Annotated in this window: 46 protein-coding genes and 1 pseudogene (2 of these 47 cut by a window edge); 25 read left to right on the forward strand and 22 right to left on the reverse strand. The window is 57.5% G+C overall.

Features of this window, described 5'->3' with window-relative positions; translation table 11 throughout:
* Together JNB91_RS09545 and secB are read left to right on the forward strand one after the other, a co-directional pair.
* Nucleotides 1-185, forward strand: the 3' portion of a protein-coding gene (locus tag JNB91_RS09545; RefSeq protein ID WP_220325285.1) for an FxsA family protein. Its footprint begins 340 nt before the window's first position; the window shows 185 of its 525 coding nt (coding positions 341-525); its start codon lies beyond the left edge, outside the window; its stop codon occupies nt 183-185.
* Between the two features lie 82 nt (nt 186-267).
* Nucleotides 268-744 carry a protein-export chaperone SecB gene (gene secB / locus JNB91_RS09550; protein ID WP_220325286.1) on the forward strand — a complete coding sequence of 159 codons (477 nt, stop codon included), beginning with the start codon at nt 268-270 and terminating at the stop codon, nt 742-744.
* 71 nt (nt 745-815) lie between these two features.
* On the opposite strand, the gene dnaQ is transcribed toward secB, so the two are convergent.
* From dnaQ to JNB91_RS09575, 5 genes are read right to left on the reverse strand one after another with little or no spacing between them, the layout of a single operon-like run.
* Nucleotides 816-1,520, reverse strand: coding sequence for a DNA polymerase III subunit epsilon (gene dnaQ, locus JNB91_RS09555; protein ID WP_220325287.1), 705 nt, complete (start codon nt 1,518-1,520; stop codon nt 816-818).
* Nucleotides 1,513-2,118, reverse strand: a complete 606-nt coding sequence (gene coaE, locus JNB91_RS09560) for a dephospho-CoA kinase (RefSeq protein WP_220325434.1) — start codon at nt 2,116-2,118, stop codon at nt 1,513-1,515. Before coaE ends, dnaQ begins: the two co-directional genes overlap by 8 nt.
* Entirely contained in the window at nt 2,118-2,975 is an 858-nt protein-coding gene (locus JNB91_RS09565; protein ID WP_220325288.1) for a shikimate dehydrogenase, read from the reverse strand. The genes coaE and JNB91_RS09565 overlap by 1 nt, the downstream gene beginning before the upstream one ends.
* On the reverse strand, nt 2,968-3,567 hold the full coding sequence (locus JNB91_RS09570; protein WP_220325289.1) for a Maf-like protein: 600 nt from the start codon (nt 3,565-3,567) through the stop codon (nt 2,968-2,970). The genes JNB91_RS09565 and JNB91_RS09570 overlap by 8 nt, the downstream gene beginning before the upstream one ends.
* A 36-nt stretch (nt 3,568-3,603) precedes the next feature.
* Nucleotides 3,604-4,425 carry a pyruvate, water dikinase regulatory protein gene (locus tag JNB91_RS09575; RefSeq protein WP_220325290.1) on the reverse strand — a complete coding sequence of 274 codons (822 nt, stop codon included), beginning with the start codon at nt 4,423-4,425 and terminating at the stop codon, nt 3,604-3,606.
* A gap of 404 nt (nt 4,426-4,829) precedes the next feature.
* On the opposite strand from JNB91_RS09575, the gene hemE reads away from it, so the two are divergent.
* The 8 genes from hemE to JNB91_RS09615 all read left to right on the forward strand — a co-directional run bounded on the left by hemE (nt 4,830) and on the right by JNB91_RS09615 (nt 13,442).
* Nucleotides 4,830-5,858: a uroporphyrinogen decarboxylase gene (hemE, locus tag JNB91_RS09580; protein WP_346269298.1), complete on the forward strand. Its 1,029-nt coding sequence runs from the start codon at nt 4,830-4,832 to the stop codon at nt 5,856-5,858.
* Nucleotides 5,858-6,403 (forward strand): protoporphyrinogen oxidase HemJ, encoded by a 546-nt coding sequence (hemJ, locus tag JNB91_RS09585; RefSeq protein ID WP_220325292.1) that lies wholly within the window; start codon nt 5,858-5,860, stop codon nt 6,401-6,403. Before hemE ends, hemJ begins: the two co-directional genes overlap by 1 nt.
* Nucleotides 6,404-6,583: 180 nt before the next feature.
* The gene (rho, locus tag JNB91_RS09590; RefSeq protein WP_112506460.1) at nt 6,584-7,849 is read left to right on the forward strand and encodes a transcription termination factor Rho; all 1,266 of its coding nucleotides are present in this window, start codon (nt 6,584-6,586) and stop codon (nt 7,847-7,849) included.
* An 80-nt stretch (nt 7,850-7,929) separates the two neighbouring features.
* Complete coding sequence (mnmE, locus tag JNB91_RS09595; RefSeq protein ID WP_220325293.1) at nt 7,930-9,222, forward strand: tRNA uridine-5-carboxymethylaminomethyl(34) synthesis GTPase MnmE; 1,293 nt, start codon at nt 7,930-7,932, stop codon at nt 9,220-9,222.
* 24 nt (nt 9,223-9,246) lie between these two features.
* Entirely contained in the window at nt 9,247-11,124 is a 1,878-nt protein-coding gene (gene mnmG, locus JNB91_RS09600) for a tRNA uridine-5-carboxymethylaminomethyl(34) synthesis enzyme MnmG (protein WP_220325294.1), read from the forward strand.
* Nucleotides 11,124-11,723 carry a 16S rRNA (guanine(527)-N(7))-methyltransferase RsmG gene (gene rsmG / locus JNB91_RS09605; protein ID WP_220325435.1) on the forward strand — a complete coding sequence of 200 codons (600 nt, stop codon included), beginning with the start codon at nt 11,124-11,126 and terminating at the stop codon, nt 11,721-11,723. The genes mnmG and rsmG overlap by 1 nt, the downstream gene beginning before the upstream one ends.
* An 18-nt stretch (nt 11,724-11,741) precedes the next feature.
* On the forward strand, nt 11,742-12,536 hold the full coding sequence (locus JNB91_RS09610; RefSeq protein ID WP_220325295.1) for a ParA family protein: 795 nt from the start codon (nt 11,742-11,744) through the stop codon (nt 12,534-12,536).
* 27 nt (nt 12,537-12,563) lie between these two features.
* Entirely contained in the window at nt 12,564-13,442 is an 879-nt protein-coding gene (locus JNB91_RS09615) for a ParB/RepB/Spo0J family partition protein (RefSeq protein ID WP_220325296.1), read from the forward strand.
* A 67-nt stretch (nt 13,443-13,509) separates the two neighbouring features.
* Here the strand turns inward: JNB91_RS09615 and holA are convergent, their stop codons facing one another.
* The 3 genes from holA to leuS are packed head-to-tail and all read right to left on the reverse strand — an operon-like array spanning nt 13,510 to nt 17,715.
* Nucleotides 13,510-14,544, reverse strand: coding sequence for a DNA polymerase III subunit delta (gene holA, locus JNB91_RS09620; RefSeq protein ID WP_220325297.1), 1,035 nt, complete (start codon nt 14,542-14,544; stop codon nt 13,510-13,512).
* On the reverse strand, nt 14,532-15,092 hold the full coding sequence (locus JNB91_RS09625) for a hypothetical protein (protein ID WP_223218119.1): 561 nt from the start codon (nt 15,090-15,092) through the stop codon (nt 14,532-14,534). Before JNB91_RS09625 ends, holA begins: the two co-directional genes overlap by 13 nt.
* Entirely contained in the window at nt 15,082-17,715 is a 2,634-nt protein-coding gene (gene leuS, locus JNB91_RS09630; protein WP_220325298.1) for a leucine--tRNA ligase, read from the reverse strand. Before leuS ends, JNB91_RS09625 begins: the two co-directional genes overlap by 11 nt.
* 181 nt (nt 17,716-17,896) lie before the next feature.
* On the opposite strand from leuS, the gene JNB91_RS09635 reads away from it, so the two are divergent.
* Together JNB91_RS09635 and JNB91_RS09640 are read left to right on the forward strand one after the other, a co-directional pair.
* On the forward strand, nt 17,897-18,556 hold the full coding sequence (locus JNB91_RS09635; protein ID WP_220325299.1) for a YggS family pyridoxal phosphate-dependent enzyme: 660 nt from the start codon (nt 17,897-17,899) through the stop codon (nt 18,554-18,556).
* Nucleotides 18,557-18,644: 88 nt separating this feature from the next.
* Nucleotides 18,645-20,579 carry an AMP-binding protein gene (locus tag JNB91_RS09640; protein WP_220325300.1) on the forward strand — a complete coding sequence of 645 codons (1,935 nt, stop codon included), beginning with the start codon at nt 18,645-18,647 and terminating at the stop codon, nt 20,577-20,579.
* A 62-nt stretch (nt 20,580-20,641) separates the two neighbouring features.
* Here the strand turns inward: JNB91_RS09640 and JNB91_RS09645 are convergent, their stop codons facing one another.
* Nucleotides 20,642-21,355, reverse strand: coding sequence for a DUF1013 domain-containing protein (locus tag JNB91_RS09645; RefSeq protein WP_220325301.1), 714 nt, complete (start codon nt 21,353-21,355; stop codon nt 20,642-20,644).
* Between the two features lie 252 nt (nt 21,356-21,607).
* Here JNB91_RS09645 and acs point away from each other — a divergent pair, with 252 nt between their 5' ends.
* Nucleotides 21,608-23,563: an acetate--CoA ligase gene (acs, locus tag JNB91_RS09650; RefSeq protein WP_220325302.1), complete on the forward strand. Its 1,956-nt coding sequence runs from the start codon at nt 21,608-21,610 to the stop codon at nt 23,561-23,563.
* A 12-nt stretch (nt 23,564-23,575) separates the two neighbouring features.
* Here acs and JNB91_RS09655 read toward each other — a convergent pair whose 3' ends face one another.
* Complete coding sequence (locus JNB91_RS09655; RefSeq protein ID WP_220325303.1) at nt 23,576-24,019, reverse strand: thermonuclease family protein; 444 nt, start codon at nt 24,017-24,019, stop codon at nt 23,576-23,578.
* 67 nt (nt 24,020-24,086) lie between these two features.
* Nucleotides 24,087-24,305 (reverse strand): DUF1674 domain-containing protein, encoded by a 219-nt coding sequence (locus JNB91_RS09660; RefSeq protein ID WP_220325437.1) that lies wholly within the window; start codon nt 24,303-24,305, stop codon nt 24,087-24,089.
* A gap of 135 nt (nt 24,306-24,440) precedes the next feature.
* Here JNB91_RS09660 and htpX point away from each other — a divergent pair, with 135 nt between their 5' ends.
* The 4 genes from htpX to purH all read left to right on the forward strand — a co-directional run bounded on the left by htpX (nt 24,441) and on the right by purH (nt 30,280).
* Nucleotides 24,441-25,418, forward strand: coding sequence for a zinc metalloprotease HtpX (gene htpX / locus JNB91_RS09665; protein ID WP_220325438.1), 978 nt, complete (start codon nt 24,441-24,443; stop codon nt 25,416-25,418).
* Entirely contained in the window at nt 25,415-26,806 is a 1,392-nt protein-coding gene (locus tag JNB91_RS09670) for an RsmB/NOP family class I SAM-dependent RNA methyltransferase (RefSeq protein WP_220325304.1), read from the forward strand. Before htpX ends, JNB91_RS09670 begins: the two co-directional genes overlap by 4 nt.
* 97 nt (nt 26,807-26,903) lie before the next feature.
* Nucleotides 26,904-28,580: a heparinase II/III family protein gene (locus tag JNB91_RS09675; RefSeq protein WP_220325439.1), complete on the forward strand. Its 1,677-nt coding sequence runs from the start codon at nt 26,904-26,906 to the stop codon at nt 28,578-28,580.
* 83 nt (nt 28,581-28,663) lie between these two features.
* Nucleotides 28,664-30,280 carry a bifunctional phosphoribosylaminoimidazolecarboxamide formyltransferase/IMP cyclohydrolase gene (purH, locus tag JNB91_RS09680; protein ID WP_220325305.1) on the forward strand — a complete coding sequence of 539 codons (1,617 nt, stop codon included), beginning with the start codon at nt 28,664-28,666 and terminating at the stop codon, nt 30,278-30,280.
* Nucleotides 30,281-30,390: 110 nt separating this feature from the next.
* Here purH and JNB91_RS09685 read toward each other — a convergent pair whose 3' ends face one another.
* Together JNB91_RS09685 and JNB91_RS09690 are read right to left on the reverse strand one after the other, a co-directional pair.
* Complete coding sequence (locus tag JNB91_RS09685; RefSeq protein ID WP_220325306.1) at nt 30,391-31,791, reverse strand: MFS transporter; 1,401 nt, start codon at nt 31,789-31,791, stop codon at nt 30,391-30,393.
* Between the two features lie 13 nt (nt 31,792-31,804).
* Nucleotides 31,805-36,565, reverse strand: a complete 4,761-nt coding sequence (locus JNB91_RS09690; RefSeq protein WP_220325307.1) for an NAD-glutamate dehydrogenase — start codon at nt 36,563-36,565, stop codon at nt 31,805-31,807.
* 298 nt (nt 36,566-36,863) lie between these two features.
* On the opposite strand from JNB91_RS09690, the gene JNB91_RS09695 reads away from it, so the two are divergent.
* Nucleotides 36,864-37,547, forward strand: coding sequence for a carbonic anhydrase (locus JNB91_RS09695; RefSeq protein WP_220325308.1), 684 nt, complete (start codon nt 36,864-36,866; stop codon nt 37,545-37,547).
* Between the two features lie 3 nt (nt 37,548-37,550).
* On the opposite strand, the gene JNB91_RS09700 is transcribed toward JNB91_RS09695, so the two are convergent.
* Together JNB91_RS09700 and JNB91_RS09705 are read right to left on the reverse strand one after the other, a co-directional pair.
* Nucleotides 37,551-38,360 carry a lytic murein transglycosylase gene (locus JNB91_RS09700; protein ID WP_220325309.1) on the reverse strand — a complete coding sequence of 270 codons (810 nt, stop codon included), beginning with the start codon at nt 38,358-38,360 and terminating at the stop codon, nt 37,551-37,553.
* 187 nt (nt 38,361-38,547) lie between these two features.
* Complete coding sequence (locus JNB91_RS09705) at nt 38,548-39,582, reverse strand: aspartate-semialdehyde dehydrogenase (RefSeq protein ID WP_220325310.1); 1,035 nt, start codon at nt 39,580-39,582, stop codon at nt 38,548-38,550.
* Between the two features lie 471 nt (nt 39,583-40,053).
* Here JNB91_RS09705 and JNB91_RS09710 point away from each other — a divergent pair, with 471 nt between their 5' ends.
* A complete protein-coding gene (locus JNB91_RS09710; RefSeq protein WP_220325311.1) occupies nt 40,054-41,751 on the forward strand; it encodes an MFS transporter in 1,698 nt (565 codons plus the stop codon).
* A gap of 69 nt (nt 41,752-41,820) precedes the next feature.
* Here the strand turns inward: JNB91_RS09710 and leuB are convergent, their stop codons facing one another.
* The 3 genes from leuB to JNB91_RS09725 form a co-directional block, all read right to left on the reverse strand.
* Nucleotides 41,821-42,930, reverse strand: coding sequence for a 3-isopropylmalate dehydrogenase (leuB, locus tag JNB91_RS09715; protein ID WP_220325312.1), 1,110 nt, complete (start codon nt 42,928-42,930; stop codon nt 41,821-41,823).
* 107 nt (nt 42,931-43,037) lie between these two features.
* Nucleotides 43,038-43,643, reverse strand: coding sequence for a 3-isopropylmalate dehydratase small subunit (gene leuD, locus JNB91_RS09720; protein ID WP_148143790.1), 606 nt, complete (start codon nt 43,641-43,643; stop codon nt 43,038-43,040).
* Between the two features lie 122 nt (nt 43,644-43,765).
* Nucleotides 43,766-43,993, reverse strand: a complete 228-nt coding sequence (locus JNB91_RS09725) for a hypothetical protein (protein WP_220325313.1) — start codon at nt 43,991-43,993, stop codon at nt 43,766-43,768.
* A 106-nt stretch (nt 43,994-44,099) separates the two neighbouring features.
* On the opposite strand from JNB91_RS09725, the gene JNB91_RS09730 reads away from it, so the two are divergent.
* Both JNB91_RS09730 and JNB91_RS09735 read left to right on the forward strand, forming a co-directional pair.
* Complete coding sequence (locus tag JNB91_RS09730; protein WP_220325314.1) at nt 44,100-44,993, forward strand: HpcH/HpaI aldolase/citrate lyase family protein; 894 nt, start codon at nt 44,100-44,102, stop codon at nt 44,991-44,993.
* Entirely contained in the window at nt 44,990-45,196 is a 207-nt protein-coding gene (locus tag JNB91_RS09735; RefSeq protein ID WP_148143787.1) for a DUF1737 domain-containing protein, read from the forward strand. The genes JNB91_RS09730 and JNB91_RS09735 overlap by 4 nt, the downstream gene beginning before the upstream one ends.
* A gap of 10 nt (nt 45,197-45,206) precedes the next feature.
* Here the strand turns inward: JNB91_RS09735 and JNB91_RS09740 are convergent, their stop codons facing one another.
* Nucleotides 45,207-45,644 (reverse strand): metallopeptidase family protein, encoded by a 438-nt coding sequence (locus tag JNB91_RS09740; protein WP_220325315.1) that lies wholly within the window; start codon nt 45,642-45,644, stop codon nt 45,207-45,209.
* Nucleotides 45,645-45,816: 172 nt separating this feature from the next.
* On the opposite strand from JNB91_RS09740, the gene JNB91_RS09745 reads away from it, so the two are divergent.
* The 4 genes and pseudogenes from JNB91_RS09745 to JNB91_RS09760 all read left to right on the forward strand — a co-directional run bounded on the left by JNB91_RS09745 (nt 45,817) and on the right by JNB91_RS09760 (nt 52,763).
* On the forward strand, nt 45,817-46,734 hold the full coding sequence (locus tag JNB91_RS09745) for an ImuA family protein (RefSeq protein ID WP_220325316.1): 918 nt from the start codon (nt 45,817-45,819) through the stop codon (nt 46,732-46,734).
* Nucleotides 46,706-48,193 (forward strand): Y-family DNA polymerase, encoded by a 1,488-nt coding sequence (locus JNB91_RS09750; protein WP_346269300.1) that lies wholly within the window; start codon nt 46,706-46,708, stop codon nt 48,191-48,193. Before JNB91_RS09745 ends, JNB91_RS09750 begins: the two co-directional genes overlap by 29 nt.
* Nucleotides 48,190-51,615 (forward strand): error-prone DNA polymerase, encoded by a 3,426-nt coding sequence (locus JNB91_RS09755; protein WP_220325317.1) that lies wholly within the window; start codon nt 48,190-48,192, stop codon nt 51,613-51,615. Before JNB91_RS09750 ends, JNB91_RS09755 begins: the two co-directional genes overlap by 4 nt.
* Before the next feature lie 168 nt (nt 51,616-51,783).
* Nucleotides 51,784-52,763 (forward strand): annotated as a pseudogene (locus JNB91_RS09760) (class I SAM-dependent methyltransferase).
* 568 nt (nt 52,764-53,331) lie between these two features.
* Here the strand turns inward: JNB91_RS09760 and JNB91_RS09765 are convergent.
* The 3 genes from JNB91_RS09765 to JNB91_RS09775 all read right to left on the reverse strand — a co-directional run.
* Complete coding sequence (locus JNB91_RS09765; protein ID WP_220325318.1) at nt 53,332-54,669, reverse strand: sensor histidine kinase; 1,338 nt, start codon at nt 54,667-54,669, stop codon at nt 53,332-53,334.
* Nucleotides 54,666-55,337, reverse strand: a complete 672-nt coding sequence (locus JNB91_RS09770; RefSeq protein ID WP_220325319.1) for a response regulator transcription factor — start codon at nt 55,335-55,337, stop codon at nt 54,666-54,668. Before JNB91_RS09770 ends, JNB91_RS09765 begins: the two co-directional genes overlap by 4 nt.
* Nucleotides 55,338-55,501: 164 nt before the next feature.
* Nucleotides 55,502-57,671 carry the 3' portion of an efflux RND transporter permease subunit gene (locus tag JNB91_RS09775; RefSeq protein ID WP_220325320.1) on the reverse strand. The gene runs 977 nt beyond the window's last position, so 2,170 of the gene's 3,147 nt are visible here — the last part of the coding sequence; the start codon falls outside the window, past its right edge; its stop codon occupies nt 55,502-55,504.

Genomic DNA, 57,671 nt, shown 5'->3' on the forward strand with positions numbered 1-57,671 from the left:
GAAAGCGTGTGGTGGTGGTCGGGCCCCGCGGCAGTCGGGGAGGTTTCAGCCATACGGCCGGCGGCGCGCGCGAAAACCCGAATACGACCGGCAAGGTCGTCGATCTCGATGAAGACGATTTTCACCGGAACTCGGATCCGAACCCATCTTCGCCCTGGTCAAAGGGCATCGATCGCGATCCGTGACCATAAGCCGGGGCCGCAACGGGTTGTAAGCGAAAAGCCTAGATGTTATGCGGCCTCAACACATCAGTCCTGAGGATATCCCATGGCAGACGAAAACACGCAGTCGGCGAGCCCTTCGCTCAATATTCTTGCCCAGTACACCAAGGACCTTTCCTTCGAAAATCCAGGTGCACCCCGGTCGCTCCAGGCACGCGACAGCGCGCCGGCCATCAATATCGGCGTGAACGTCAACGCCAATCCGCTATCCGAAACGGACTTCGACGTCGTTCTTTCGCTGAACGCAGAAGCCAAGGAAGGCGACAAGGTCGTATTCGCGGCCGAACTGGTTTATGGCGGCGTCTTCCGCATTACCGGTTTCCCGCAGGAACATATGCTGCCGGTTCTGTTCATCGAATGCCCGCGCCTGCTGTTCCCGTTCGCGCGTCAGATCATCGCAGACGTGACCCGCAACGGTGGCTTCCCGCCGCTGATGATCGATCCGATCGATTTTGCCCAGATGTTTTCTCAGCGCATGGCCGAAGAACAGGCCCGCGCCAAGGTTCAGCCGCTCAATAGCTGAACGGACTGACGATCAAAAAAACCCGGTCAAGCCGGGTTTTTTTTCGTCATCATTCCTGATTCCTGGCCATATTATTCCTGGCGATATTTCTGCCAGATTGCCTTGCCTTTCATGGAAGCGATCATGGCCGCATGGGTCTCGGCGTCCTGCGCCGTCAGGCGGCTTGCAAGTGGGCGTGTCCGCACCTGATCGGTTATCACGACGGTTTCCTCGGTTTCAGCAACCTCTTCAACCTGATCCGAACCAACCAGCCCAAGTGCGGCCTGCCGGCCGCCGTTCATCTCGATATAAACTTCGGCAAGCAGTTCAGAGTCGAGCAATGCGCCGTGCTTGGTGCGATGCCCGTTATCAATCCCGTAACGACGGCAAAGCGCATCGAGCGAGTTGGGACCCATCGGATGTTTGCGGCGCGCTATGGCCAACGTGTCGACGACCTGATCGGCTGGAACCGGTGGTAGGCCTATGCGCTCGAATTCGGCATTGATGAAGCCCATGTCGAAGTTGGCGTTATGGGCGATCCATCTCGCGCCTTCGAAAAATTCCACGATCTCTTGGGCAACTTCAGCAAAGCTCGGTTTGTCCTTGAGGAACTCATCCGTGATGCCGTGAACGGCCAAAGCATCCGGGTGAACCTTGCGATCACCCGGATTGATGAAGATGTGGATCGTTTTTCCGCTTGGAAAATTGTTGATCAGCTCGACACCACCGATTTCGATGATGCGATCCTGCTTCGATTCAAGCCCGGTCGTTTCCGTATCGAAGATGATGTCACGCATGTCTTTCGCTCCGTATACCCGACCGTAGAAGGGCGATTATTTCCTGCACCCGCCGTTTGGCCTGCATCAGGCCACCGCCCGTATCCACCAGAAAGTCCGCACGTTCACGTTTTTGTTGATCGGGCAGTTGGCGGTTCAGGATCAGATTGAACTTTTCCTCCGTCATGCCCGGCCTAGCAAGAACGCGCTGCCGTTGTATCTGTGGATCACAGGTCGCAACCACAATCACATCAACGCGCTTTTCTGCGCCGGTTTCGAAAAGCAGGGGGATGTCGAGGAGAACGAGGTCGGTGCCTGCCGTTTTATGGATTTCCAGAAACTGTTTTTCCCTCTTTCTGACCAAGGGATGCACGATTGCTTCCAGCCGACTGAAACCATCGGGGGCCAGAGAAAGCTGCCGGGCCAGTTCTGCCCTGTCGATCACACCGTCGCGGATCGAACCGGGAAAAGCTCTACCAACGGGCTCCACGGCATCAGTTTTGTAAAGGTCGTGCACGACAGCATCGGAATCGTTGACCGGGATACCCTCGTCCCTGAACATGCCGGCAGTGGTCGTCTTGCCCATGCCGATCGATCCGGTCAGTCCGATAATAATCATCACGCCGCCTGAATATCCTGGATGATGAGTTCGCGCAGAGCAGTATCCACCACTGGACGATGGCCGAACCATTTTTCGAAACCTGGCACAGCCTGATGCAGGAGCATCCCTAATCCGTCTGCGGTTGGGTATCCCTCTTGACGAGCCTGTTTCAGAATAGGCGTTTCAAGCGGCACGTAGACTATATCCGTGACAAGCGCGCCGGTTTTCAGGCCAGAAAAATCGAAGACTGTCGCTTCCGCTCCGTCCATGCCGAGCGATGTCGTATTCACGAACAATCCGGCACCGGCCATGATCTCTTCCAAAGCGGGCAGCCCATGCGCATGGATTTTGGGACCGAAGCGGTCCGCAAGTTCCTGCGCGCGCGAGACGGTGCGATTGACGACGTGGATTTCGTTAACGCCGCGATCACGGACGGCCTGGATCACAGCACGGCTTGCACCACCGGCACCCAGAATGACGGCACGATCGACCTTGTCCCAGCCGGGATGGCAGCCATCCAGATTGGCGGCAAAACCGTAACCATCCGTGTTCGTCGCATGAAGCTGGCCTTCCTGCAGCCATAGCGTGTTGGCAGCCCCCAGTTCTTGCGCCAGTTCATCGGGCCGGTCACTGAGGCGGAAGGCGGTTTCCTTGTGCGGGATGGTGACGTTGCCGCCGCAGAAGCCGCGGCTACCGTCCTTCAGCGCCTTGATGAAAGCAGCAAAATCCTCTTCTGAAACGGCAACCGCTTCATAACTACCAGCCAAGCCATAGTGTTTCAGCCAGTGGCGATGGATAATGGGCGAACGGGAGTGCTTTATCGGCCAACCGGTTACGAAAGCCGCCGGCACTTCATTTCTCTGACTATCACCCATCGATCGCTCCCAGATGTCGCAGTTCCTCTAGAAGAGGAAGCATGGGAAGACCAAGAATGGTGAAATAATCGCCTTCAATCGCGGAAAAGAGATGAATACCTTCTCCCTCCAGCTGATAGGCGCCGACACTGGAAAATGCCTTGTCGCCGATCCTGTCTAGGTAACGATCGACGAATGCTTCCGTCAGGTTACGCGCGGTCAACTCAGCGTAAGCGAGATGTTCCCAGACAAGGCTGCCGTTTTTCACGATTGAAACGGCACTGTTCAGCCTATGGGTCCGGCCGGAGAGCGACATCAGGTTGTCTTTGGCCTCGGCCCGGTTTTTCGCCTTGTGATAGACGCGGTCTCCAAGAGACATGGTCTGATCGGAACCGATCACCAGGGCGTCGGGGAAATGGCGAGATACGTCCTGAGCCTTAGCTCTCGCCAAAATCGCCGCAACCGCTTCCGGACCAGCGTGATCCTCAGAGGCTTCGATCTGCCGTTCATCGATTTCGGCGGCCTGCGATTGAAACGTCAGGCCGGCATTTTCGAGCAGCATTCGACGAAAGGGACTTGAGGAGGCAAGGACAAGTGTCACTTCAGGTATCATCTCCGACGAACTGTACGGGCGAAAGTCAATTCGGGATTATCTGAGCTTCGGGCGCAGGGCAAGAATTGCTGCTGCCGTCTCCTCGATGGAACGGCGGGAAACATCGATGATCGGCCAATTGTTTCGCGCACAAAGCGCCCGCGCGTATTTGAGTTCTTCATTGATGCTGGCGCGATCCGTGTAGGTATTTCGATCAAGCCCCTGGGAACTGCCGAGTTCGCGATTTTCCCTGATCTGGGAAATTCGATCGGTGGTCGCGATCAGACCGACGATCAATGGACGCTCGGCACTGTAGAGAGCGTCGGGAAGATCGACACCTGGCACGATCGGGATATTCGCCGTCTTGATGCCGCGGTTTGCAAGATAAATGCTGGTCGGCGTCTTAGACGTTCGACTGATGCCGATCAGAACGACGTCAGCCTCATCATAAGTCTCGGGCATCTGGCCATCATCGTGATCCATGGCGAAGTTCAGCGCTTCTATCCGAGCGAAATAATCGTCGTTTAAAGCGTGCTGTGCACCAACGCGGCGACGCGACGGCGCACCCAGATAGGTCTGGAAGACACCAAGAACCGGTTCCAGCACGTTGACACAGGGCACGCCCATTTCACGGCAGCGAAGATCTATCAGCGTTGCCAAATCCTGGTCTACGATCGTGTAAAGAACGATGCCGGGTTCTGCATCGACTGCATCCATGACCGCTGCGATCTGCTTTCTGTTCCTGATCAGCGGATAGACGTGTTCGAGCGCATAACTGTTTTGAAATTGAGCCGCGACGGCTCGTCCGGCAGAGATCAAGGTCTCGCCGGTCGAGTCAGAAACGAGGTGCAAGTGGAAGAAGTTTTTCCGGTTCTCCACGTTATTCCTTACCGTCTGTTGATAACTCGGGACAGGCTGCCGCGTTTATCGGGATGAGGGACGGGTGATGGGAAAACCGCCCCTTTTTCCACAATCAGCAGCGAGTTGGATTGATGGAACGCGAGGATGTGATTTGCGTGGATAAATGTCATATCCGCCAAACTTATCCACATGTTGTCTACAGACTAAATCTCCTGAAGACGCCATACATCTCTTTGATTTTTATATGCAATTATGGATTTTTCCCAGATTTCATGAATCCGACGGGATCGTTTTTATCTCTACCTGCGGAGATTGGCAAAATTCTGGTTAATCTGGGGTTTGACTTTAATCCTTGATACTCACCGACTCTAAGAAATAGAAACCAATAGAAATTGGATTCTTTTAATAGGGGATAGATGCCAGTGCCTGTGAAAAGGAAGATCGTCGAGGTGCTTGAAGGGAAGACCGTGGCACCTCCTCCACTCTGGCTCATGAGGCAGGCTGGACGGTATCTCCCTGAGTATAGGGCAACGCGCCAACAGGCAGGTGGGTTCCTTGATCTCTGCTATACGCCTGATCTGGCTGTCGAGGTTACGCTCCAGCCGATCAGGCGTTATTCCTTCGATGCTGCAATTCTGTTTTCCGATATCCTGGTCATTCCTGATGCTCTGGACAGGAAAGTGCGCTTCGCTCCCGGTGAAGGGCCGCAGATGGATCCGATCGACGAGACGGGTATCTATTCACTGAAAGCGGATGGCACGCTTCAACATCTCTCGCCGGTTCTTGAGACGGTGAAGCGGCTAAGACAGGAGTTGCCCGCCGAGACCGCTCTCCTCGGCTTCTGTGGCGCTCCCTGGACTGTTGCGACCTATATGATTGCCGGACATGGTACGCCCGATCAGGCGCCTGCCCGTCTTTTCGGATATCGTAATCGAAAGGCGCTCGAACATCTGCTGATGTTTCTTGCCGAGATTTCTGCCGATTATCTGGTTGCGCAGATCGATGCGGGCGCTGATGCGGTCCAGATCTTCGATTCGTGGGCTGGTGTACTTGGCGAAGCGGAGTTTGAAGCCTTTGCGGTGAAGCCGGTTGCGCGGATGATCGAGATCGTGCGCGGTAAACGGCCGAATGCGAAGATCATCGCCTTTGCCAAGGGTGCTGGAATGAATCTGCGTCATTATCGGCAGAAGACCGGTGCCGATGCGATCGGACTGGATTGGAGCGTGCCATTGTCCTTTGCGGCTGAGTTGCAGAAGGATGGGCCGGTGCAGGGCAATCTTGACCCGATGCGGGTCGTGGCCGGCGGCCAATCGCTCGATGACGGTATCGATGCTATCCTGCAGGTGCTCGGGAACGGGCCGCTGATCTTCAATCTGGGACACGGTATCACCCCTGAGGCGGATCCGGACAATGTGGCCAGGCTGGTAAAGCGCGTCAGGGGGATTGCCTGATGGATCCGCGTGAGAAACCCGGTAACGAAGATGCAGGCGGAAAGGCCAAGGCGCGTGCCTTCATAGCGCTTACGATATTCCTGTTCATTCTGGCCTTGACCTATGTGTTGAGGCCGGATGATTTCATCTCGTATGTGAAGGCGTTTCACGTCATCGCCGTGATGTCGTGGATGGCGGGACTTCTGTATCTGCCGCGGCTTTTCATCTACCACACCGACGCGCCGATCGGCTCCGAGCCCTCCGAGACGTTCAAGATGATGGAAAGACGGCTGCTCAAGGTCATCATGAACCCTGCGATGATGGTGAGCTGGATGCTTGGGCTTTACCTCGCCTGGGATGTCTATGGATTTCAGGGTGGATGGCTTCATGGCAAAATCGCCATGGTTTTCGCACTTACCGGCGTCCATGTGCTTTTTAGTCGCGCTGTTCAAGATTTTGCCGCAGACAAGCCGAGACGTACGGCAAGATACTGGCGGATATGGAATGAAGTCCCGACGGTCCTGATGATTGCAATCGTAATCCTAGTCATCGTGAAGCCGTTCTGAGAAAAGGGCTTGCCTTTTTCTGAATAAGCCTCTTGCGGCATTGGGAGGGAATCGCTATTTTCGCGACACCTCCATCTCGTGGCATGCGTGTAACCGACGTTGTCCCCGGATTTCATCCGCGGAAGCGAATTCCACCGACACGCCCAATTCCCTTATATTTTCTCAAGTGGTCCCCTCTTCATGGCTGAAATGAAGCTTCAAGAACTTAAGAGCAAATCTCCGACTGATTTGCTGACCTTCGCAGAGTCGCTGGAGGTCGAAAATGCCAGCACCATGCGCAAGCAGGAGTTGATGTTTGCAATTCTGAAGGTTCTTGCCAGCCAGGACGTCGAAATCATCGGTGAGGGCGTGGTCGAGGTTCTGCAGGACGGTTTCGGCTTCCTGCGTTCCGCCAATGCCAACTATCTACCGGGTCCGGACGATATCTATATCTCCCCCTCGCAGATCCGTCGTTTTTCGCTGAAGACTGGCGATACCGTTGAAGGACCGATCCGCGGCCCGAAAGAAGGCGAACGTTATTTCGCGCTTCTGAAGGTCAACACGATCAATTTCGACGATCCTGAGAAGATCCGTCACAAGGTTCACTTCGACAACCTAACGCCGCTCTATCCGAACGAGCGGTTCAAGATGGAACTCGATATTCCGACCTCGAAGGACAATTCAGCGCGCGTCATCGATCTCGTCGCACCGCTCGGCAAGGGCCAGCGCGGTCTGATCGTCGCACCGCCGCGCACCGGTAAGACCGTTCTTCTGCAGAACATCGCCCATTCGATCACCGCCAATCACCCGGAATGCTACCTGATCGTTCTTCTGATCGACGAGCGTCCGGAAGAAGTGACGGACATGCAGCGTTCGGTGAAGGGCGAAGTCGTTTCCTCGACCTTCGATGAGCCGGCTGTGCGCCACGTACAGGTCGCTGAAATGGTTATCGAGAAGGCCAAGCGTCTCGTTGAACATGGCCGCGACGTGGTTATCCTGCTCGACTCCATCACTCGCCTTGGCCGCGCTTACAACACCGTCGTGCCGTCTTCCGGTAAGGTTCTGACCGGCGGTGTTGACGCAAACGCGCTGCAGCGTCCGAAGCGTTTCTTCGGTGCGGCACGCAATATCGAAGAAGGTGGTTCGCTGACGATTATTGCGACGGCGCTGATCGATACCGGCAGCCGTATGGACGAAGTCATCTTCGAAGAATTCAAGGGTACGGGTAACTCTGAAATCGTGCTCGACCGCAAGGTTGCCGACAAGCGTATCTTCCCTGCCATGGATATCCTCAAGTCCGGTACGCGTAAGGAAGATTTGCTCGTTCCGCGCCAGGATCTGCAGAAGATATTCGTTCTTCGCCGCATTCTGGCACCGATGGGGACCACGGATGCGATCGAATTCCTGATCGACAAGCTGAAGCAGACGAAGAACAATGCAGACTTCTTTGACTCGATGAATACGTAATCCTTAGCCGGATTCTTCAACGATCATTCAGGCGCCCGATATTCGGGCGCCTTTGTCTTTTGTGGATATGGAACGAAGACATGACACAGGCAACAATCTTCGCGCTCTCCAGCGGACAGCCGCCAGCGGGTGTGGCAGTCATACGAATAAGCGGCCCTGCGACGGTAGAAGTCATCAAAGCAATGGTGGGATCCGTTCCCGCACCGCGTCAGGCCAGTCTCCGAACGATTCGCAACCGAAACGGTGAGATTCTGGATCAGGGGCTGGTGCTCTATTTCCAGGGTCCAAACTCGTTTACCGGGGAAGATTGCGCCGAATTGCAGGTTCATGGCAGTCGCGCTGTGGTGAATGCAGTTGCTCAGGCACTGCGAGACTTTGGTTTGCGCCCCGCAGAGGCGGGAGAATTTGCCCGACGTGCATTTGAACACGGGCGGCTTGACCTGGTCGAGGTTGAAGGCCTGTCCGGTCTGGTGTCGGCCGAAACTGAAATGCAGCGAAAGCTCGCACTCCAAACCGGAATGGGGGCGTTATCTGCTCAATATAACGGATGGGCGGAGCGCTTAACCTACGCCAGGGCGATGATTGAGGCCGAGCTGGACTTTGCTGACGAGGATGACGCGCCGGAGTCGGCTGCCGATCTTATAGATGGCGATCTGGCTGCTCTGATTGCGGAGATGTCGCTCGCGTCAGCATCTGCCAAATCCTCGGAAATCGTCCGGAACGGCTTCAAAGTCGCGATTATCGGAGCGCCGAACGCAGGAAAATCGAGCTTGTTGAACGCGATGGCGAAGCGCGAAGTGGCGATCGTGACCGATATTGCGGGCACGACGCGTGATGTCCTGACGGTTGATCTGGATCTGGAAGGATATCTGGTTCGCCTCTTCGATACCGCAGGAATTCGCGAGTCGGATGATATTGTCGAACGAGAGGGTATACTGCGCGCCAAGGCGGCCGCGCGCTCGGCGGATATGATCCTGTATCTTAGAGAGGCAGGGTGCGGTTCGGATGTGTTCGAAGACCATGGCATTCCCTATCTCTCAATAGAAACGAAGGCCGATCTCCATTCGGAAAACGGCTTGAGCGCCTTGCGTATATCCTCGGTGACGGGAGAAGGACTCGACAAGATCCGACAGGCTATCGTCGGTGTGGCGCGGGAGACATGGAATGATGGTTCTTCTGCAGGCAATGAGAGGCATCGCGAACATATCGCTCTCACTTCCCAATTTATCCAAAATGCAGTAGATGAACCCCGACTTGAGTTGAAGGCCGATGCTTTGAGAGCGGCCGGAGACGAGCTTGGCAGAATTACCGGCCGCGTGGACGTCGAAGACCTCCTCGATGTGATTTTCTCAAAATTCTGCATTGGCAAATGATTCACGTGAAACACAGAGGCTTCAATGGCTGAAATGACCTTTGATGTGGTCGTCGTTGGCGGCGGGCATGCCGGATGCGAGGCTGCAAGTGCAGCAGCCCGTGTCGGAGCCTCAGTTGCGCTGGTAACGCATAAGCGCGAAACCATCGGCGTCATGTCCTGCAATCCTGCAATCGGTGGATTGGGCAAGGGACATCTCGTGCGCGAGATCGATGCTCTGGACGGGTTGATGGGTCGCGTGGCGGATGCGGCCGGCATTCAGTTCCGCCTTCTCAATCGCAAGAAAGGTCCAGCTGTTCGCGGTCCGCGGACCCAGGCAGATCGCCGGCTTTATCGGGAGGCGATGCAGTGCGAGATCGAGAACCATGCCAATCTGACGGTGTTGGAAGGTGACGCGTTCGACATAGAGATGGGGGCAGACGGGGTTGTCAAAGCTCTTCTACTCTCCGATGGGCGCCGTATATCCTGCGCTTGCGTCGTTCTTGCAACTGGTACCTTTTTGCGTGGGCTTATTCATATTGGCCAGAAGAAAATTCCGGCCGGCCGTAGCGGTGAGGCTCCATCGCTTGGACTGTCGGAGACGTTAAAGCACTACGGGCTTGCTTTGGGCCGTCTCAAGACCGGAACGCCTGCCCGCCTCGACGGTCGTACGATTGATTGGGCATCGATAGATCGGCAGGAAGCAGACGATGTTCCTACGCCCTTCTCTTTTATGACGGACCGGATTACCAATCCACAAATTGCCTGCGGCGTAACCAGGACGACACCTGAGACGCACAAAATCATTGCTGATAATATTCATCTGTCTGCCATGTATTCTGGCCAGATCGAGGGCGTCGGACCTCGTTATTGCCCTTCGATTGAAGACAAGATCGTTCGTTTTGGTGAGAGAGATGGACACCAGATTTTCCTCGAACCGGAAGGTCTCGATGATTTTAGCGTTTATCCGAATGGCATCTCCACCTCCCTTCCGGAGGATGTTCAGGAGTCCTTCGTTCGAACCATACCCGGATTGGAAAAGGTAACTATTCTGCATCCTGCCTATGCGATCGAATATGATCATATAGACCCCAGAGAATTGCAGCCATGGCTGGAGACGAAGTCGGTAAAGGGTCTCTTCCTTGTCGGCCAGATCAATGGAACGACGGGCTACGAGGAGGCCGGGGCTCAGGGATTGGTCGGCGGGTTGAACGCTGCGCGTCTTGCGCAGGGTATGCAACCTCATATTTTCAGCCGAACCGACTCCTATATAGGCGTGATGATCGACGATCTGATTAATCGTGGTGTGACGGAACCCTACCGCATGTTCACGTCAAGGGCCGAATTCCGTCTTTCGCTTCGTGCCGATAACGCGGATATGCGATTGACGGCGCTTGGGATCGAACTCGGCTTGGTTGGCCGGGATCGGTCCTCTCGGTTCTCGGCTTATGTCGAGGCAATTAATTCCGGACGGGATCAACTTCGTGCGCTCAGCCTGACACCAAATGAAGCAGCGCGTCATGGGTTGCATCTGAACAAGGATGGTCAGCGGCGAAGTGCTTACGAAATTCTATCGCATCCCGATATGGAGATTTCTCGCCTTGCTCAAATCTGGGAAGAGCTGTCAAACTTGTCGCCCAAGGTTGCCGCGGCTCTCGAGATCGAGGCGGGCTATGCCGTCTATATGGATCGGCAGGCAAATGATATACGGTCGGCACAGCGCGATGAGGCGCTTGCAATCCCGGATTCTTTCGATTTCGATAGTATATCAGGTTTGTCCAACGAGCTGAAATTGAAGTTGTGTCGCGCTCAACCTCGAACGATCGCGCAGGCTGCGAAGATAGAAGGTATGACGCCGGCGGCTGTAACATTGCTGTTGGCGCTGGTCAGGAAAGTTGAAAAAAATATGAGGCAGGCATCTTGATGTCCGGTGTTTCACGTGAAACGCAAGATCGGCTTCAACACTTTGCCGACCTGTTTCAGAAATGGGCCAAGACAATCAATCTTGTTGCTCCGTCCACGCAAGAGGATATGTGGCAGCGCCACATAGCAGACAGCGCGCAGATATTCGACTTGGCTAAGAGAGCCGGAACCTGGGTAGACCTTGGTTCTGGAGGTGGATTTCCAGGCGTCATTACCGCTATTCTACTGAACGAATACAAAGACGGCTGGGTTCATCTCGTCGAGAGCAACCAGAAAAAGGCTGCATTTTTGCGTGTCGCGCTCGCGTCAACCGGGGCCCGAGGTACAATTCATGCAGTTCGCATAGAAGATGCACCGAAGCTCATTCCTCAATGCGATTTCGTTTCCGCGCGTGCACTTGCCGATCTGGATAAGCTACTGGGATATGCTTCGCCCTGGTTGCTGGATAAGCCATCAACAGCTTTCTTCCATAAAGGTCGGGATTATGAATCCGAATTAAAAAAAGCACATGGTCGCTGGCAGTTTGATTTGGTAAAACACCAGAGTTCAATCCAAGCGGATTCGGTTATCCTAGAGATCGGCAATCTGAAGCGAACGTAACCGTAAAGCGGGTGCTAGATGTTTGATAAGCGTCGGATCATCACAATTGCAAATCAAAAAGGTGGCGTCGGGAAAACCACGACTGCTATCAATCTGGCAACCGCCTTGGCTGCTATTGGCCAGAGCGTTCTGATCGTTGATCTCGATCCTCAAGGTAACGCGAGTACCGGACTCGGGATCGATCGACGTGATCGCAAAGTTTCGTCTTACGATATCTTGATTGGTGAGGCGGCCGTTGGCGAGGCTGCGGTCGAAACCGCGGTTCCCAATCTGTCGATCGTGCCTTCGACGATGGATCTTCTCGGTTTTGAGATGGAAATTTCGCAGTCCCAAGACAGGGCTTTTCGACTGAAAAAAGCTCTGATCTCTGCTGGCGCGGAGAAATTCAATTATATCCTGCTTGATTGCCCGCCGTCGTTCAATCTTCTGACGATGAATGCGATGGCTGCTGCGGATTCCGTTCTTGTTCCGCTGCAGTGCGAGTTTTTTGCCCTTGAAGGGTTGAGCCAGTTGCTTGAGACCGTCGATCAGGTTCGTCGCACGGTCAATCCGGCGCTCGATATTCAGGGGATCGTCCTGACAATGTTCGATGCTCGAAATAATCTGGCACAGCAGGTTGTCAACGACGTGCGGACCTATCTGGGTGAGAAAGTTTACCAGACGCTTATCCCGCGCAATGTGCGAGTCTCAGAGGCACCTTCATATGGTAAGCCGGCTATCCTTTATGACCTGAAATGCGCTGGCAGCCAGGCCTATCTTCAATTGGCCTCGGAAGTTATCCAGCGCGAGAGAATGCGCAAGGTTGCGGCCTAAGAAGAGTTAGAAGACAGGGTAAAGCGTATGAACGACGATATATCGAAGCGGCGCCTCGGACGCGGACTCGCTGCGCTGATCGGCGAAATGGACCAGCCTATGCCTGCAGGCAATGCGCCGGTCAATGTCAGCGCCGACCGGATGGTGCCGATCGAGAATATCACGCGCAACCCACGCAACCCGCGTCGGCATTTTGACGAAAATGAGCTGCAGGATCTGGCAAGCTCGATCCGCCAGCATGGGATCGTCCAGCCGATCGTGACGCGCACACTTCCTGATGGTCAGTTCGAAATTATCGCTGGCGAGCGTCGCTGGCGTGCTTCCCAGCTTGCAGGGCTGGTTGAAGTGCCCGTCATCGTTCGCAATGTCGACGACAGGACTGCGCTCGAAATCGCGATCGTCGAAAATGTCCAGCGTTCGGATCTCAATCCTTTGGAAGAGGCGTTGGGTTACGAGCAGCTTATTGCCGAGCATGGATATACGCAGAACGATCTGGGCGACATTATCGGCAAGAGCCGAAGCCATGTGGCAAACAGCCTGCGTCTTCTGAAACTCCCGACGCCGGTGCGGGACATGCTGTCTTCCGGCACGCTTTCGGCTGGCCATGCCCGCGCGCTGATCCCGACATCCGATCCGACTGCACTTGCTAAGGCCGTTGTTGCAAAGGGCATGTCGGTTCGTGACGCTGAACGCCTGGCGCAGAACGATATCCGTTCACAATCGGAACCTCAGACCGCGCCCAAGCCCGAAAAGGATTCGGATACGGTGGCGCTGGAAAGGACCTTGACGGATTCGCTGGGGCTGGAGGTCAAAATCAACCACAAGGGTGGCCCGGGTCAGATCAGGATTTCCTACAAGACGCTCGAGCAGCTCGAAGAAATCTGCCGGCTGCTGGAGCGCCGTTGAGATAGTCCGAGGCTCGTTCGACGACTAGAACCATATGCCGCGCAACCGGATAGGCTTGCGCGGCTTTTTATTGTCTTGTTGCCTGAAGCGCTGCGCCCAGAAGCGCATGGAATACGATACTGGGTTCCAGGCTTTGCCTTTGACGGGACATGAGTACGGCTGACTGTATACGTACAGCTTCGCGGCTGACAGCTTCCGGACGCCAAGTCCGAAGAGCCTTTTCAAAGACAGGCTTGCGCTTGAAATGAATGTGGCGTCCGAGCGTCGCCATGACCTGGCCCGCTTGTGTGCGCTTCTCTTCCATCTCTATCTTCATCGCATCGAGCAGCTGAAACTGCTTCAGACATGATTGCAGGATGAGGAAGAGCGGGGTCTTGGAGGTGAGGATCTTCTGGAACGCGCGATGAAAGGACGGCAGGTCTCCGGTCAATATGGCGTCGACTGCGTCATCTGCAGATACGCTGCTTGCGTCACCGATGATTTCATCGACGTGATGTTCCTCGATCCTTCCCAATCCGCGGCAATAGAGGGCAAGCTTACGGATTTCGTTGCGCGAGGCTACCCGGTCACCCCCCAGCTGCTCGATCAGACGGCGACGGGCCTCACTGGTGATGGTGAGTGAATCATTTGCCAGTTCGGCATCGATAAGGGCGTTAAGCGCGCGTGCATCGTCGGCATAGCAGGGGACGACGGCAACTGATCTGGATGGTTCGACGATCTTTCGAAGCCCGCTTCCCTTTTTCAGGTCTCCGGCTTCGATGAGAAGGGTGTTGGCGGGAGCGCCCTGCCCCAGGATTGTCTGCACAGCATCCAGAACGGGCTTCTCGTTATTCACGCCACGCAGCCAGATGAGCTTTTCGCCACCGAAAAGGCCGAGCGCGTTTACCTCATCGAGAAGCCGCCCGGGATCGCCCTGGAGATCTGTTACGTCGAGTTTGAGGAGCGCAAAGGGATCGTCAAGCGCAACTCCGCTGCGCTTGGCAATAAGATTGGCCCGTTCGGAGACAAGTCCGCGATCAGGTCCGTATATGACATAGAAGCGATAGAGCTCTGCGCCCTTTTCAAGGAAGCGCTCGAACTCATGCGACTTTATTTCTGCCATGCTGGTTGCTGCAGCGGAGGTTCCTTGGTGAGCGCGATCGCTACATCCGCACGGATGAACTCAGCCAACTCCCTCGCTGCGCGGTTTTCACCATCCCTGATGGCGCGCAGTTTGGCAAAGCTCTGGCGAGAAACATCGATCAGCGAGACGCTGGAATGTTCGCTGCGCTTGAGAACCTGACCATCGGCTGTGCGCGTCAGCGTGTATGAACCCGTCACCTGGACACGGCCTGGTACGGGAACGCTGGCTTCAGCCAAGCCGTCGTCGTCAAGCACGTTCGATGCCGTGCTGGAAACGCGCAAGGTGAGATCGTAAGCCGGATTCAGAGGTTCACCGGCACCGCCTGCAGCCAGGAAGACGAGCTCGTTGCGAACAACCTGCTCGATACGGTTCTTCGGCTCGGAAAACCCGACGGAAGCCAGCTTTGGAGCTGTGCCGCCGGCCTGCGAATAAAGCGGCCGGACCTGGCAACCAGCCAGGCCAACGCAGAGCGCAAGGCCCAGAAGCAGGGCGCCACGGCGCGGCAGTGATGAGCGGTCAGGCAACAATGTTCACGATCCTCTGTGGGACGACGATGATTTTTTTCGGTGCACGGCCTTCGAGAGCGGCTTTCACCACGTCCAGAGCCAAAACTGCAGCTTCGACAGTAGTTTGATCCGCGTCGCGCGCGATTGTCAATTCGCCACGCTTCTTGCCGTTGATCTGGACGGGCAGTGTGACATCGTTCTCGACAACGAGCGCTTGATCGAAGTCAGGCCAGGCGGTTTTCGACACCATTTCGCCGTTTCCGAGCACCGTCCAGCATTCTTCGGCCAGATGTGGCGTCATCGGTGCGACGATCTGGATGAGGATTTCCGCAGCGTTGCGAACGGCAGCGCGATAAGCGTCGTCGCCCTTGCCGGCAGCGACATCGGTCAGCGGCGCTGCAAGGGCATTTACCAGCTCATAGATGCGCGCCACGGCCTTGTTGAAGGACAGCTTGTCCAGATCACCCTGGACAGCCTGCAGCGTCTTGTGGGCCAGCTGTGAAATCGCCAGACCATCGCCATTCTTGGCGGGTGACGGAGAGACAGTCTTCAGGTTGTCGGCGGCTTCCGAAATCAGCCGCCAGAGGCGCTGGGTGAAGCGGTGGGCGCCTTCGACGCCGGCTTCCGACCAGATGACGTCGCGATCCGGCGGGCTGTCGGAGAGGACGAAGAAGCGGGCCGTGTCAGCGCCGTAGGAGGCGATGATATCGTCGGGATCGACGACATTCTTCTTCGACTTCGACATTTTTTCGATCGAGCCGATGGTGACTTCTTCACCGCTTTTCAGCAGGGTGGCGGTGCGCTTGCCGTCGATTTCCTCGATCTTGATGTCAGCAGGAGAGACCCATTCGCCCTTCTGGCCTTCTGTGCCCAGGCGATAGGTTTCATGCACGACCATGCCCTGAGTGAAGAGACCCTTGAAGGGCTCTTTGACCGACACATGGCCGGTTTCACGCATGGCGCGGGTGAAGAAGCGGGAATAGAGCAGGTGCAGGATCGCGTGCTCGATGCCGCCGATATACTGATCGACCGGCAGCCAGTGGTTGGCAACCTTCGGATCGGTCGGCTGGTTCAGCCACGGGGCGGTGAAGCGGGTGAAATACCAGCTGGAATCGACAAACGTATCCATCGTGTCCGTCTCGCGACGGGCATCGTGGCCGCATTGCGGGCAGGAGACGTGGCGCCAGGTGGCGTGACGATCGAGCGGGTTGCCGGGCAGGTCGAAGGTGACGTCGTCGGGCAATTGCACCGGCAGGTCCTTCTTCGGCACCGGTACGACGCCGCAGACTTCGCAATGGATGACCGGGATCGGGCAGCCCCAGTAACGCTGGCGGGAAATACCCCAGTCGCGCAGGCGGAAATTGACCTTGCGTTCGCCCTGAGGTGCCTCTGCCAGCACCTGTTGCGACAGCTTGTCTGCGACGATCTGAAAAGCTTCTTCCGTCGTCTTGCCGTCGAGGAAGCGCGAATTGATCATCACGCCGTCATCGACATAGGCGGTTTCGCCGACTTCGAAGGTTGCGGCATCGCCATCGGCCGGCATGACGACCGGGACTACGGGCAAATCGTATTTGCGAGCGAAATCCAGGTCGCGCTGGTCACCCGAAGGGCAGCCGAAGATGGCGCCCGTGCCGTATTCCATCAGCACGAAGTTCGCGACATAGACGGGCAGTTCCCAGGAGGGATCGAGCGGATGTTTGACGCGGATGCCGGTGTCGATACCCTTCTTCTCTGCGGTTTCGAGCGCTGCGAGCGAGGTGCCCTGGCGGCGGCATTCTTCGGCAAAGGATTCGATAGCCGGATTCTTCGCCGCTGCAGCCTTGGCAAGCGGGTGGTCGGCGGCGATCGCCAGGAAGGAGGCGCCGAACAAAGTGTCCGGGCGGGTCGTGTAGACGGTGACTTCGGTTTCGTCTGATGGAGCCGTCGAGGGCACGATTTCCCAGCGGACGGCCATGCCTTCGGAACGGCCGATCCAGTTCTTCTGCATCAGACGGACCTTTTCAGGCCACTGATCCAGATGATCCAGCTCATCCAGCAGGTCCTGGCTGAAATCGGTGATCTTGAAGAACCACTGAACCAGCTCGCGCTGCTCGACCAGCGCACCGGAGCGCCAGCCGCGGCCGTCGATCACCTGTTCGTTGGCGAGAACCGTCTGGTCGACCGGGTCCCAGTTGACCTTGGACTGCTTGCGGTAGACCAGGCCCTTTTCCATCATGTCGAGGAAGAGGTGCTGCTGCTGCTGGTAGTATTCCACATCACAGGTGGCGAATTCACGGGACCAGTCCAGCGACAGGCCCATGGCCTTCAGCTGTTTCTTCATCGATTCGATGTTCTGGTAGGTCCAGGATTTCGGATGGGTCTTGTTGTCCCGCGCGGCGTTTTCCGCCGGCATGCCGAACGCGTCCCAGCCCATCGGGTGAAGGACGTTGAAGCCGCGGGCGCGCTTGTAGCGGGCAACGACGTCGCCCATCGCATAGTTGCGCACATGGCCCATGTGGATACGGCCGGACGGATAGGGGAACATCTCTAGGACGTAATACTTTTCCCGCGGGTCGGCGTTGTCGGTTTCGAAAACCTTCGCCTCGTTCCATTTCTGCTGCCAACGGGGTTCAGCATCGCGCGGGTTGTAACGTTCAGTCGCCATCTGGATGATATTCCGGGAAATCAGGATAAAAGATACGGGCAGACCTTCACCATGAATGGCCGCAAGCGTCAAGTTTTTGAGGCTTGCCGGGTGTCAAACTTTGATGCGGAATGCCCTTGGCAGAGCCTCATATGGGCTTTAATCGCTGATCTCACAAGAAATGCGGAAAAGGATGCGGGCAATGGATATCGAAGAACGTTTGCAGGACGTGAAGGGCAAGATCGCCAAGGCGGAGAAATATGCCAAACGTCCGGCAGGTTCCGTGACGCTGGTTGCCGTGTCCAAAACCTTCGATGCGGAGGCGATCCGTCCTGTGATTGCTGCGGGCCAGCGTGTGTTCGGCGAAAACCGGGTGCAGGAAAGCCAGGGCAAATGGCCGGAGTTGAAGGCCGAGACCGTCGGTATCGAACTGCATCTGATCGGGCCGCTGCAATCCAACAAGGCTGCTGACGCGATTGCGCTGTTCGACGTGATCGAAACGGTCGATCGCGAGAAGATCGCCCGGGCGCTGGCCGAGGAGATGGCGAAGCAGGGCAAAACGCCAAAACTCTATGTGCAGGTCAATACCGGGCTCGAACCGCAGAAGGCGGGGATTGCGCCGAAGGAAACGAAAGCCTTTGTCGAATTCTGCCGCAAGGATCTCGGGCTCTCCATCGAAGGGTTGATGTGCATTCCGCCGGCGGAGGAAAATCCGGGTCCGCATTTCGCGCTGCTGGAAAAACTTGCCAAGGAATGCGGCGTCGAGAAACTCTCTATGGGTATGTCCGGCGATTTCGAGACGGCCGTCGAATTCGGTGCGACCAGCGTTCGTGTCGGCTCGGCCATTTTTGGCGCACGATAAAATCTAACTCCTTCGTCGGGGTTTCCGCACCTCCCTCCCCGGCCTAGATTGCCTTTATCAGGCTAGGCTCATGTAACGGGAGGTGCATATGCAAAGCCGCTATTTCGACGTTTATGGCGCATGGCAGCGGGATCCGGAAGGGTTCTGGGAGGAAGCCGCGAAGGCAATCGACTGGTTCAGGCCGCCGGACAAGATTTTCGACCCGGATCAGGGTGTCTATGGCCGCTGGTTTGTCGGGGCCGAGACGAATACCTGTTTTAATTGCCTCGATCGGCATGTTGTAGACGGCCGCGGTGAGCAGGCCGCCTTCATCTATGACAGCGTTATGAGCGGCACTAAAAAGTCCTTTACCTATGCCGAGGTTCTTACCGACGTGAAGGCGATTGCTGCAGTGCTTGCGGATCTCGGCATTGGCAAGGGTGACCGGGTGGTCATCTATATGCCGATGGTGCCGGAAGCGGTTTTTTCCATGCTCGCCTGCGCCCGTCTCGGCGCGGTGCATTCCGTCGTTTTCGGCGGCTTTGCGGCACAGGAACTGGCGGCGCGGCTGAACGATTCGCAAGCGAAACTGATCATTTCCGCCAGTTGCGGTCTGGAGCCTGGCCGGGTGGTTGCCTACAAGCCGCTGGTCGACAAGGCGATCGAACTGGCAGTGGTGAAGCCTGACAACTGCCTCATACTGCAGCGTCCCCAACTCGTTGTTTCGCTCGATGCGGAACGGAGGGAGTTCGATTTCGCCGAGATGGTCGAGGCCGCGCGGGGGCGTGATGTGCCTTGCGTGCCGGTGAAGGCGACGGACCCGCTTTACATCCTCTACACATCCGGCACGACGGGGCAGCCAAAGGGCGTGGTGCGCGACAATGGCGGGCATATGGTGGCGCTGTTATGGACGATGCCGAATGTTTTCGGGGTCTCACCCGGCGAAGTCTTTTGGGCAGCATCGGATATCGGTTGGGTCGTCGGCCATTCCTACATCGTCTACGCGCCGCTTCTAAACGGCAATACGAGTGTCATCTTTGAAGGAAAGCCGGTTGGCACACCGGATGCCGGTACATTCTGGCGCGTCGTCGCTGAGCATGATGTCAAAGTCTTCTTCACTGCACCGACGGCATTTCGAGCGATCCGCCGCGATGATCCCGAGGGCGAACTGGTCGAAAACCATGATCTGCTGGGGTTGCGAGCTTTGTTTTTGGCCGGCGAGCGCCTTGATCCGGAGACGCTCAAATGGGCTGAGCAGAAGCTGAAAGTACCGGTAATCGATCACTGGTGGCAGACGGAAACCGGTTGGCCTGTCGTCGCAAACCCGGTGGGGCTGGGCCTGATGCCGTTCAAGCCCGGCTCGCCGACGCGGGTTTTGCCGGGATATGCAATCGATGTGGTCGATGATGCCGGCATTCCGGTGCCGCACGGCACGCTCGGCAATATCGTCATGAAACTACCCCTGCCCCCGGGTTGCCTGCCGACATTCTGGAATGCCGACGAACGGTTCCGCGAAAACTGCCTGCAAGAATTTCCGGGCTACTACAAGACGGCCGATGCCGGGATGATCGATGACGACGGTTATATTTTCGTCATGGCGCGCACCGACGACATCATCAATTGCGCCGGCCACCGGCTGTCCACGGGTTCGATGGAAGAGGTTTGCGCCAAACATCCGGATGTCGCCGAATGTGCGGTCATCGGCGTCAAGGACAAGGTGAAGGGACAGATCCCCTGCGGCTTTTTGGTGCTGAAGAACCATGTTTCACGGGAAACTTCCGAAATCGCTGCGGAGGTGGCCGGCATGGTCCGCAACGAGATCGGGCCGGTTGCCGCCTTCAAGACGGTGATGGTGGTGCCGAAACTGCCCAAGACGCGGTCAGGCAAGATCCTTCGCGGCACGATGCAGAAGATTGCCGATGACATGCCATGGACGATGCCGGCGACGATCGAAGATCCGGGAACGCTCGATGTGGTGCGGGAAACGCTTTGGAAAAACGGCTTTGCTCATGAAGAGAAAAGCACGGCGGCACCGGCCGAATAGAGCAAAAAGAAAAGCCCCGGAGACGATCCGGGGCTTTTGAATTCTTTGCGATAGGGCGACGCTTAGAAGCGGTCGTCCTCGTCTTCTTCCTCGGTGCGGGTCGACTTGAGCGAGGAAAGTTTTGCGAAGACGGCGTCTGCGTCGATTTCCTTCTCTTCCTCGCGCTCGCTGCGGTAATCGCCGAAGCCGAGGTTTTCGGTCTCGGAGGCCGGCTGCAGGGAGGCGCCGAGTTCGGCGGCGGTCGGCAGCGGACGGTTCTTGGCAGCCTTTTCGACTTCAAGGTCGAGGTCGATCTGCGAGCAGAGGCCGAGCGTTACCGGGTCCATCGGAGCAAGGTTTGCGGCGTTCCAGTGGGTGCGCTCGCGGATCTGTTCGATGGTCGACTTGGTGGTGCCGACGAGACGCGAAATCTGCGCGTCCTTCAGTTCCGGATGGTTGCGAACCAGCCAGAGAATGGCGTTCGGACGGTCCTGACGCTTGGAAACCGGCGTATAACGCGGGCCGCGACGCTTGGATTCCGGAACGCGAACCTTCGGCTCGGAAAGCTTCAGCTTGTAATTGATGTCCTTTTCGCCGCGTTCGATTTCGTCGCGGGAAAGCTGGCCGGTGGCGATCGGGTCAAGGCCCTTGATACCCTGGGCGGCTTCGCCATCGGCGACCGCCTTGACCTCGAGCGGATGCAATTTGCAGAACTGCGCGATCTGGTCGAAGGAGAGGGCCGTATTGTCGACAAGCCATACTGCGGTGGCCTTCGGCATAAGCAATTGTTGAGCCATGGGTATAGTTCCTCTGTCCGTCCGCGCCGGTGTCGCGGGCCGTGGGTATCAACCACAATTTCCGGGAATTCATCGCCGTATAATCGAATTAGGACAGAATTGCAATTCTCTGAAACAGGATCCTTGTCGATCGTATTTCAGACCCTCACAGCCATTTGTCTAATTGCCGCTTCCGCCCCAATTGCTATGAATGCCAAAATGTCGCACCGATGACGAATGTCAGGTCGACGGTGCAAGTGTGGGAGGAAACACATGTCCGAAAAAGTCTATCCGGTTCTCAAGTCCACCAAGGCCAAGGCACTCATCGACAAGGACAAATACGAAAAGTGGTATGAGGAGAGCATCGAGGATCCGGACAAGTTCTGGGGCAAGCATGGCCGCCGGATCGACTGGTTCAAGCCCTACACGAAGGTAAAGAACACGTCCTTCAAAGGCCGGGTCTCGATCAAGTGGTTCGAGGACGGGCTGACCAACGTCTCCTACAATTGCATCGACCGGCACCTAAAAACCCATGGCGAGCGCACGGCGATCATCTGGGAGGGTGACAACCCCTATATCGACAAGAAGATCACCTATAATCAGCTCTACGATCAGGTCTGCCGGATGGCGAACGTGCTGAAGAAGCACGGGGTCAAGAAGGGCGATCGCGTGACGATCTACATGCCGATGATCCCGGAAGCGGCCTATGCGATGCTGGCCTGCGCGCGTATCGGCGCGGTGCATTCCGTCGTCTTCGGCGGGTTTTCACCCGAGGCGCTGGCGGGTCGTATCGTCGATTGCCAATCTACATTCGTGATTACCTGCGATGAGGGCGTGCGTGGCGGCAAGCCGGTGCCGCTGAAGGAAAATACCGACAAGGCGATCCATATCGCAGCGCGCCAGTATGTGACGGTGAACAAGGTTCTGGTCGTGCGCCGTACCGGCGGCAAGACCAATTGGGCGCCGGGCCGCGATATCTGGTACCATCAGGAAATCGCCACCGTGAAGGGGCATTGCGAGCCGGTGAAGATGAAGGCGGAGGATCCGCTGTTCATTCTCTACACGTCCGGTTCGACCGGCAAGCCGAAGGGCGTGCTGCACACGACGGGCGGTTATCTCGTCTATGCGGCGATGACGCATGAATATACGTTCGACTATCAGGACGGCGATATCTACTGGTGTACGGCGGATGTCGGCTGGGTCACCGGTCACTCCTATCTCGTCTATGGGCCACTGGCGAACTGCGCGACGACGCTGATGTTCGAAGGCGTGCCGAATTTTCCCGACCAGGGCCGGTTCTGGGAGATCGTCGACAAGCACAAGGTCAACATCTTCTACACCGCGCCGACCGCGATCCGTTCGCTGATCGGGGCTGGTGACGAATTCGTCAAGCGGTCCTCGCGTGAAAGCCTGCGGCTGCTCGGAACGGTCGGCGAGCCGATCAACCCGGAAGCCTGGGAATGGTATTACAACGTGGTCGGCGAAAAGCGCTGCCCGGTGGTGGATACCTGGTGGCAGACGGAAACCGGCGGTCACATGATCACGCCGCTGCCGGGCGCCACGGATCTGAAGCCGGGATCGGCCACCAAGCCGTTCTTCGGGGTGAAGCCGCAGCTGGTCGATAACGAGGGCAATGTTCTCGAAGGGGCGGCCGACGGAAACCTCTGCATCACCGACAGCTGGCCGGGACAGATGCGCACCGTCTATGGCGATCACGATCGCTTCATCCAGACCTATTTCTCCACCTACAAAGGAAAGTATTTCACCGGCGACGGCTGCCGACGCGATGAGGATGGCTATTACTGGATCACCGGCCGCGTCGATGACGTGCTCAACGTCTCGGGGCATCGTCTGGGTACCGCGGAAGTGGAATCAGCGCTCGTTTCGCACCACCTGGTATCGGAGGCGGCTGTGGTCGGTTATCCGCACGGCATCAAGGGGCAAGGCATCTATTGCTACGTGACGCTGATGGCGGGCAATGCCGGGACCGACGAGTTGCGGCAGGAGCTTACCAAGCATGTTCGCAACGAGATCGGCCCGATTGCGGCTCCCGACAAGATCCAGTTCTCGCCTGGCCTGCCGAAGACCCGTTCCGGCAAGATCATGCGCCGCATCCTGCGGAAGATCGCCGAGGACGATTTCGGAGCGCTTGGAGATACGTCGACGCTTGCCGACCCTGCCGTGGTGGATGATCTGATCGCCAACCGGCAGAACAAGGTGGACGCCTGATTTTCCATAAAATCAGCTGCCGCAAGTCTCTCTTGGCTTGCGGCCGCCATCATAGCTGCGGACAAGGCCGGCAAGCAGCAAGCCGTCCGCCACGCTATGGCCGTCCGACAGGATGACATCGGCGACGATGCGGCCGAAATATTTGTCACCGGAAATTCGCACCAGCTGAATGGTAGGTGATTGCGCAGCCATGGTTTCGAGCGACTGGCGGGCATCTTGTCCCGCTGCTCGCACCGCTTCGCATTTCGACTTGAGTTCGGGTGCGTCGATGCCGCGGATGCGGACATAGACTTCCATTTTCTGCTGCGGCCATGGCTGGGCTTCGACCAGCAGCGTGTCTCCATCGACAACGCGGAGAATTTCGGCCAAGACCGGGCCGGAGATTTCACCACGTGCCTGAGCCTCGGTCGTGAAGACCGACAGAATGACTACGATGGAAAACAGCGCTCTGATCATGAGAGGAATAAATTCCGATCATCGATCGAAGTCAATAGGAATTTTATCTTATATCGTGAGCGAAAGCTTAGAAGTCGATGGCGCGGCCGTTGATTTCCCAGTCGCCGAAGCGGGCCGGATCCGCGCCGCCGCGGCCGCCGAATTCTTCCGGCATATTGGCCTTGCTCTCAGCCTGACGGCGTTCTTCCGCTTCCTTCAGGGCGCGCTGCGCCGCGGGTGAAAGCGGCTTTTTCGCTGCACCATCTTCGGAGATGTTTTCCATGTTGTCGTTGTCCGCGCTTTGCATATCCGGCATCACCGCAAGGTTTATTGAAAAATCAGGTCGAATTGACCACATGATAGGGCGTTCATAACCGCTAGAAAACCCTTGGGCGATTATTCGGATCGCTTGGGGTAAGAAATCGGCAACGGAGAGATGACGATGAATGTGATGCGCACCGCCATGCTTCTGGCCTTCATGACCGCCCTGTTCATGGGGATCGGATTTCTGATCGGCGGCAAAGGCGGCATGATGATCGCATTGGTGATCGCAGCCGGCATGAACCTGTTTTCCTATTGGAACTCGGACAAGATGGTGCTGCGGGCCTATCACGCCCAAGAGGTGGACGAGCGCACGGCACCGGAATTCTACCGGATGATCCGCGATCTTTCGGCCAATGCCGGTCTGCCAATGCCGAAGGTCTATATTTACGACAATCCGCAGCCGAATGCGTTTGCGACGGGCCGTAATCCGGAAAACTCAGCCGTCGCAGCCTCGACCGGGCTTCTGCAGCGCCTGACGCATGAGGAAGTCGCAGGTGTCATGGCGCATGAACTGGCGCATGTGCAGAACCGCGACACGCTGATCATGACGATCACCGCAACGCTCGCAGGTGCGATTTCCATGCTCGGTAATTTCGCGTTCCTGTTCAGTGGCAACCGCGAGAACAACAACAACCCGTTCGGGTTCATTGGCGTGCTGGTAGCGATGATCGTGGCACCCTTCGCCGCGATGCTGGTGCAGATGGCGATCAGCCGTACGCGTGAATATTCGGCCGACCGTCGTGGTGCGGAAATCTGCGGCAACCCGATGTGGCTTGCTTCCGCGCTTGCCAAGATTGCCGGTTCGGCGCATTCGATCCCGAATTATGAGGCCGAGCGCAATCCGGCGACAGCGCATATGTTCATCATCAATCCGCTTTCCGGCGAGCGCATGGACAACCTGTTCTCGACGCATCCGAATACCGAAAACCGCATTGCCGCCCTGCAGCAAATGGCGAATGAGTTTCGCGGTGGTGGGTCGACGGGATCGTTTTCGGCTGGTAGACCCCAGCGCACCGCGCGCTCCGTGCCGAATGCAGGCGCAAACAACCCCTGGGGCCGCGGATCGGATGAACCGCGCAAAGGTCCCTGGTCTTGAACGAGCCAAAAAACAAGAAAACTCATAAACACTCGCCCAGGAAGCCGGCACCTCACGGCGCAGGTGCCGAGCCTAGAAAACCCGGGTTCGAAGTTCGGGCGACGGCTGCGAAGCTGCTTGCGGCCGCTGTCGATCGCAAGACCTCGCTCGATGGCATGCTGGACCTGACCCACGGCAATCCCGCCTACAAGGCGCTGAACGATGCCGACCGGGCTTTGACGCGCGCTATCCTTACCACTGCTCTTCGCCACCTGCCTCGGCTTGAGGCGGCTATCGCTTCGATGATCGAAACGCCGCTGCCGGAAGGCGCGCGTGCTCTCCAGCATGTTCTGGTTGTTGCGGCCGCGCAGATCCTGCATCTGGACGTGCCGTCCCATGCGGCGGTCGATCTTGCCGTCGAGCAGGCCAATCGTGACCCGCGAAATCGCCGTTTCGCCAAGCTCGTAAATGCCGTCCTGCGCCGGCTGGTGCGGGAAAAAGACGAGGTTCTGGCGGCAACCGCCTCTATTTCGCCGGTGCCGGACTGGTTCCGTGCGCGGCTCGTGAGTGCCTATGGCGAAGCGGAAGCAACTCGGATTGCCGAGGCGCAGCTTACCCCGCCGGCTATCGACCTGACGGTCAAGCATGATCCGCAGACATGGGCGGAAAAGCTCGGGGCAAAGGTCCTACCGACCAGCAGCATCCGTCTTGGGGAATTCGAAGGATCGGTTACCGGGCTCGAAGGTTTCGACCGGGGCGACTGGTGGGTTCAGGACGCGGCCGCCAGCATTCCGGCAAAACTGTTCGGTGATCTGAAGGGCAAGCGCGTGGCGGATCTGTGCGCGGCACCCGGTGGCAAGACTGCCCAGCTGATTGCAGCCGGTGCCGTGGTGACGGCCGTCGAACAGTCATCCAACCGTCTTGCGCGGCTGAAGGAAAACCTTGGCCGGCTTGGCATGAGTGCCGAGCTGGTGGGCGGAGACCTGTTCAGGTACTCGCCTGACGAAAAGTTGGACGGGATTCTTCTCGATGCGCCCTGCTCTTCCACCGGCACGACGCGCCGGCATCCGGACGTGCTATGGACCAAGGGCATGCAGGATATTGAAAAGCTGGCGGCGCTTCAGGAAAAGATGCTGCGCCATGCGGTAACCCTTGTGAAAAGCGGCGGCGTGGTCGTGTTTTCGAACTGCTCGCTGGACCCGATGGAAGGTGAAGAGCTGATCGAGCGGGTTCTAGCCGATACTCCAACGGTAAAACGGGCGCCGGTCGATCCGGCAAATTGGCCCGGTCTTGAAAATGCCATCACCGCCCAGGGCGATTTCAGGACGACGCCGGCGATGATCCCGCCTTCAGATGGTTTTGCCGGCGGCATGGATGGTTTCTTTGCGAGCGTGCTGCGCGTCGAGTAAGGTTTTATTCACCATACCGGCGTCATACTTCAAATCCATCTAAAATTGATTCAGCTGATCTAGCGACAACCATTCCGGCGGAGAAACCAGAGTGACCATGCGGCTCGCCGATCGCCGAAGGCTTCTGGCTTCCGGTATGAAGGAAATGCGGCGGCGTTTGCGCCTCCGCATCGCGCCTTATCGCGTCGCCTTGTCTGCTCCGCTGACGTCGGTTCCCGAACGGCTGATCGTTGCCCCGACCGACCTGCGTCCGGTCGATCCGTTTATTGCGCATGAAATTCTCGAAGGGCGTTTTCCGCTAGCGGGGCGGGTACTCGAGACGCTGGGGGATTCCCCGTTCGAGCTGGAATTGCCTTCACGCGCTTTTGCCGAGCGCCTGCACGGTTTCGGCTGGCTTCGGCATATCAGGGCTGACAGGACGGAAGCAGGTTGCGCGCACGCCCGGCATATCGTGTCGGACTGGATCAATATCCATGGCCGCCGGCGCCGAGGCATCGCTTGGGAGCCGAATGTCGTGGCGACGCGGGTGATTGCCTGGCTGTCTCATTCAACGATCATTCTGCATGCAGCCGAAGCAGGTTTCTACCGGCGGTTCATGAAGAACCTCGCCTATCAGATCAGCTATCTGAGAAAGATTGCCGGCAGCTGCCCGGATGCCGAAAGCCGGCTCAGGGTCAGGACTGCACTGGCGATGGCATCCTTATCCGTACCGACGCGCGTTACTGGGATAAAGCGGGAGGCAATGCTTCTCGACCGGGAACTTGATCGCCAGGTCTTGGCTGATGGCGGGCATGTTTCGCGTAATCCGCGCGCGATCCTCGATATCCTGATCGACCTCCTCCCGCTCCGGCAGACCTATATCAATCTCGGCCACGATGTGCCCCAGAAGCTCATTCCGGCGATCGACCGCATGTATCCGGCCTTGCGTTTCTTCCGCCACCAGGATGGCGATCTCGCATTGTTCAATGGTGCCGGTTCGACTTCGGCGAGCGAACTGATGTCGGTTCTGCGCTACGACGAATCCGCCGGAAAGCCGTTCAAGGCTCTGCCGCAGATGAGCTATCATCGGCTGAGCGCCGACAATACGATCATCATTGCCGACACCGGATGCCCGAGTTCGATCGCGGCATCTAGGGGCGCGCATGCGGGTTGTCTCTCGTTCGAAATGTCGTCGGGCCGCAATCGCTTCATCGTCAATTCCGGCTCGCCGAAATTCGCCAATCGCTTTTACAAGCATCTCGCTCGGTCAACTGCAGCGCACTCGACCGTCATCATCGAGGAGACATCTTCGAGCCGGGTGATCAACTCGTCTTTTGCCGGCTCCATCCTAATACCGGGTGTGTCAAAGATCGATGTCGAGCGCTGGGACGACAAGCACGGCAATGATTGGCTGCGCGCCAGGCACGATGGTTATCTCGAAAGTTTCGGTTATACCCATGAGCGCGAGATCGTGCTCAGCGCTGCGGGCGACAAGATCAAGGGATGCGACCGGCTGATCCCCGAAGAGGGACAAGGCAAGGACAGCCTGACGGCGATCGTGCGCTTTCATATTCATCCGGCGATCAATCTGTTCCGCAGGGATGCAGAAAGCATCGTTCTGGGCGCTCCCGACGGTGAGACCTGGATTTTTGCAGCACCGGGCCTGCATGTGCTGATCGACGAGGACGTCTTCTTCGCCGATGTTTCCGGCATGAGGCCAAGCCAGCAATTGGCGATCGAAGTGCCGGTTCAGGGGCTTCGGGAGATCCGCTGGATGCTCAGACGGAGCGAATAGGCGTTTCTTCTTTGCGCCAGCTGTGCTAACCGCGGCCCATCCCCTTCCCGCCCCTCTGTGGCAAGCTCTTTCAGGAGAGACCGATGGCCGTTGCTTCCAAAAAAATCCCCGCCCCTGACCGCGTGAAAATCCGCACCGCTCTGCTTTCCGTGTCGGACAAAACCGGCATCATCGAACTGGCGAAGGCGCTTACCGAGCAGGGCGTCAGGCTGTTGTCGACCGGCGGTACGCACAAGGCAATCGCTGCAGCCGGGCTTGCTGTCACCGACGTTTCCGAAGTGACCGGCTTTCCGGAAATCATGGACGGCCGCGTGAAGACGCTGCATCCGAATGTCCATGGCGGCCTTCTGTCGATCCGTGACGACGAGGAACATGTCGCGGCGATGAAGCAGCATGGCATCGAGGGCATCGATCTTGCCGTCATCAATCTTTACCCGTTCGAGGAAGTGCGCGCTGCCGGCGGCGACTATCCGACGACGGTCGAAAACATCGATATCGGTGGCCCGGCGATGATCCGTGCATCGGCCAAGAACCATGCCTATGTTGCGATCGTTACCGATCCGGCCGACTATGCGCCGTTGATCGAAGCGCTGAAGGCCAATGGCGGCGAGACGGAATATGCCTTCCGCCAGAAGCTGGCCGCCAAGGCCTATGCGCGTACCGCGGCCTATGACACGGCAATCTCCAACTGGTTTGCGGAAGCACTCGAAATCGAGACGCCGGCCTACCGGACGATCGGCGGTGTTTTGAAAGAAGCCATGCGCTATGGCGAAAACCCGCATCAGAGCGCCGGTTTCTACGTGACGGGCGAAAACCGCCCGGGTGTTGCGACAGCTCAGCTGCTGCAGGGCAAGCAGCTTTCCTACAACAACATCAACGACACGGACGGCGCTTTCGAGCTGATCGGCGAGTTTGCGGCTGATCAGGGCCCGGCATGCGCGATTATCAAGCACGCCAACCCGTGCGGCGTTGCCACCGGCTCGACTTTGAAGGACGCTTATCTGCGGGCGCTGGCCTGCGACAGCACTTCTGCCTTCGGCGGTATCATTGCGCTCAACCAGCTTCTCGATGGCGAGACGGCGGAAGAGATCGTCAAGCTGTTCACCGAGGTCATCATCGCGCCGGAAGTGTCCGAAGAGGCAAAGGCGATCATTGCCAAGAAGCCAAACCTTCGCCTGCTCGTGACGGGCGGTCTGCCTGACCCACGGTCGCGCGGTCTTACCGCAAAGACGGTTGCCGGCGGCCTTCTGGTGCAGAGCCGCGACAGCGGCGTGATCGAGGATGTCGAGCTGAAGGTCGTCACCAAGCGCGCACCGACAGCGACCGAGATGGAAGACCTGAAGTTCGCCTACAAGGTTGCAAAGCATGTCAAGTCGAACGCCATCGTCTATGCCAAGGATGGCCAGACGGCGGGTATCGGCGCCGGCCAGATGAGCCGTATCGATTCCGCCCGTATCGCCGGGCTGAAGGCTGAGGATGCCGCCAAGGCCATGGGTTGGGCCGAGCCGATGACCAAGGGTTCGGCCGTTGCTTCGGAAGCCTTCTTCCCGTTTGCTGACGGCCTGCTTTCGGCGATTTCGGCCGGTGCAACCGCCGTCATCCAGCCGGGTGGCTCCATGCGAGATGCGGAAGTGATTGCCGCTGCCGACGAGCATAATGTCGCCATGGTCTTCACCGGCATGCGCCACTTCCGGCACTAGAGCATTTCCGCCTTTCTTCGAAACGCGAAACTGCTCTATCTCTTTGTTTCAACGCAATTCCGGACGCAAAACCGGTTCCCACTTTTGCTGGAATTGCTCCAAGCCAGCAACTACTTAGCCGGAGTCTCTCCGGCTTTGTCGGCCGGGTATGGCGTTGTGATCAGCAGCGCCAGGCCTGCCACGAGGAAGATCAGCAGCGTTGCCATGCCGAGATGGGCAGAGCCCCTGGCATAGGTGACGAGAGAAAAGGACAGGGTGGCGAGGAAGCTCGTCGCTCGTCCCGACAGCGCATAGATGCCGAAATAGCGGCCGGCCTCATGCAGTTCGATCGATCGCGCCAGATAGGAGCGCGACGACGCCTGTACCGGGCCGAAGGCAATGCCGATCAACAGGCCGAAAAGGACATAAGCCTTTTCCGCCGCGGTGCCGAACCAGCCTTGGCTGTCTTCCAGCGATAGCGGGATCATTCCGAACAGAACACTGCCCGGGTTGGTAGAGATGATGCCGAGCGTTGCTATGAGCAACAGGACGAGGCTGATCAGCACGACGGTCTTGGAGCCTAACACCCTGTCCAGCGCACCTGCAGCCATGCAGCCGAAGATGGCGACGACGTTGAGGATGATGCCGTAGAGGCCGATCTCGATCGTTGCCCAGCCGAACATGCCGGCGGCGAAGACGCCACCGAGGATGAGGAGGCCATTGACGCCATCCTGATAGAGCATACGGGCAATCAGGAAGCGGGTGATGCCCCGACGCCTGCGTAGCTCGCCAAGCGTGCCGCGCAGCTCCGTCAGGCCGGAGCGGACGGCTGCTGTCAAGGGTAGGCCCTTCCTCGCATCCGGTGTGAAGAGGAACATCGGCAAAATGAAAACAAGATACCAGATCGCTGCAATCGGGCCGGTGATGCGGGCATCCTCGCCGAGCGCCGGATCAAGGCCGAAAAGCGGGGGAATGCCGATCAGCGTCAGGCTGGTTTCGGGATTTGCCGCAAGCAGGGTCACGACGGCGATCAGCACGATCATGCCGCCGAGATAACCGAGACCCCAAGCAATGTTGGAAATCCTGCCGGCCTCATCCTTTGAGACGAGGCGCGGCATCATGGAATCGTTGAAGACGATGGAGAATTCTGCCGCGATCGAGGCGAAGACCATCAGGGTGATCGGCAGGATCAGCGGAGAGCCGGGTGCGGCGAACCACAGCATCAGCAGGCTTGCGATCTTCACGGCGGCAAAGCTTGCGATCCAGGGCTTGCGCGCACCGGACTGATCGGCGATCGAGCCGAGAACCGGCGACAGGATGGCGATGACGATCGACGAGATCGTCGCCATGTTGCTCCATGCCGCCTGAGCCGAGATCGGGTCGTCGGTCAGCCGGGCGACGAAATAAGGGCCGAAGATGAAGGTCGTGACAACGGTGAAGAAGGGCTGGGCCGCCCAATCGAACAGCATCCAGCCCCAGATACCGCGCCGGCTCGTTTTCACCGGCGCTTGATCGATGTCGTAACCTCCCATCCAGTCCCTCGCTTTAAGTCAAACGGCCGTGTGCCAGATCCCCAAGCAGTCCGGCCGCTACGGAGATCTTTGGCAGCGTGAGGTCGCCGCTATCGCTAAGTGCCATCAGTTCGGCTCCGATGCGGTTCACACGCACGCGGTCGGCGGCAATCCAGGCCTGAACCGGTTTTTTGTCCTTCCGGTGTTCCGTGAGCGCCGTAATGACGATGTCACGCCGCGCGGAGGCAAGTTGCTGCAGACCGCGGGACAGCGCCAGGCTCTCGTAGTGATCCGACGTGCTGATCCTTTCACCGGCAACGATCAGGCGGTTGACGCGGAAGGTTTTCGTGACGCCGAAATAGCTTTCGGCGGCGCGCGCCATGCTCTCGCCGGTTCGGTCGGCAATCAGCATGATTTCCGGAGCGATGACCAGAGCCGACAGGGTCCGGATCTCGGCGATCAGGCTTGCCGGTGCGCCCTGAGCCTCGAGTTCTGCAGCAAGCGGCGCCGTTTCGGCAATCACTTCCTCGGTCATTGCGCCATGCAGGCCCTTGATCGCAGCCTTGAGCCTTGCGACAGCCTCGGTCAGCGGTGCGGCGCTGATCTGCGTCTGAAGGGCGAGATAGGTACCGATGGTGATGATGCGGTTGATCTGCGCATGCAGATCGTTCTGAACCGATCCGGGGATGCGATTGTCCAGCGCATCGACTTCGGCCCATAGACGCGGCAGGTCGAAGCCGTCACGGATGAGGAAGATCGCCTTCACGACATTCGCAGCCGTTGCGCCGGTCATGTCGCTCATCATCTGGATGAAGCCGGGACCGCCGCGGTTGACCGCTTCGTTTGCAAGCGCGGTTGCGACGATTTCGCGATGCAGGCGATGGTTTGCGATATCGCCGGCATAGGGTTTCTGCATCTTGGCCGGGAAATAAGCTTTCAGGATCGCCGCAAAATACGGGTCGTCCGGAATGGCGCTTTCGAGAAGCGCATCGAAGAGGACGATCTTCGAATAGGATAGCAGAACGCCGATTTCCGGGCGGGAGAGCGGCTTGCCTGCTGCATAACGCTCGGCCAGTTCCGCATCGTCCGGCAGGGTCTCGACCTTGCGGTTGAGCTTGCCCTGCCCTTCCAGCACAGACATCAGGCGGGAGAGTTGCTCGCGGTTGCCGATGCCTCTGCGTTCGATCAGCGAGATCGACAGAGGCTGTAGGTAGTTGTTGCGAAGAACCAGTTCCCCCACTTCATCGGTCATCGAGGCCAGAAGCTTGTTGCGCTTGTCACGCGGCAGGCGGCCGTCCTGCATGGCGGCGTTGAGTGCAATCTTAATATTGACCTCGACGTCGGAAGAATTGACGCCGGCGGAATTGTCGATCGCATCGGAGTTGCAGCGTCCGCCAGCGAGCGAATAGGCAATGCGGCCCTTCTGGGTGACGCCGAGATTGGCGCCCTCGCCGATCACCTTGGCGCGCACTTCGCCCGCCGTAACGCGGATCGGGTCATTGGCACGATCGCCGACCTCAGTATCCGTCTCGGCTGCCGCGCGGATATAGGTGCCGATGCCGCCGAACCAGAGAAGATCGGCTTCGCTCTTCAAGATCGCGGTCATGATCTCGAACGGTGTGGCCGTTGTCTTGTCCAGCCCGATAGCCGCTGCCGCCTGCTTGGTCAGCTTTACCGACTTTTCCGAGCGGGAGATGATCATCGCGCCTTCGGACAGCGTGCTGCGATCATAATCCTGCCAGCTGGAGCGCGGCAGGGCGAACATGCGGGTTCGCTCCTTGAAGGATTTCTGGGTATCCGGATCAGGATCGATGAAGATATCGCGGTGATCGAAGGCGGCGATCAGGCGGATCTTTGGCGAGAGCAGCATGCCGTTACCGAAGACGTCACCGGACATGTCGCCGACGCCGATGACGTTGAACGGCGTCGTCTGGATATCGACATCCATTTCACGGAAGTGTCGCTTGACGGCTTCCCAGGCGCCGCGGGCGGTAATGCCCATCTTCTTGTGATCGTAACCTGCCGATCCGCCGGAGGCGAATGCGTCATCGAGCCAGAAGCCGGCTTCCTGCGCCAGCCCATTGGCAGTGTCGGAAAAGGTTGCAGTGCCCTTGTCGGCGGCGACGACGAAATAGGGGTCGTCGCCATCGATGCGGATCGTGTCTTGTGGTCCGACGATCTCGCCCTCGATGATGTTGTCGGTGATCGAAAGGAGCGTGCGGATATAGGTCTTGTAGGCTTCCTTGCCGGCATTGAAGACTTCGTCACGCGAGCCACCGGCAGGCAGCATTTTCGGGAAGAAGCCGCCCTTGGCGCCGACCGGCACGATGACGGCGTTCTTCACCTGCTGGGCCTTGACCAGGCCAAGCACTTCGGTCCGGTAATCCTCGCCGCGATCCGACCAGCGCAGGCCGCCGCGTGCCACTTTGCCGAAACGCAGGTGCACGCCTTCGACCTCGGTGCCGTAAACGAACATTTCGCGGAATGGGCGGGGCTGCGGCAGGCCGTCGAGAAGCTCGGGATCGAACTTGAAGGCCAGCATTCTCTTCGGCGCGCCGTTTTCGTCGCGCTGGAAATAGTTGGTGCGCAGCGTCGAATCGATCGCATTGACGAAGCGCCTTAGCGTCCGGTCCTCGTCGAGGCTGGGCACGGCCGAAAGGCTGATCTCGATTGCGCCGTGAAGCTGGGCCAGCTTCTTCGTTCTTGCCTTTTCGGCAATATCCGGATCGAAACTGGCTTGGAATAGCTTGAAGATGATTGCCGAAGCTTCAGGGTACTTTACCAGCGTATCGGCGATATAGGCCTGAGAGTAGACAATTCCCGTCTGGCGCAGATATCGGGCATAGGCGCGCAGAACCGTGGTTTCGCGCGCAGAGAGGCCAGCCAGCAGAACAAGACGGTTGAAGCCGTCATTGTCGACCGATCCCTCGAACGCCAGAAGAAACGCCTCTTCGAGCAGCGGACCTTCCTGCGACAGGTCGATCTCGCGTCCATCACGAAGTTGCAGTTCCATGTCATGAAGGACGATCAGTTTCGCATCCGGGCCGACATGAATTTCGAAGGTCTGCTCGCTGACCACCCGGAAACCGAGGTTTTCCAGAAGCGGCACGCGGCGCGACAGCGACAGGTGGTGATCGCCGTGGAAAATCTTCAGCGAGACGCTGTTGGCCTCATCGGTTGGGCGCTTGTAGAATTCGATACGGACTGTTTCGCCAGAGGCGCAGGCAGCGATGTCCGGCAGGTCGGCAAAGGTTTCTTCCGGCGTGAAGGCTTCCTGGAAAGCATTAGTGACCGAAAGCCGGGGGCCGTTTTCGGCCAGAAGCGAGAACTGCTCCTCCCATGGCGTGGAGATCAGGCGGATCGCTTCCTCGAGCTTTGCCTGGCTGATGCGGGGCGTCTTGCCGCCACGGCGTCCGATGATGAAGTGGACGCGTGCCACACCGCCTTCAGGGAAAGCTGGGTAATAAGCCGATACATGGCCTTCAAATACATGCGCCAGATAGGCGCCGACCTTCTCCCGGACCAGCGAATTATAGTCCTCGCGCGGCACGTAAACTATCGTCGAGACGAAGCGGTCGAAATGATCGATACGGGCGAGCGTGCGCACGCGCGGCCTCTCGCTCAATTCCATGATCTGCTCGCAGAATTTCGCCAAAAGATCGGTATCGATCTGGAAGAGATCGTCGCGCGGGTAGGATTCTAGCGTGTTTTCCAGCATGCGGCCGGAATGGCTGTAAGGGTCGAAACCGAAATGCCGGTCGATATCCTCGACCTTTTCGCGCAGCAACGGAACTTCCCGGACGGACTGGGTATAGGCGGTGGCGGTGAAAAGGCCGACGATCCGCAACTCGCCGACGACATGACCGTTCTCGTCAAACCGCTTGACGCCGATATAGTCCATGTAGGCGCGTCGATGGACAACAGACTTCACATTCGCCTTGGTAACGATGAGGAATTGTGGTCCGTCGAGGAATTCGAGAATTTCCGGCGTGGTCGTGACCTGATCCTTGCCCTGGCGCAGAACCAGAACGTCCGGATCGGAAAGAATGCCGAGGCCCCTGCCTTGGCCGCGTTCCACGGTCGCCTTGGAGCCTTTGCCGGAATAGACATATTCGCGCATGCCGAGGAAGGTGAAATTGTCGTCCCGCAGCCAATCGAGGAAGGCCAGCGCCTCGTCACGGTTGGCGCCCTTGCGAGGCTTGGCGTTCAATAGCTGCTTGGCTGCGCCATCCATGGTATCGAGCATGGCGGACCAGTCGGTGATCGACAGATGCACCTGATCGAGAATGAAGCGGATGCGCTCGATCAGAAGATTGGCCTGCTCCTCGTTCAACTGAGCGATATGCAGCTGGATGAGGCTGACCTGATGGGCTGGGTCGGTCGGCTCGTCATTGCTGCGCAGCACCGGCTCCTTGCCCGGTTCGATCGTCAGGATCGGGTGCACGGCCATGACGAGGCCACGATGGCTGGCCGTCACCTCGCCCATGACGGAATCGAACAGGAACGGCATGTTCCGGTCGATCACGGTCAGAACCCAGACGGGTATCCCGTCCGGTTCGACACCTGGTATCTGGGCGACGGTGATATCGGCACGGACGCGGTTCCAGGCCTTGACGCGGGCTGCAGCATGCGCTGCGGCAATCCCGAGCATTTCCGGGGTGTAGCTTGAAAGATCGTCGTCGCTTGCGCGTCCGAACAGAATGGCTGGATCGAGAAAGTCCTTGCCGGCCTTGCTCGCGAATGACCGCGCCCCATCCATCTGCTTGCTGCGCTTGGGGCTATTCTTCCAGACCATGATCTCTCCCTTTTCTGGCTGAATACTGCAAAGAACGGTGCGAATCCGTCCGAATGGCAGCAGTTAGCACTGTTTTGCGCAGCAATCTTGACAGGAATTGGCAAAGAATTGTTGCCACGACAATAAAATCGATTTTTTCAGCATATGATAATGAAATCGGTCCAGCGTGGGCCAGAGATGCTGGCGGGACATGTGAATGAAGCTAACCAAAAACACTGTGATGCAAGGCGAGCGAAGCGCCGGATTGCGCGTAACGAGCCGTTGATCTTGTTTCAAAGGCATAATATTCGTAGCCCTCATGACCTATTTCCCAGCCAAACTGCTTGCGGGCTACCGCAATTTCATGAGCGGACGCTATACAGATGAGCGCGAGCGTTACCGTGTTCTTGCCGAAAATGGGCAGAAGCCGCACACGCTGCTGATTGCCTGTTGTGATAGCCGCGCCGCGCCGGAAACGATTTTCGACTGTGGTCCGGGTGAGCTTTTCGTGGTTCGCAACATCGCCAACATGGTGCCGCCCTATGAGCCGGACAGCCAGTTCCATGGCACGTCGGCTGCGCTCGAATATGCAATCCAGGTACTCAAGATCCGCGATATCGTGGTGATGGGCCATGGTCGCTGCGGTGGCATCCAGGCAGCGCTGGATCCGACGCTCGAGCCTCTTTCCCCGGGTGATTTCATCGGCAAGTGGATTGGCCTTGTCAGGCCTGCGGCTTCGCAGATCCAGAGCAATGACCTGATGACCGCATCGGAACGTCAGACGGCTCTTGAGCGCGTGTCTATCCGCAATTCGATCAACAATCTCGCCAGTTTCCCGTTCATCAAGGCGCTGACGGACAAGGGTGAACTCTCGGTTCACGGTGCCTGGTTCGATATATCGAGCGGAGAGCTCTGGGTGATGAACCAGAAGGGCGATTTCATCCGCCCCGATCTGGAAACGGAACTGGCGCCTGCCGAAGAGGATCAGGCGCCCGCTCCCTGACGCTTATTTGCCGTCGATCTCGGCGCCCATGTAAGCAATGGCGCGCTGATAGACGGTTGCTGCATTCCAGCCCTGGATGGCTACGAAGCTCGGCTGACCGGGCTGGTAGCCAGCACCACTTACCCAGCCGTGGCCCTTGAGGAAGTTGGCGGTCGATGCGAGTGCATCGGCGCGCGAACCAACCATGTCGATGTGCCCATCGCCATCGCCGTCTGCGCCATAACGGATGACGTTGAGCGGGAGAAACTGGGTCTGGCCGATTTCGCCGTGTGCAGCGCCCTTGGCGGTGGTGCTCAGATCGCCGCGTGCGACAAGCTTTAGGGCGGCGTAGAGTTGTTCGGTGAAAAAGTCGGAACGGCGGCAATCATAGGCCAGCGTCGCAACAGCCGACAGCGTGTGCTGGTTGCCCATGAAACGGCCGAAACCTGTCTCCATGCCCCAGATCGCAATGATCGGGCCGGCGGGGACGCCGTAACGGCGCTCAAGGCGATCGAAAAGCGAGGCATTGGCGGACTTCATCTTCTTGCCCTGCGAGATGATGGTCGTCGCGCCGCGCTTCTTCAGGAATTCCTCGAAGGAAAGCTTGAAGCTCTTCTGGCCGCGGTCGGCACTGATCGTCGCGCGATTGTAGTTTACGTTGGCGAAGGCGCGGTCGATCACTGCCGGGCTGATGCCATTCGATGGTGCAACGCGCTTGAAGTCCTGAACCCATCGATCGAAGCCGGATGAATCGTTGCCGCATTGCTGCGCAGCGGCTGGGCCTGCGATCGTGAGTGCGGTAAAGGCCAGTCCTGCGAGTAGAAGCTTGTTCATGCTTTAATCCGTGTTTGCCGTTCAGCGGCGGTGCATCTCTGCCCCACTATTCGTTGCAAATGTTCCGGCTTGCAAGCAAACACCGTCCTAATGCGCATGAATAGTTCGTGAGGACATTCTTACAAAAAGAAAACCCCGCCTGATGGCGGGATTTTCTAATTCGATATGCTTAACAATTTCTAATGTGTCAGGCGGCAGCCTGGCGCGGCTTGATAAGGCCACGGTTGACCAGCAGCTCGGCGATCTGGATGGCGTTCAAAGCAGCGCCCTTGCGCAGGTTGTCGGAAACGACCCAGATGTTAAGGCCGTTCTCGACCGTTGCATCCTCGCGGATACGGGAGATGTAGGTCGCATCTTCACCGGCGGATTCGATCGGCGTGATGTAGCCGCCGTTTTCATGCTTGTCGATGACGAGGCAGCCCGGTGCTTCGCGCAGGATGTCACGCGCCTGATCGGCAGTGATCTCGTTTTCGAACTCGATGTTGACCGATTCGGAGTGACCGATGAAGACCGGAACGCGCACGGCGGTGCAGGTTACCTTGATCTTTGGATCGAGCATCTTCTTGGTTTCGGCGAGAACCTTCCACTCTTCCTTCGTGTAGCCGTCTTCCATGAAGACATCGATATGCGGAATGACGTTGAAGGCGATGCGCTTGGTGAACTTCTTCGATTCAATCGGGTCTGCAACGAATACGGCGCGCGTCTGGGTGAAGAGTTCGTCCATGCCGTCCTTGCCGGCGCCGGAGACCGACTGGTAGGTGGAGACGACGACGCGCTTGATCTTGGCGGCATCATGCAGCGGCTTCAGCGCTACGACGAGCTGGGCGGTCGAGCAATTCGGATTGGCGATGATGTTCTTCTTGGTGAAACCGGTGACCGCATCCGGGTTTACTTCCGGAACGATGAGCGGCACTTCCGAATCGTAACGCCAGGCGGATGAGTTATCGATGACGACGCAGCCCTGTGCGCCGATCTTGGGCGACCACTTCTTGGAGATATCGCCGCCGGCGGACATCAGGCAGATGTCGGTGTCGGAGAAATCGTAGTTCTCAAGGTTGGAGACCTTCAGCGTCTTGTCGCCGAAAGATACTTCGGTGCCCTGGCTGCGCGCAGAAGCCAGTGCGACAACCTCGGAAGCCGGAAAACCGCGTTCTGCCAGGATGTTCAGCATTTCCCGGCCGACATTGCCGGTAGCACCGGCGACTGCAATCTTGAAACCCATGTCTATGCTCTCTTTCTGTCTCTCCTCGGTCTTGTGAGGGGGAAGCCGTACCTAAGCGGCACGGTGTTCCTTGTCCCCGGCCTTACCGGGGAGAGAGCGGCGGGCCAGAGACGTCAGACGGTTTTCGTCGTCGTTTTGGCCTTGGTTTTGGAGAAAGCGAAAAAACGCTGTCCGGCGTGTTGGGCCGGCAGGCAAGATGCAGCGATGTCAAAGTCGCAAGCGATCATAAGGGCGTTTTCCCGTTCGCGCATGTGTTTAGAACATTTTGGAATGGAGTCAAGGTGAGTCGAAGCCAGAGTTGTACCAGTTGCGGAAGGCACTTTAGACGAAAGTCATAATCCCAAAGCATCACTCATCGGATGTCCTGATTTCTGTCAATCTGAGGGCATCGCTTCACGGTTGTTTTGGCAAAGGAGGAAAGGCCAAAGCAGTTACCAGGACGCGTGGTTTCACCTTGTTGGGAGGACGACAATGGCAAATGTCGCAACGGCGGCTGATAGCAGAACAAAGCCGATGACGCCCGAGGAGAGGAAGGTGATCATCGCCTCCTCGCTCGGAACTGTATTCGAGTGGTACGATTTCTATCTTTACGGAACGCTGGCTGCGATTATCGGCAAGCAGTTCTTCTCGCAATTCCCGCCGGCGACGCAGGCGATTTTCGCACTCCTGACATTTGCCGCAGGCTTCCTGGTCCGGCCGTTCGGCGCGCTGGTCTTCGGTCGTCTCGGTGATCTGGTTGGCCGAAAATACACATTTCTTCTCACCATCCTGATCATGGGTCTGTCGACCTTCGCCGTCGGTCTTCTACCGAGCTATGATCAGATTGGCGTCATTGCGCCGATCATTCTCGTCCTGCTGCGTATGGCTCAAGGCCTGGCGCTGGGCGGTGAATATGGCGGTGCGGTGGTCTATGTTGCCGAGCATTCGCCACGCAACAGGCGCGGTTTCTATACGGCCTGGATCCAGACTACGGCGACGCTGGGCCTGCTTCTGTCACTGTTCGTGATCGTGACCTTGCGCATGAATCTCGGTGAGGAGGCATTCCAGACGACACAGCCGATCTTGTTCGGCCTTCAGGGCGGATGGCGCATTCCCTTCCTCCTGTCGATCATCCTGCTGATCATCTCGATCTACATTCGTCTGCAGATGCATGAATCGCCGCTCTTCAAGAAGATGAAGGAAGAGGGCACCCAGTCGAAGGCGCCACTGTCGGAAGCTTTCGGCACCTGGAGCAATGGCAAGATCGTCCTGATCGCGCTGTTCGGCCTTGTGATCGGTCAGGCGGTCGTCTGGTATACGGGACAGTTCTACGCCCTGTTCTTCCTGCAGACCGTGCTGAAGGTCGATCTTCTCACTGCAAACGTCCTGATTGCCTGGGCGCTGATTATCGCGACCCCCTTCTTCCTGGTGTTCGGTTCGCTTTCTGACCGGATCGGACGCAAGCCGGTGATCCTGGCGGGCTGCATTCTCGCGGCGGCAACTTACTTCCCGCTGTTCAGCGCGCTGACCACGGCTGCCAATCCGACCTATGCCACCGCGATCGAGAACGTGAAGGCAGAGGTATCGGCTGATCCCGCCACTTGCGGTTCGCTATTCGACCCGGTCGGTATTCGTACCTTCACGACGCCTTGCGACGTGATGCGCCGAACCATGTCGCAGCAGGCTTTCCGCTATACGCAGGTGAGTGCGCCTGCCGGTTCGCCGGCTCAGCTCATCATCAACGGCGGTACCCCGATCGTCTTCACCGATGCTCCGGCTTTCAGTGCGGCGCTCGGCCCTGCCATGGTGGCGGCCGGTTATCCGGCAGCAAATGACCCGGCAAAGGTCAAGGTCGACGGGTTCTTCTCTGCGCTTGCCAACGGTCAATCGTTGAAGATCATCGCCATCCTGACGATCATGGTCATCTACGTCACCATTGTCTACGGTCCGATTGCTGCTGCGCTTGTCGAGTTCTTCCCGACCCGCATCCGCTATACGGCCATGTCGCTGCCTTACCACATTGGTAACGGCTGGTTCGGCGGCCTGCTGCCGGCCACATCCTTCGCGATCGTCGCCTCCACCGGCGATATCTTCGCAGGCCTTTGGTATCCCGTCCTCTTCGCTCTCATGACAGTCGTTATCGGCGCTCTGTTTGTTCGCGAGAGACGAGACGTCGATCTCGCGAATTGAGGTCACCTAGCAGAAACAAAAAAGGGCCCGGCACATCGTGCCGGGCCCTTTCCGTTGTATTCTGTTTGCTCAGGCCGAAAGAGCCTTGAATTCCTCCAGAATGGCGTCGCCCATCTCGGTCGTGCCGACCTGGCGGCAACCTTCCGCCATGATGTCGCCGGTGCGGATGCCCTGGTCTAGCACCGTAGCGATCGCCTTTTCGAGGTGATCGGCTTCCGCAATCATGTTGAACGAATAGCGCAGGCACATGGCGAAGGAAGCGATCATCGCGATCGGGTTGGCTATGCCCTTTCCGGCGATGTCCGGTGCAGAGCCGTGAACGGGCTCATACATCGCCTTGCGCTGGCCGGTCTTGGCATCCGCGGCACCGAGCGAGGCGGAAGGCAGCATGCCGAGCGAACCTGTCAGCATGGCGGCCACATCCGAAAGCATGTCTCCGAAAAGGTTGTCGGTGACGATGACGTCGAACTGTTTTGGCGCGCGCACGAGCTGCATGCCGCCGGCATCGGCCAGCATATGTTCCAGCTTGACGTCGGCATAGGAGCGCTTGTGGGTTTCGGTCACGACCTGGTTCCACAGAACGCCAGACTTCATGACGTTGCGCTTTTCCATCGAGCATACGGTATTCTTGCGCGTGCGGGCGAGTTCGAAGGCGACGCCGGCAATGCGCTCGATCTCGTAGGTGTCGTAGATCTGGGTGTCGATACCGCGCTTCTGGCCGTTGCCGAGATCGATGATCTCCTTCGGCTCGCCGAAATAGACGCCGCCGGTCAGTTCGCGAACGATCAGAATATCGAGGCCTTCGACGAGTTCGGGCTTCAGCGACGACGCGGAGGCCAGCGCCGGGTAGCAGATTGCCGGGCGCAGGTTGGCGAAAAGCTCCATATCCTTGCGCAGGCGCAGGAGGCCGGCTTCCGGACGGACCTCATAGGGAACCGCATCCCATTTCGGGCCGCCGACGGCGCCGAACAGAACGGCATCCGCCGCCATTGCCTTGGCCATGTCCTCTTCGGAAATCGCAACGCCGTGCGCATCATAAGCGCTGCCGCCGACAAGGCCTTCGTCGAGCGAGAAATCGGCCTTCATCGCATCGTTCATATAGGCGATGATCTTGCGCACTTCGCCCATGGCTTCAGGGCCGATGCCGTCACCGGGAAGAAGGAAGAGGTTCTTTGCCATTCGTCTCATGTCCTTGCAGTTCTTACAGGCTCACAATCCCTCACGCAGCCTTGCCGCGTCTGGAAATCCCTTGTCCGAGCCTGTCGCAGGACAAGGGGTCTTGTCCATCAGAGCCAGGGGCGATCGCTGCGGTTCTTCGTTTCGAAGCTGGCGATTGCAGCATCGCTTTTCAGCGTCGAGGCAATGTCGTCCAGTCCTTCGAGAAGGATCTGGCGACGGCCGGCGTCGATATCGAAATGAAGGCGGCCACCATCCGGGCCGGTGATTTCCTGGGCTTCAAGATCAACCGTCAGGATAGCGTTCGAGCCGCGCTCGGCGTCATCCATAAGTTTTTCCAGATCTTCGGGGCTGACGACGATCGGCAGGATGCCGTTCTTGAAACAGTTATTGTAGAAAATGTCGGCGAAGCTGGTGGAAATCACGCAGCGGATGCCGAAATCCAGCAATGCCCAGGGAGCGTGTTCGCGGGACGAGCCACAACCGAAGTTGTCGCCGGCAACGATGATCTTGGCATCGCGATATGCCGGCTTGTTCAAGACGAAATCGGGGTTCTCGGAACCATCCTCGCGATAACGAGCCTCGGCGAACAGGCCCTTTCCGAGGCCGGTGCGCTTGATCGTCTTGAGATAGTCTTTCGGAATGATCATGTCGGTGTCGACATTGACAACCGGAAGGGGGGCGGCAACGCCCGTCAGCTTTTCGAATTTTTCCATGATCGGCCTCCACGAAGACTTTATAGCGCTGCCATAAAGTATTTTCGGGAGAATTTGAAGTCCGATTCAGTACCAATCGGTACGCCGCCTGTTGGCGGCTGTAATCTCGCTGGTTTCAGGACTTACATGTCGATGATGGTGCCGCGACCGTCGTTCCAGACGCGCATGTCGCTCTGCTTGTTCTTCGCGCGAACCGGCACAGGTTTCAGCTTGCTCGAAAGCATCTTTCCAATGGAAAGAATGGCAAGCGTTCCCATGAATGCAATCGTCAGCGATGCCGTCAAAAGAGCAGCCGCAGCGAGCAGGGCAATTGCCGTGACGATAACGAAAAAGGACCGAATGTTTTGCATGTCCAAACCTTTCTTCGTGTGAAAATGTGGGCCTTGTCATTCCGGCTTGCAAGAGGTTCGTTCGGGTTTGATTGCCGGGATCTCAAAATATTGGCAAAAGAAGGCGATGAAGTTCTTGAAAAATCATATTGCGCCGGTTCGCCGTTCGCTTCTCAGCGTTCCTGCCGACAATAGGCGCGCTTTGGAAAAAGCGCCGGGTCTTGATTGCGATGGCGTGATCTACGACCTCGAAGATTCCGTTGCGCCCGAGAAAAAGGCGGAAGCACGCGACAATCTTGCGAATGCCTTCTCGCAGCAGCGCCAGTCGCAACAGGAGCGGATCATCCGCATCAATCCGCTAGAAAGTGGGCTCGGGGAGGACGATCTGAAACTGGTCGTACAGATCCTGCCGGGCGCGGTTGCTCTTCCCAAGGTCGAACATGCCGATGAAATCGCTGCAGTGGCCGACATGCTTGCCCGGTTTTCTCCAGGAAAGCCGATCGCTTTGTGGGCGATGATCGAGACGCCGAAAGGTGTTTTGAATGCAACTTCGATTGCTGCGGCGAAGAATGGCCCGGAATGCCTTGTGGTCGGCTTGAACGATCTGCGCAAGGAGACCGGGGTTTTGGCGCAGCCGGGGCGGGCTTATCTCGTGCCGTGGCTGATGCAGATCGTGCTTGCCGGCCGCGCCCATGGTGTCGATGTAATCGACAGCGTGTTCAACGATTTCAAGGATGATGCCGGTTTTGCCGCCGAATGTGCGCAGGGCAGGGCGATGGGCTTTTCAGGAAAAATGCTCATTCATCCGGCGCAAATCGACATTGCCAATCGGCATTTCGGACCGGACCCGCAAGCCATCGCTCAAGCGGAGGCGATCGTTTCGGCTTTCGAGCGGCCGGAGGCGCAAGGTCTCAACGTTATCAACCTTGATGGAAAAATGATCGAGCGCCTTCACTTCGAGGAGGCTAAGACACTTCTGGCGCAGGCCGCCATGATTTTTGCAAGAAAGAAGTCCCAATGAAACTTTATCGACTGCTGACCGCTCCGGATGACGCCTCATTCTGCCACAAGGTGACGGCCGCCCTGAACAAGGGATGGGAACTTTACGGTTCGCCGACCTATGCCTTCAACGCTGCAACCGGGATCATGCAGTGCGGGCAGGCGGTGACGAAAACCGTAGAGGGCAAGGATTATCATCCGGATATAAAGCTCGGCGAGCAATAAGTGCCGCGGGTCAGCGCTGGGTGGCATTCTCGGCGCTGGCTTCGATCCGTTCCATATCCTCGTCGCTCAGGCCGAAATGGTGGCCGATTTCGTGGATCAGGACATGGGTGATTATATCGCCCAGGGTTTCCTCGTTTTCAGCCCAGTAGTCCAGGATTGGGCGGCGGTAGAGCCGGATCCGGTTCGGAAGCTCTCCCGTTTCGACGGTAAACCGTTCGGAAATCCCACGTCCTTCGAAAAGCCCAAGCAGATCGAACGGCGTTTCCAGCGCCATGTCCTCAAAAACGTCGTCGTCCGGGAAATCTTCGATCTCAATGGTGAGATTGGCGGTGAGGGCCCTGAATTCTTCCGGAAGATGACCATAGGCATCGATCGCAAGCGACTCGAACGTGCTTATCGTTGGCGCATGGCGATCCTGCCAGTCGTCGGTTTGGTCAATGCGAGCCATTGGTTCTCCCTTTGTGAGAGACATATAAGGCCGATGATCCTTTTTTTCGAGATAAGAATCATCGCTATAGCAAATGAGGAAAAGATTCCTGTCCAGTGATGATTGACTCTCCTGCCGGGCTCTGGAATCTATAAGAACATAAAGTGAACATCAAGAATGGAGAGCTGACGCCATGGCCCATGCAGCCGCGGCGCAGGAGAAGCTATTTGCCCTGCGCGAACAGATCGCCAGATTGGAAGGCAGAAGCCTGCCGGCAATGGCGGCGGCGAAGATGGAGAATTTTGCCGCCCGATCGAGCGGCGAAGAGAAATTGTCCTTCGATATCGCGGCTCTCGACGATGCGCTGAGTGGCGGTCTGCCGCTCGATTGCATTACCGAAATCCGTTCCGGATCATTCTCCGATGCCGGCGCGGCAACCGGTTTTTCCCTTTCGCTTGTCGGGCTGATGAAGGCGCGCAAAGCCGCTGCAGGTCCGATGTTATGGATTGCCGACGGATTTTCCACTTCCGAAATGGGCATTCCTTATGCCGGAGGCATCAGGCAGTTCGGCATCGGTTCCCGGACGATATTTCATGCATCGCCTCGCAGGCTGGAGGATGCCCTTTGGCTTGCGGAAGGGGCGCTTGAAAGCAAGGCATTTATCGCGACGATCTTCGAAATCCATGGAAACCCCAAAGCCTTCGGCCTGGCGGAAAGCCGAAGGCTCAGTCTTCGGGCAAAGGCGGCAGGGCGGCCGCTTTTCCTGCTGCGGCATGCAGGGGAGGAGGAGGCGAGCAGTGCTTCCTTTCGCCTGTTTGTTGAGCCGGCTCCGGCTCTGGAGCGACGCCTTCCGGATGGCAGCATGCTTGGCGGCAGCATCGGGCATCCGGTTTTCAACATCACCCTGGAGAAGAGCCGAAACCCGGCTCCTCTCAGCTTTCGTCTGGAGTGGAACCTTCATGACCGCCAATTTCACCTCGCCCGAGATCCAGGCAAATCTTCTTTCCACAAGTGGCCAGCGCATTCTGGCGCTTCACTTTCGGTATCTGCCGACCGACAGGATTGCCCGAAAGCTCTGGGGGATGTCGTGGCGTTCGAAAGGGCGTCCTGACCATCCTCCGATCATCTGTGCCGGCAGGCGCGATAACGCATTGCGGCTGGTTGCAATCGATGAAGTGGCGCAGAGACGCAGCCTGAAGCGCGGGCAGGGGCTTGCCGAAGCGCGAGCGATGTATCCCGACATTGATGTCTTCGACGAGGATGAAAGAGCCGATTTTGCCCTTCTGGAGGCGATTGCCGACTGGTGCGATCGTTACACGCCGCTTGTTGCCTTGGACGGAAAGGATGGGCTTTTCCTCGACATTACCGGTTGCAGCCATCTTTTCGGGGGAGAGGATGCGATGCTTCGTGATGTTCTTGCCCGGCTTTTTCAGATGGGGTTCGACGTGCGCGGATCGATTTCGAGCACGCCGGGCCTGTCCAGCGCGATCAGCCGGTTTGGGCGTGGCGGGGTGATCGCAAGAGAGAATATGGCAGCAGCGCTGGGAGCCTTGCCCGTACACGCACTTCGTCTCGATGAAAAAACGGTTGCTTCGCTTTTGAAGCTTGGCCTGAAACGCGTTGCAAACCTTCTGTCCATGCCAAGGGCGCCGCTTGCCCGCCGGTTTGGTGCGCAAATGCTGATGCGGCTCGACCAGGCACTTGGAACGAACGAGGAAGCCATATCGCCACGACGCCCGGTGGCGCCGCTTTCCGCCGAGCGCCGGTTGGGCGAGCCGATCCAGACGCAGGAGGATATTCTCGGCATGACAGCCGAGATTGCGTCATCCCTCAAGCTGAGCCTGGAAAATCGTGGTGCCGGCGGCAAAGTGTTCGAACTTGTTCTCTTCCGTGTTGACGGGCGGGTGTTTCGGATTTCGGCAGGCGCTTCGCGCCCGTTGAGAGATCCAAAGCGGATTTCTGGCCTGTTTTCAGAGCGCCTCAATGCCATTCATGACGATCTGGATGCAGGTTTCGGCTTCGAATTTTTGCGTCTCAACGTGCTGCAGCATGATGTCTTCGATGAGCTTCAGGCGGATTTTTCAGGAGAAGGGGGGCGGGAGACATCGCTTGCGGATTTCATCGACAGGGTGTCCGCCCGGTTCGGCGCAGGTTGCCTCCAAGTCTATCAGCATCGACAAAGCCACATTCCGGAACGTGCCGAAATCTTCATTCCGGCGATTGCAGTACTGGAAAGGCAGCCTGAGCGCAGCGAAGCTATGCCATTCCTGCCGCAAGCCGATCGCCCCTTGCGGCTTTTGCGCAGTCCGGAGCCAGTCGAAGCTTTTGCAGCCCTCGTCCCCGATGGACCGCCGCAGCAATTCCGCTGGCGGCATGTGATGCACATTGTCACCCGAGCCGAAGGGCCGGAGCGGATCGCACCGGAATGGTGGATCGATGACGAGAACGCAAAGGAGCGCGATTATTTTCGTCTCGAAAGCGAGTTTGGGCGGCTTTTTTGGGTTTTTCGGCTTGGTCGTTACGGGGATGACCCGCCCCCGACATGGCGTATCCATGGGGTCTTCGCATGATGATTGAACCCAGATTTTTCGAGATCGGCGCCAAGACGAATTTCTCCTTTCTAGAAGGAGCGACGAGGCCTGAAGAGATGGTCGTGGCCGCCAGTGTGCTTGGCCTTTCCGGATTGGGTGTTGCCGATCGCAATTCCGTTGCCGGGGTGGTTCGAGCCTATAATCAGTTCAAGGAGATGACCGCGGTTTTCGAGCGGCAGAAGGAAAAGAGCAGCGAGGCTGGTGAGAAAGAAGCGATCGAGGCCTGCCGGTTTCAACCCGGCGCCAGGCTCGTTTTTGCAGACGCTACGCCGGATGTTCTTGCCTACCCGAAGAACCGTAAGGGCTGGGCTAATCTTTGCCGGCTGCTCAGTATCGGCAATCTGAGAGCAGAGAAGGGGGCCTGCATTCTGGAAGAGTGGGATCTTCTGGAATGGTGTGACGAGATGATGCTGGCGGTCGTGCCGGATTTTTCCCGCGCCGAAGACAAGGCCTATCTGGCGGATCTCGATGAGCGGCTTGCTTCGTATCGGAAAAGATTCCGCAAGAATATCTACCTTACCCTGTCGCCAACCTATGACGGGCGCGATCCGTTCGTTTTTGCTGCTTTTTCCCGGATCGCGCGGCAAAGCCGCGTGCCGCTGATCGCGACGAACCTTCCGATCTTCAGCCTACCTTACCGGCGCTCGCTGGCGGATGTGGTAACCGCCATTCGTCATCATGTGACGATACAGGAGGCGGGTTTTCGGCTTGCTCCGCATGGAGATCGGCATCTCAAACCGGCATACGAGATGGCTCGGCTCTTTCATGCCTATCCGGATGCGGTGGAGAACACGGCGGTATTTTTCGACAGGTTGAGTTTCTCACTCAAGGAACTGGAGCATAATTATCCGGACGAAAGCGTGCCGGGAGAAACCGTTTCGGAAACGCTCGAGCGGCTGACATGGGAGGGAGCGCATAGGCGGTTTCCTGAAGGCATCCTGCCGGAAATCTCGAAACAGATCCGCTACGAACTCGGTCTCATCAAGGAGATGAAATACGAGCCTTATTTCCTGACTGTCCGCCATATCGTGTGGCATGCTCGATATGAGCTGAAAATTCTTTGTCAAGGGCGTGGTTCTGCCGCCAATTCAACGGTCTGCTTCTGTCTCGGAATAACTGACGTTAACCCCACTCTTACGACCCTGCTTTTCGAGCGCTTCATTTCGACGGAGCGGAACGAACCACCGGATATCGACGTCGATTTCGAGCATGGTCGGCGCGAAGAGGTTATCCAGTATATTTACAGCCATTACGGTTATCGCCATGCCGGGCTGACCGCGGCAGTGACGAGCTATCGAACCCGTATGGCTGGCCGTGAGGTCGCCAAGGCCTTCGGATTGTCGGAAGACGTTCAGGCCGCGCTCTCAAGTACCGTTTGGGGCTGGTCGGAGGACGGGCTATCGGAGCGTGATGCCAAGGTCGCAGGTCTCGATATCACTGATCCCTTAACGAAGAAAGTCATTGCCCATGTACGGGAGTTGATGGGCTTCCCTCGACACCTCACACAGCATGTCGGCGGTTTTCTCATTACCCGCGACAGGCTCGACGAGGTGGTGCCGATCATGAAAACGGCGATGCCGGGCCGTTATATGATCGAATGGGATAAGGATGATCTCGATACATTGAGCCTTCTGAAGATCGATGTTCTGGCATTGGGCATGCTGACCTGCCTGAAGAAGGCTTTCGAGCTCTTGCGGCACCACTACGATCGTGAAGAAACATTGGCAGGCCTTCTGCAAAAAGGCGAAGATCCGAATGTTTACGGAATGATCTGCCGGGCCGATACGATCGGTGTCTTTCAGATCGAAAGCCGGGCGCAGATGAGCATGTTGCCCAGGCTCAGGCCCGAAAAATTCTATGATCTTGTCGTCGAGGTGGCGATTGTTCGACCCGGTCCCATTCAGGGCAACATGGTTCACCCCTATCTCAAACGTCGGGAGGATCAGCGACTTGGAAAGCCTATAGATTATCCCAGCCCGGATCTCGAGCGTGTTCTGGAAAGAACACTGGGTGTCCCGTTGTTTCAGGAACAGGCAATGCAGATCGCCATTACTGCAGCCGGTTTTTCGGCAGCGAAAGCGGACAAACTTCGGCGCTCAATGGCGACATTCAAGCGATCCGGCCGTGTCAAGGAATTCGAGCGCGATTTCATCAAAGGAATGCGCGAGCGCAATTATTCCGAAGAGTTCGCAAAGCAGTGTTTCAGCCAGATCGAGGGATTTGCCGAATACGGGTTTCCGGAAAGCCATGCGGCGTCATTCGCTCTGCTCGTCTATGCGTCCTCCTGGATCAAGACCTATTATCCGGATGTCTTCTGTGCGTCCCTGCTGAATTCACAGCCCATGGGTTTTTATGCGCCGGCGCAGTTGATCCGGGATGCGCGCGAGCATGGCGTGAGCGTGTTTCCGGTCGATATCAATCACTCGGAATGGGACTGTACGCTGGAAGCGGTACCATTTAATCCGGGCATAGTCGATCGGCGTCATGCAAGCATGCGGGATGTCATCGAGACCCGCTACGGAATAAGGCTCGGCTTCCGCCAGGTTAAAGGCTTGAGCGAAGATGACATGCGCAACAAGCTTACGGCCAATCGCGATGAGGGCTACCGGAGTGTTCATGACCTGTGGCTCCGGTCCGGGCTGGACAAGGTTAGTCTCGAACGGCTTGCCGATGCCGATGGTTTCGGTTCGATCGGTTTGAGCCGCCGCCAGGCCTTATGGGCGGTGAGAGGGCTGGATGTGAAAGCCGCTCTCAACCATGATAACCTGTTCGGGATGGCCGGGCATGCGGATTTTCGACCTGAGCCTCAGGCTCATCTGCCCCTGATGCTGCCGGGAGAAGAGGTGATCGAGGATTACCGCCATCTGTCGCTTTCCCTCAAGGCTCATCCGGTGTCTTTCCTGCGCGAGGAATTCAACTCGATGGGCATTGTGCGAAGCGTTGATCTTCTCAACATCCGAAACAGTCAAAGGGTAACGATCGGCGGCATCGTTCTGGTGCGACAGCGTCCGGGTTCCGCGAAAGGCGTAATCTTCATGACGCTGGAGGATGAAACGGGCGTTGCCAATGCGATTGTCTGGCCGAAAATCTTTGAAAAATATCGTTCCGTGGTCATGGGGGCACGCTTGGTGAAGATCCGGGGGAGGCTGCAAAGCCAGAGCGGGGTCATTCACACGGTCGTCGAGCATATCGAGGATCTGACGCCGATGCTGGGCCTGTTGCAGAAGGAAGCCAGACGTTTCGGTGATCCAAGATCCGATGAGGCGATCAAATCCGGCGGCGGATCATGGAGACCGAAGGCACATTCGATTGCTTTGCCCCTTAGGAAGCTTTCCGATCCCACAGATCTAAAGGGAGCCGATCCGGCCCAAGTCATGCCTAAGGGACGGAATTTCCATTAAATTCGCTTACCGCCTTACTCTATAATGTATGTGATATGGGACATAACGGGCCGGTCCACATTCCATCTTGAAGAAATGCAGCAGCGATCCGAATGGGCTGCGTTTGATTGGATTAATATGTGTGGATGTGCTAATCTACGTTTGCGGTTTTGTGCCTGGGAGGCTTCGATGCGTGAACCAGATATGCAGAAACTCGACACATTGGTTGGCCGCCTCGTCGGCGACGTAGGTGCAGCCGTCACGGGAGCGCTAGTCGTGCTCGGCGACCAGGTAGGTATTTTCAGGGCAATGGCGGATGGCGAACCGGTCAAGGTGGCTGAACTGGCGGCCCGAACAGGTGTGAAGGAGCGATACCTGAGGGAATGGCTCAGTGCTCAGGCTGCCGCCGACTATATCTGCTACGACGAGCGAACGGATCGCTTCAGCCTGTCGCCGGAACAGGCCATGGTTTTCGCCGAAGAGAACAGTCCGGCCTTTTTCGTCGGTGCATTCGAAATCGTTCAATCCATGTGGATGGACGAGCCAAAGATTGCCGATGCCTTCCGAACGGGCAAGGGCGTCGGTTGGCATGAGCACAGCAATTGCCTTTTCCGAGGGACCGAACGGTTCTTTCGTCCCGGCTATAACAGTCACCTCGTTGCCGACTGGATTCCCGCTCTCGATGGCGTAGAGGCAAAACTCAAGGCTGGGGCCAGTGTTGCAGACATCGGATGCGGCCACGGCGCATCCACAATCCTGATGGCGCAGGCATATCCAGCTTCGCGGTTCATCGGGTTCGACTACCATGGACCGTCTATCGAAAGGGCAAGAGCGACCGCCGAGAGTGCAGGAGTGGCGGAGATATGGGGGATCCGGTCGGTGCCGGGCGGCATGTCAGGGATACGCTTGCGCCGGGAGGAACATGGATGATCGTTGAACCCTTCGCGCATGATCACCTCAAGGACAATCTCAATCCGGTGGGGCGTGTCTATTATGGCGCGTCAACGATGATCTGCACGCCGGCCTCGCTTTCTCAGGAGGTCGGACTTGGGCTTGGCGCACAGGCGGGCGAGTTGAGGCTTCGCAAGGTTGCGCTTGATGCAGGATTTACGCATTTCCACCGAGCAACGGAAACGCCCTTTAACATGGTGTTTGAGGTAAGGGCTTGAGCTTTATTCGTGGTTGCCTAACTCCCACGGTATCGGCCATCCCTTGCAGGTGTGTGCAACCGTCGTGCTTGAGATTATCAGAGGTGCCGGTTTGCTGTTCGGTCAGAATGCTCTGGTCCCCAAAACTGGACCGTTCATAACTGGAGTTTTCCGCGTTAAACTCCCGGCTGGAACGACAGGAGCCGCTTTCGAGAGTGCCTGTTGGGATCGGTCGACATTTCGGTTTCCCAAATAGTTTGGGCGCTGTTTCATAAAACATCGTGTTTGCCACTAAGACTATGAAACTCAGCGCCAATTACGTAAACAATCGCGCTTCCCACCAAAATTTCGAGCAGCGACACCAACCGATTTCGCTCTTGAGCGGAAACGAACCATCAATCGGTGCATGATACCCCTCAAGTGATTGTATTTATTATTAATTCAGGCCGCGATCGAACGAAATAAGGTGTCTCTAAATTTTGCTCGACACAAACGGCGTAACTTAGCCGGAACAGCTACATCAAATATTCTTTTCGCCATTACGACAGCAGCGGGTGATTGATGTATTCATACTGCTGTTTATATCGCCCTACTGCTTCAATATCAGCCGGAAACGGGCGCCGAATCTCTGGGAAATAATGCCGACTTGCCCGTTATGTAACTGGGCAATCTGACGAACGATGCTCAGGCCGAGCCCCGCTCCTGTCGATTTCGGCTTTGACCGGTAGAATGGCTCGAAGACCTTATCACGTTCCTCCCGTGGCACGCCTGGCCCGTCATCGACGACATCTATCCATCCGTGTCGAGAGATCTCTACACGGATATTACCTGAACCACCCCCGTGTTCGATAGCGTTTCGAATAAGATTGTTAACCGCTCGCTCGAGCGAATCTCTGTCGCCGTTGATGACGACCGCCCTACTCTCCGCATCAAAGCCAAGCTCATAACCCGCAGAGATTGCAAGCGGCGCGCTTTCCGCAACGACCTTTTGGCCGAGTTCGACAAGATCGATCTGATCCCAAGACTGGATCGCTCCAAAGCGCTGCATATCAAGAAGCTGTTCCGCCGTCTGAGCAAGCCGCTGAACGTCCATGAGCAGCCTTTCCTTCTCTCCACTAGGGCCGAACGCTTCCAGCCGGGTCTGCAATATGGCGATCGGCGTTCTGAGTTCGTGAGCCGCATTGGCGAAAAAGCGCCGCCGTTGCGTCACATCTTCATCAATACGGCCGAGAGCAGAGTTGAATGCATCAACTAACGGCTGGAGCTCTTCAACAACGTCCTCTTTGGGCAAACGAATGCCGAGGCTGTTTGCGTCGATCGACGCCGCGTGACTGATTGTCCTCTTAAGACCGGAAAGAGCACGGCCGACGAGAATCGGCAGGGCCAAGAACACGAGCCCGATCGGGATCAACGTAAAGGGTATGTAGAGTACACTCATGCCCAGCATGATCTTCATAAGATATGAGCGGCTTACGACGGTCCCCCCATACAAGACCTTGACCTTGCCGGCCTGCGTATCGAGTTCGGAAAAATTCGCGGTGAGCGGCGAATTATCCTCTCCTCGGATGTCAAGGAAATGAATATCACCGATGATAGGAAGAAGGGCCTGATATTGAGGTGGCAGCGTCCCTAATCCCACCTGTCGGCCATCGGGATGTACGGCAAGGAACCAGAATAAGGGCGCTGCGTCCTTCAGTCTCTGCAAGTCGTCTGTGTGATAAACGGCGAGGGCACCATTCTCCGACCGGATGGCGGCCGCAATGACGGGCCTTACCGCCTCGTCCGCGTCGTGCTTTGTCGGCAAAAGATAAGCTAATAGCACCAGGAAACCGATGTTCATGACGATCATCAGCGCGCCCAAGACGATGGAAAAACGAAGAACCAGTCTGCCTTTCAAGGATCGGCGGCTGAACATCTGAAACTTCATGTTCCCTTCATCAGATAGCCGATGCCCCTTATCGTATGGATCGTCATACACGCACCGGCATCGGCAAGCTTCCTGCGAAGGCGGGAAACATGGCTGTCCAGCGCATTGGACTGGATCTCGTCATCATAGCCGTACACGGCCTCCTCGAGGGTTGCCCTTAGCACCGTCTTTCCGATACGCCGCGCCAGAATTTGCAGAACCAGCATCTCACGCCGCGTCAACGGAACGACAGAACCACTAATCTTCAACTCCTGGTGATCGAGATCGATCTCAACATTCCCTTCCGCAAAGACCTTACTGATATAGCTTTCCGAACGGCGCACGACTGCACGCAAGCGGGCCATGAGTTCGTCGGCTAGAAAAGGTTTTCCGAGATAATCATCAGCCCCATCGTCTAGACCATCGACCCTTTCACCGGGTTCATTTTGTGCTGTCAGCACGATCACAGGTGTCTTGTCGCCAGCATCTCGCATCTCCCGCAGGAGTGCCAAACCATCTCCATCCGGCAACTGCCGGTCGAGAATAACGGCATCATGGACATTCGAAAGCAACGCCTCGCGAGCATTTTCGATGGACGTCATGTGATCGACGATGTGTTTCTGCTGGACAAGGACCGCCATAAGCGCACGTGCCATTTCCACTTCGTCTTCAACCAGCAAAAGTCTCATGGGCTCGTGGTCCAAATTACCTCTTCGCTTGGGGGCGCATCAGATTTCATTCTCTATTCCCAGGATGGTTCCTCCACTCAGGCAAAAACGTTGCAGCAACATTACGTTCAATTGTCGTTGACAGCAAAATGCGAACGCCCGAAGAGATCCATCTTGCCGGAGGATCAATTTTCATCATTGACTGATGGTATCGACCTGTCTCTCGCATAACGTGGTGCCGGTTCAAACGATCGCCTAACACGCTGCGCCAGCGCGTCGAGATAGGTCAGAACGACCGGCACGAAGACAAGCGTCAGCAGTGTCGATGATATCAGGCCACCGATCACCGCATGGGCCATGGGAGCGCGCTGCTCGCCACCTTCGCCCAATCCGAGCGCCATCGGCAACATTCCGAAGATCATCGCGAGTGTCGTCATGACAATCGGGCGGAGCCTGACCGCCCCTGCATCTGCAAGGCTCTGCTTCAGGCTTTTGCCTTCGCGTACGCCCAGATTGGAGTAGTCGACAAGCAGGATGGCATTCTTGGTGACAAGGCCCATCAGCATGATGAAGCCGATCATTGAGAACATGTTCAGCGTCGAGCCGGTGGCGAGCAGGCCGATCAACACACCGATCAGGGACAGCGGCAAGGTCATCATGATTGCGATCGGCTGGATGAAGGAACCGAATTGTGAGGCGAGGATGATGTAGATGAAGATCACCGCCAGCACGAGCGACTGCACCGCATAGCCCATGCTCTCGGCAAGGTTTTCGGCATCACCGCCGAAAGAGATGCGGTATCCGACGGGAATGTCCATGGCAGCGATCGCCGCATTCAGATCTGCCGTCACATCACCCAGTGCCCTGCCCTCGATGTTGCTCGATATGCGCACTTCCCGCGAAAGGTCCTTGCGGGCAATGGCATCGGGCGCCGTGCTCTCGACGATATCCGCTACCTGATCCAGCAGAACGGTGATCGGCTTGCCGTCGGCGTCGGTGCGGCTGGTGGAGATGGTGAGATTACGAAGCTGCGCCGCATCCCGTCGTCCGGTGGCGGGCAGCCTCACCATGACATCATAGCTTTCGCCGTCCGGCGCATTCCAAACCGAGATTGCATCACCTGCCACCAGCGGCCTGAGCGTATCGCCGATCATGGCAATCGATACACCGAGATCGCTCGCCGCCTCACGGCGAACCCGGACCGCCAATGTCGGCCGCACATTCTCGATCGACGATTCCACTTCGGTTGCTCCGGGAATGGAGGAGAGCGCGGTGGTGATCTGGTCGGAAATGCGCCTTAACCCCTTCTCTCCGTCGCCGAGTATCGAAAGCTGCAGCGGCTTTTGAGAGCCCCCGAGGCCCGTCGACTGTCCGACGGAGATTTCAAGCCCGGCGATCCGCGCGAGCCGCTGGCGAATGAGATCAATGCTCTGGGCCGTGGTCAAGTTTCTGCCGGCGCTTGGAACGAGTTGCACCGCCACATTCGCCTGATTGAAGCCACGCGCTCCACCGGAATTGATCGTCGAATAGATGCTGGAAACATAGTCGAGTTCCCGGAGAGCCCGCTCGACCTGTCCGACCTTGGCCGCCATGTAATCGAGCGACGCGCCCTCGTCGGCCTCCAGCGAAACACTGACCTCCCCTTGATCCGCCGTCGGCAGGAACTCGGCGCCAATGCGTGGTACGAGCGCCAGACTCCCGAAAAACAGTGCCACGACTACCCCGATGGTCGTCTTGCGATGATCGAAAGTCCAGTGGATCAGCGAGCGGTATCTTTCGGCGAGCCCCTCGAACCAATGATCGAACCTCTCAACCAGGCGTCCTACAAAACCTCGTTTGGCGCCTTTTTCAGACTGGGGATCATACCAGACACTCGACAGCATCGGATCAAGCGTGAAGGACACGAAGAGCGAGATCATCACGGCTGCGGCAACCGTTACGCCGAACTGTAGAAAAAAGCGTCCGATCAGTCCGCCCATGAAGGCGACGGGCAAGAACACAGCAACGATGCAGAGCGTGGTGGCGAGCACGGCAAGCCCGATCTCGTTGGTGCCGTCGAGCGCAGCCTGCACATGGTCCTTGCCCATCTGCAGATGTCGCGTGATGTTTTCGCGCACGACGATCGCGTCGTCGATCAGGATGCCGATCGACAGTGAAAGCGCCATCAGGGTCATCGTATTCAAAGTAAAACCCAAGGCGTAGATAACGGCAAATGTACCGACGACCGAGATTGGCAGCGTTAGGCCTGTAATTACCGTCGAGCGCCAGGAATTGAGAAAAATGAAAACGATCAGCACGGTGAGGACGCCGCCCTCAATCAGTGTCCGTTGCACCTCTGATACCTGTGCAGCGATT

The organism is Aliirhizobium wenxiniae, assembly GCF_019511445.1.
Taxonomy (GTDB): Bacteria; Pseudomonadota; Alphaproteobacteria; order Rhizobiales; family Rhizobiaceae; genus Neorhizobium; species Neorhizobium wenxiniae_A.

Excerpts from the sequence above, each read along its gene's own strand:
- secB (WP_220325286.1), top strand. The coding sequence starts at position 268 with ATGGCAGACGAAAACACGCAGTCGGCGAGCCCTTCGCTCAATATTCTT.
- dnaQ (WP_220325287.1), bottom strand. The coding sequence starts at position 1,520 with ATGCGTGACATCATCTTCGATACGGAAACGACCGGGCTTGAATCGAAG.
- coaE (WP_220325434.1), bottom strand. The coding sequence starts at position 2,118 with ATGATTATTATCGGACTGACCGGATCGATCGGCATGGGCAAGACGACC.
- JNB91_RS09565 (WP_220325288.1), bottom strand. The coding sequence starts at position 2,975 with ATGGGTGATAGTCAGAGAAATGAAGTGCCGGCGGCTTTCGTAACCGGT.
- JNB91_RS09570 (WP_220325289.1), bottom strand. The coding sequence starts at position 3,567 with ATGATACCTGAAGTGACACTTGTCCTTGCCTCCTCAAGTCCCTTTCGT.
- hemJ (WP_220325292.1), top strand. The coding sequence starts at position 5,858 with ATGGATCCGCGTGAGAAACCCGGTAACGAAGATGCAGGCGGAAAGGCC.
- rho (WP_112506460.1), top strand. The coding sequence starts at position 6,584 with ATGGCTGAAATGAAGCTTCAAGAACTTAAGAGCAAATCTCCGACTGAT.
- mnmE (WP_220325293.1), top strand. The coding sequence starts at position 7,930 with ATGACACAGGCAACAATCTTCGCGCTCTCCAGCGGACAGCCGCCAGCG.
- mnmG (WP_220325294.1), top strand. The coding sequence starts at position 9,247 with ATGGCTGAAATGACCTTTGATGTGGTCGTCGTTGGCGGCGGGCATGCC.
- rsmG (WP_220325435.1), top strand. The coding sequence starts at position 11,124 with ATGTCCGGTGTTTCACGTGAAACGCAAGATCGGCTTCAACACTTTGCC.
- JNB91_RS09610 (WP_220325295.1), top strand. The coding sequence starts at position 11,742 with ATGTTTGATAAGCGTCGGATCATCACAATTGCAAATCAAAAAGGTGGC.
- JNB91_RS09615 (WP_220325296.1), top strand. The coding sequence starts at position 12,564 with ATGAACGACGATATATCGAAGCGGCGCCTCGGACGCGGACTCGCTGCG.
- holA (WP_220325297.1), bottom strand. The coding sequence starts at position 14,544 with ATGGCAGAAATAAAGTCGCATGAGTTCGAGCGCTTCCTTGAAAAGGGC.
- leuS (WP_220325298.1), bottom strand. The coding sequence starts at position 17,715 with ATGGCGACTGAACGTTACAACCCGCGCGATGCTGAACCCCGTTGGCAG.
- JNB91_RS09635 (WP_220325299.1), top strand. The coding sequence starts at position 17,897 with ATGGATATCGAAGAACGTTTGCAGGACGTGAAGGGCAAGATCGCCAAG.
- JNB91_RS09640 (WP_220325300.1), top strand. The coding sequence starts at position 18,645 with ATGCAAAGCCGCTATTTCGACGTTTATGGCGCATGGCAGCGGGATCCG.
- JNB91_RS09645 (WP_220325301.1), bottom strand. The coding sequence starts at position 21,355 with ATGGCTCAACAATTGCTTATGCCGAAGGCCACCGCAGTATGGCTTGTC.
- acs (WP_220325302.1), top strand. The coding sequence starts at position 21,608 with ATGTCCGAAAAAGTCTATCCGGTTCTCAAGTCCACCAAGGCCAAGGCA.
- JNB91_RS09655 (WP_220325303.1), bottom strand. The coding sequence starts at position 24,019 with ATGATCAGAGCGCTGTTTTCCATCGTAGTCATTCTGTCGGTCTTCACG.
- JNB91_RS09660 (WP_220325437.1), bottom strand. The coding sequence starts at position 24,305 with ATGCAAAGCGCGGACAACGACAACATGGAAAACATCTCCGAAGATGGT.
- htpX (WP_220325438.1), top strand. The coding sequence starts at position 24,441 with ATGAATGTGATGCGCACCGCCATGCTTCTGGCCTTCATGACCGCCCTG.
- JNB91_RS09675 (WP_220325439.1), top strand. The coding sequence starts at position 26,904 with ATGCGGCTCGCCGATCGCCGAAGGCTTCTGGCTTCCGGTATGAAGGAA.
- purH (WP_220325305.1), top strand. The coding sequence starts at position 28,664 with ATGGCCGTTGCTTCCAAAAAAATCCCCGCCCCTGACCGCGTGAAAATC.
- JNB91_RS09685 (WP_220325306.1), bottom strand. The coding sequence starts at position 31,791 with ATGGGAGGTTACGACATCGATCAAGCGCCGGTGAAAACGAGCCGGCGC.
- JNB91_RS09690 (WP_220325307.1), bottom strand. The coding sequence starts at position 36,565 with ATGGTCTGGAAGAATAGCCCCAAGCGCAGCAAGCAGATGGATGGGGCG.
- JNB91_RS09695 (WP_220325308.1), top strand. The coding sequence starts at position 36,864 with ATGACCTATTTCCCAGCCAAACTGCTTGCGGGCTACCGCAATTTCATG.
- JNB91_RS09700 (WP_220325309.1), bottom strand. The coding sequence starts at position 38,360 with ATGAACAAGCTTCTACTCGCAGGACTGGCCTTTACCGCACTCACGATC.
- JNB91_RS09705 (WP_220325310.1), bottom strand. The coding sequence starts at position 39,582 with ATGGGTTTCAAGATTGCAGTCGCCGGTGCTACCGGCAATGTCGGCCGG.
- JNB91_RS09710 (WP_220325311.1), top strand. The coding sequence starts at position 40,054 with ATGGCAAATGTCGCAACGGCGGCTGATAGCAGAACAAAGCCGATGACG.
- leuB (WP_220325312.1), bottom strand. The coding sequence starts at position 42,930 with ATGGCAAAGAACCTCTTCCTTCTTCCCGGTGACGGCATCGGCCCTGAA.
- leuD (WP_148143790.1), bottom strand. The coding sequence starts at position 43,643 with ATGGAAAAATTCGAAAAGCTGACGGGCGTTGCCGCCCCCCTTCCGGTT.
- JNB91_RS09725 (WP_220325313.1), bottom strand. The coding sequence starts at position 43,993 with ATGCAAAACATTCGGTCCTTTTTCGTTATCGTCACGGCAATTGCCCTG.
- JNB91_RS09730 (WP_220325314.1), top strand. The coding sequence starts at position 44,100 with ATGAAGTTCTTGAAAAATCATATTGCGCCGGTTCGCCGTTCGCTTCTC.
- JNB91_RS09735 (WP_148143787.1), top strand. The coding sequence starts at position 44,990 with ATGAAACTTTATCGACTGCTGACCGCTCCGGATGACGCCTCATTCTGC.
- JNB91_RS09740 (WP_220325315.1), bottom strand. The coding sequence starts at position 45,644 with ATGGCTCGCATTGACCAAACCGACGACTGGCAGGATCGCCATGCGCCA.
- JNB91_RS09745 (WP_220325316.1), top strand. The coding sequence starts at position 45,817 with ATGGCCCATGCAGCCGCGGCGCAGGAGAAGCTATTTGCCCTGCGCGAA.
- JNB91_RS09750 (WP_346269300.1), top strand. The coding sequence starts at position 46,706 with ATGTCGTGGCGTTCGAAAGGGCGTCCTGACCATCCTCCGATCATCTGT.
- JNB91_RS09755 (WP_220325317.1), top strand. The coding sequence starts at position 48,190 with ATGATGATTGAACCCAGATTTTTCGAGATCGGCGCCAAGACGAATTTC.
- JNB91_RS09765 (WP_220325318.1), bottom strand. The coding sequence starts at position 54,669 with ATGAAGTTTCAGATGTTCAGCCGCCGATCCTTGAAAGGCAGACTGGTT.
- JNB91_RS09770 (WP_220325319.1), bottom strand. The coding sequence starts at position 55,337 with ATGAGACTTTTGCTGGTTGAAGACGAAGTGGAAATGGCACGTGCGCTT.